54 protein-coding genes and 1 pseudogene are annotated in these 55,414 nt (G+C 72.8%); 24 read left to right on the top strand and 31 right to left on the bottom strand.

The window, feature by feature from the left end; translation table 11 throughout:
* The 5 genes from TR49_RS12270 to TR49_RS12290 all read right to left on the bottom strand — a co-directional run.
* Nucleotides 1-938 (bottom strand): CpaE-like family protein (locus tag TR49_RS12270; RefSeq protein WP_063770076.1); only part of this gene is annotated, 938 nt, incomplete at its 3' end.
* Nucleotides 938-1,699 carry an SAF domain-containing protein gene (locus TR49_RS12275; protein ID WP_042380924.1) on the bottom strand — a complete coding sequence of 254 codons (762 nt, stop codon included), beginning with the start codon at nucleotides 1,697-1,699 and terminating at the stop codon, nucleotides 938-940. The genes TR49_RS12275 and TR49_RS12270, both read right to left, overlap by 1 nt.
* Before the next feature lie 105 nt (nucleotides 1,700-1,804).
* A complete protein-coding gene (locus tag TR49_RS39910; protein WP_052434232.1) occupies nucleotides 1,805-2,746 on the bottom strand; it encodes a hypothetical protein in 942 nt (313 codons plus the stop codon).
* A complete protein-coding gene (locus TR49_RS12285; protein ID WP_152627217.1) occupies nucleotides 2,740-3,438 on the bottom strand; it encodes a hypothetical protein in 699 nt (232 codons plus the stop codon). The genes TR49_RS39910 and TR49_RS12285 overlap by 7 nt, the downstream gene beginning before the upstream one ends.
* 139 nt (nucleotides 3,439-3,577) lie before the next feature.
* A complete protein-coding gene (locus TR49_RS12290) occupies nucleotides 3,578-4,369 on the bottom strand; it encodes a hypothetical protein (RefSeq protein ID WP_042380928.1) in 792 nt (263 codons plus the stop codon).
* 550 nt (nucleotides 4,370-4,919) lie between these two features.
* On the opposite strand from TR49_RS12290, the gene TR49_RS12295 reads away from it, so the two are divergent.
* Together TR49_RS12295 and TR49_RS12300 are read left to right on the top strand one after the other, a co-directional pair.
* On the top strand, nucleotides 4,920-5,372 hold the full coding sequence (locus tag TR49_RS12295) for a MaoC family dehydratase (protein WP_042380930.1): 453 nt from the start codon (nucleotides 4,920-4,922) through the stop codon (nucleotides 5,370-5,372).
* Nucleotides 5,373-5,725: 353 nt separating this feature from the next.
* Nucleotides 5,726-6,871, top strand: a complete 1,146-nt coding sequence (locus tag TR49_RS12300) for an MBL fold metallo-hydrolase (protein ID WP_236653347.1) — start codon at nucleotides 5,726-5,728, stop codon at nucleotides 6,869-6,871.
* A 12-nt stretch (nucleotides 6,872-6,883) separates the two neighbouring features.
* Here the strand turns inward: TR49_RS12300 and TR49_RS12305 are convergent, their stop codons facing one another.
* The 4 genes from TR49_RS12305 to TR49_RS12320 form a co-directional block, all read right to left on the bottom strand.
* The gene (locus TR49_RS12305) at nucleotides 6,884-7,648 is read right to left on the bottom strand and encodes a class I SAM-dependent methyltransferase (protein WP_042380934.1); all 765 of its coding nucleotides are present in this window, start codon (nucleotides 7,646-7,648) and stop codon (nucleotides 6,884-6,886) included.
* Nucleotides 7,649-7,680: 32 nt separating this feature from the next.
* On the bottom strand, nucleotides 7,681-8,925 hold the full coding sequence (locus tag TR49_RS12310; protein ID WP_052434234.1) for a M23 family metallopeptidase: 1,245 nt from the start codon (nucleotides 8,923-8,925) through the stop codon (nucleotides 7,681-7,683).
* A gap of 180 nt (nucleotides 8,926-9,105) precedes the next feature.
* Complete coding sequence (locus tag TR49_RS12315; protein WP_042381223.1) at nucleotides 9,106-9,546, bottom strand: VOC family protein; 441 nt, start codon at nucleotides 9,544-9,546, stop codon at nucleotides 9,106-9,108.
* A 31-nt stretch (nucleotides 9,547-9,577) separates the two neighbouring features.
* Complete coding sequence (locus TR49_RS12320; protein WP_084724832.1) at nucleotides 9,578-10,390, bottom strand: enoyl-CoA hydratase/isomerase family protein; 813 nt, start codon at nucleotides 10,388-10,390, stop codon at nucleotides 9,578-9,580.
* 120 nt (nucleotides 10,391-10,510) lie between these two features.
* Here TR49_RS12320 and TR49_RS12325 point away from each other — a divergent pair, with 120 nt between their 5' ends.
* The 7 genes and pseudogenes from TR49_RS12325 (at nucleotide 10,511) to TR49_RS12350 (ending at nucleotide 14,993) form a co-directional block, all read left to right on the top strand.
* Nucleotides 10,511-10,987, top strand: a complete 477-nt coding sequence (locus tag TR49_RS12325) for a pyridoxamine 5'-phosphate oxidase family protein (RefSeq protein WP_042380936.1) — start codon at nucleotides 10,511-10,513, stop codon at nucleotides 10,985-10,987.
* A gap of 70 nt (nucleotides 10,988-11,057) precedes the next feature.
* Entirely contained in the window at nucleotides 11,058-11,990 is a 933-nt protein-coding gene (locus TR49_RS12330) for an acyl-CoA thioesterase (RefSeq protein WP_042380937.1), read from the top strand.
* Nucleotides 11,987-12,511: pseudogene (locus TR49_RS47010) on the top strand (GNAT family N-acetyltransferase); the annotation flags it as partial. The gene TR49_RS12330 and the pseudogene TR49_RS47010, both read left to right, overlap by 4 nt.
* A gap of 3 nt (nucleotides 12,512-12,514) precedes the next feature.
* Nucleotides 12,515-12,763 (top strand): hypothetical protein, encoded by a 249-nt coding sequence (locus tag TR49_RS47015; protein ID WP_439654101.1) that lies wholly within the window; start codon nucleotides 12,515-12,517, stop codon nucleotides 12,761-12,763.
* A gap of 5 nt (nucleotides 12,764-12,768) precedes the next feature.
* On the top strand, nucleotides 12,769-13,560 hold the full coding sequence (locus tag TR49_RS12340; protein ID WP_042380939.1) for an inositol monophosphatase family protein: 792 nt from the start codon (nucleotides 12,769-12,771) through the stop codon (nucleotides 13,558-13,560).
* Nucleotides 13,561-13,673: 113 nt separating this feature from the next.
* On the top strand, nucleotides 13,674-14,207 hold the full coding sequence (locus tag TR49_RS12345) for a Rieske (2Fe-2S) protein (protein WP_042380943.1): 534 nt from the start codon (nucleotides 13,674-13,676) through the stop codon (nucleotides 14,205-14,207).
* 156 nt (nucleotides 14,208-14,363) lie between these two features.
* Nucleotides 14,364-14,993, top strand: coding sequence for a TetR/AcrR family transcriptional regulator (locus TR49_RS12350; RefSeq protein ID WP_084724833.1), 630 nt, complete (start codon nucleotides 14,364-14,366; stop codon nucleotides 14,991-14,993).
* A gap of 105 nt (nucleotides 14,994-15,098) precedes the next feature.
* Here the strand turns inward: TR49_RS12350 and TR49_RS12355 are convergent, their stop codons facing one another.
* Nucleotides 15,099-16,121 (bottom strand): helix-turn-helix transcriptional regulator, encoded by a 1,023-nt coding sequence (locus tag TR49_RS12355; RefSeq protein ID WP_042380947.1) that lies wholly within the window; start codon nucleotides 16,119-16,121, stop codon nucleotides 15,099-15,101.
* 93 nt (nucleotides 16,122-16,214) lie between these two features.
* Between TR49_RS12355 and TR49_RS12360 the strand changes: the two genes are divergently transcribed.
* Nucleotides 16,215-16,625, top strand: coding sequence for a VOC family protein (locus TR49_RS12360; protein WP_042380948.1), 411 nt, complete (start codon nucleotides 16,215-16,217; stop codon nucleotides 16,623-16,625).
* On the opposite strand, the gene TR49_RS12365 is transcribed toward TR49_RS12360, so the two are convergent.
* The 4 genes from TR49_RS12365 to TR49_RS12380 all read right to left on the bottom strand — a co-directional run bounded on the left by TR49_RS12365 (nucleotide 16,622) and on the right by TR49_RS12380 (nucleotide 20,342).
* A complete protein-coding gene (locus TR49_RS12365) occupies nucleotides 16,622-17,080 on the bottom strand; it encodes a hypothetical protein (protein WP_052434235.1) in 459 nt (152 codons plus the stop codon). The genes TR49_RS12360 and TR49_RS12365 overlap by 4 nt on opposite strands.
* A gap of 48 nt (nucleotides 17,081-17,128) precedes the next feature.
* Nucleotides 17,129-18,019 (bottom strand): helix-turn-helix domain-containing protein, encoded by an 891-nt coding sequence (locus tag TR49_RS12370; protein ID WP_052434236.1) that lies wholly within the window; start codon nucleotides 18,017-18,019, stop codon nucleotides 17,129-17,131.
* A 75-nt stretch (nucleotides 18,020-18,094) separates the two neighbouring features.
* The gene (locus TR49_RS12375) at nucleotides 18,095-18,286 is read right to left on the bottom strand and encodes a hypothetical protein (protein WP_042365631.1); all 192 of its coding nucleotides are present in this window, start codon (nucleotides 18,284-18,286) and stop codon (nucleotides 18,095-18,097) included.
* Nucleotides 18,287-18,419: 133 nt separating this feature from the next.
* Complete coding sequence (locus tag TR49_RS12380; RefSeq protein WP_268874075.1) at nucleotides 18,420-20,342, bottom strand: glycoside hydrolase family 15 protein; 1,923 nt, start codon at nucleotides 20,340-20,342, stop codon at nucleotides 18,420-18,422.
* Nucleotides 20,343-20,409: 67 nt separating this feature from the next.
* On the opposite strand from TR49_RS12380, the gene TR49_RS12385 reads away from it, so the two are divergent.
* The 6 genes from TR49_RS12385 (at nucleotide 20,410) to TR49_RS12410 (ending at nucleotide 27,820) form a co-directional block, all read left to right on the top strand.
* The gene (locus TR49_RS12385; protein ID WP_042380953.1) at nucleotides 20,410-21,225 is read left to right on the top strand and encodes an SAM-dependent methyltransferase; all 816 of its coding nucleotides are present in this window, start codon (nucleotides 20,410-20,412) and stop codon (nucleotides 21,223-21,225) included.
* The gene (locus TR49_RS12390) at nucleotides 21,222-23,363 is read left to right on the top strand and encodes a putative bifunctional diguanylate cyclase/phosphodiesterase (RefSeq protein WP_236653337.1); all 2,142 of its coding nucleotides are present in this window, start codon (nucleotides 21,222-21,224) and stop codon (nucleotides 23,361-23,363) included. Before TR49_RS12385 ends, TR49_RS12390 begins: the two co-directional genes overlap by 4 nt.
* A 315-nt stretch (nucleotides 23,364-23,678) precedes the next feature.
* The gene (locus TR49_RS12395) at nucleotides 23,679-24,497 is read left to right on the top strand and encodes a glycosyltransferase family 2 protein (RefSeq protein WP_042380955.1); all 819 of its coding nucleotides are present in this window, start codon (nucleotides 23,679-23,681) and stop codon (nucleotides 24,495-24,497) included.
* Nucleotides 24,494-25,903: a glycosyltransferase gene (locus tag TR49_RS12400; protein WP_063770077.1), complete on the top strand. Its 1,410-nt coding sequence runs from the start codon at nucleotides 24,494-24,496 to the stop codon at nucleotides 25,901-25,903. Before TR49_RS12395 ends, TR49_RS12400 begins: the two co-directional genes overlap by 4 nt.
* Complete coding sequence (locus tag TR49_RS12405; RefSeq protein WP_063770078.1) at nucleotides 25,881-27,023, top strand: glycosyltransferase family 2 protein; 1,143 nt, start codon at nucleotides 25,881-25,883, stop codon at nucleotides 27,021-27,023. The genes TR49_RS12400 and TR49_RS12405 overlap by 23 nt, the downstream gene beginning before the upstream one ends.
* Nucleotides 27,020-27,820: a polysaccharide deacetylase family protein gene (locus TR49_RS12410; protein WP_052434238.1), complete on the top strand. Its 801-nt coding sequence runs from the start codon at nucleotides 27,020-27,022 to the stop codon at nucleotides 27,818-27,820. Before TR49_RS12405 ends, TR49_RS12410 begins: the two co-directional genes overlap by 4 nt.
* Nucleotides 27,821-27,833: 13 nt before the next feature.
* On the opposite strand, the gene TR49_RS12415 is transcribed toward TR49_RS12410, so the two are convergent.
* Nucleotides 27,834-28,079 (bottom strand): hypothetical protein, encoded by a 246-nt coding sequence (locus tag TR49_RS12415; protein ID WP_042380957.1) that lies wholly within the window; start codon nucleotides 28,077-28,079, stop codon nucleotides 27,834-27,836.
* Nucleotides 28,080-28,234: 155 nt separating this feature from the next.
* Here TR49_RS12415 and TR49_RS43765 point away from each other — a divergent pair, with 155 nt between their 5' ends.
* Nucleotides 28,235-28,372: a hypothetical protein gene (locus TR49_RS43765; protein WP_160311586.1), complete on the top strand. Its 138-nt coding sequence runs from the start codon at nucleotides 28,235-28,237 to the stop codon at nucleotides 28,370-28,372.
* A 63-nt stretch (nucleotides 28,373-28,435) separates the two neighbouring features.
* Here the strand turns inward: TR49_RS43765 and TR49_RS12420 are convergent, their stop codons facing one another.
* Nucleotides 28,436-28,906 (bottom strand): nuclear transport factor 2 family protein, encoded by a 471-nt coding sequence (locus TR49_RS12420; protein WP_042380959.1) that lies wholly within the window; start codon nucleotides 28,904-28,906, stop codon nucleotides 28,436-28,438.
* 103 nt (nucleotides 28,907-29,009) lie between these two features.
* On the opposite strand from TR49_RS12420, the gene TR49_RS12425 reads away from it, so the two are divergent.
* A complete protein-coding gene (locus tag TR49_RS12425; protein ID WP_042380961.1) occupies nucleotides 29,010-29,582 on the top strand; it encodes a TetR/AcrR family transcriptional regulator in 573 nt (190 codons plus the stop codon).
* A gap of 16 nt (nucleotides 29,583-29,598) precedes the next feature.
* On the opposite strand, the gene TR49_RS12430 is transcribed toward TR49_RS12425, so the two are convergent.
* The 6 genes from TR49_RS12430 to TR49_RS12455 form a co-directional block, all read right to left on the bottom strand.
* Nucleotides 29,599-30,510 (bottom strand): glycoside hydrolase family 16 protein, encoded by a 912-nt coding sequence (locus TR49_RS12430; RefSeq protein ID WP_042380963.1) that lies wholly within the window; start codon nucleotides 30,508-30,510, stop codon nucleotides 29,599-29,601.
* A gap of 174 nt (nucleotides 30,511-30,684) precedes the next feature.
* Nucleotides 30,685-33,585 carry a hypothetical protein gene (locus TR49_RS12435; protein ID WP_152627218.1) on the bottom strand — a complete coding sequence of 967 codons (2,901 nt, stop codon included), beginning with the start codon at nucleotides 33,583-33,585 and terminating at the stop codon, nucleotides 30,685-30,687.
* A 191-nt stretch (nucleotides 33,586-33,776) separates the two neighbouring features.
* Complete coding sequence (locus TR49_RS12440) at nucleotides 33,777-34,796, bottom strand: TIGR03842 family LLM class F420-dependent oxidoreductase (protein ID WP_042380969.1); 1,020 nt, start codon at nucleotides 34,794-34,796, stop codon at nucleotides 33,777-33,779.
* A gap of 61 nt (nucleotides 34,797-34,857) precedes the next feature.
* Nucleotides 34,858-36,264: a dihydropyrimidinase gene (gene hydA, locus TR49_RS12445; RefSeq protein WP_042380971.1), complete on the bottom strand. Its 1,407-nt coding sequence runs from the start codon at nucleotides 36,262-36,264 to the stop codon at nucleotides 34,858-34,860.
* Nucleotides 36,261-37,607 (bottom strand): aspartate aminotransferase family protein, encoded by a 1,347-nt coding sequence (locus TR49_RS12450; RefSeq protein WP_042381232.1) that lies wholly within the window; start codon nucleotides 37,605-37,607, stop codon nucleotides 36,261-36,263. Before TR49_RS12450 ends, hydA begins: the two co-directional genes overlap by 4 nt.
* Before the next feature lie 6 nt (nucleotides 37,608-37,613).
* Nucleotides 37,614-38,456 (bottom strand): nitrilase-related carbon-nitrogen hydrolase, encoded by an 843-nt coding sequence (locus TR49_RS12455; protein ID WP_152627241.1) that lies wholly within the window; start codon nucleotides 38,454-38,456, stop codon nucleotides 37,614-37,616.
* Nucleotides 38,457-38,675: 219 nt separating this feature from the next.
* On the opposite strand from TR49_RS12455, the gene TR49_RS12460 reads away from it, so the two are divergent.
* The gene (locus TR49_RS12460; protein WP_042380975.1) at nucleotides 38,676-38,897 is read left to right on the top strand and encodes a hypothetical protein; all 222 of its coding nucleotides are present in this window, start codon (nucleotides 38,676-38,678) and stop codon (nucleotides 38,895-38,897) included.
* Nucleotides 38,898-39,148: 251 nt separating this feature from the next.
* Here the strand turns inward: TR49_RS12460 and TR49_RS12465 are convergent, their stop codons facing one another.
* Both TR49_RS12465 and TR49_RS12470 read right to left on the bottom strand, forming a co-directional pair.
* On the bottom strand, nucleotides 39,149-39,556 hold the full coding sequence (locus TR49_RS12465) for a carboxymuconolactone decarboxylase family protein (protein WP_042380977.1): 408 nt from the start codon (nucleotides 39,554-39,556) through the stop codon (nucleotides 39,149-39,151).
* On the bottom strand, nucleotides 39,553-40,242 hold the full coding sequence (locus TR49_RS12470; RefSeq protein ID WP_042380979.1) for a class II aldolase/adducin family protein: 690 nt from the start codon (nucleotides 40,240-40,242) through the stop codon (nucleotides 39,553-39,555). The genes TR49_RS12465 and TR49_RS12470 overlap by 4 nt, the downstream gene beginning before the upstream one ends.
* Nucleotides 40,243-40,355: 113 nt before the next feature.
* Between TR49_RS12470 and TR49_RS12475 the strand changes: the two genes are divergently transcribed.
* A complete protein-coding gene (locus tag TR49_RS12475; RefSeq protein WP_042380982.1) occupies nucleotides 40,356-40,748 on the top strand; it encodes a MerR family transcriptional regulator in 393 nt (130 codons plus the stop codon).
* Nucleotides 40,749-41,078: 330 nt separating this feature from the next.
* Here the strand turns inward: TR49_RS12475 and TR49_RS12480 are convergent, their stop codons facing one another.
* From TR49_RS12480 to TR49_RS12495, 4 genes are all read right to left on the bottom strand, one after another.
* The gene (locus TR49_RS12480) at nucleotides 41,079-41,408 is read right to left on the bottom strand and encodes a TfoX/Sxy family protein (RefSeq protein WP_042380984.1); all 330 of its coding nucleotides are present in this window, start codon (nucleotides 41,406-41,408) and stop codon (nucleotides 41,079-41,081) included.
* 315 nt (nucleotides 41,409-41,723) lie between these two features.
* Complete coding sequence (locus TR49_RS12485) at nucleotides 41,724-42,020, bottom strand: antibiotic biosynthesis monooxygenase family protein (RefSeq protein ID WP_042380987.1); 297 nt, start codon at nucleotides 42,018-42,020, stop codon at nucleotides 41,724-41,726.
* Between the two features lie 776 nt (nucleotides 42,021-42,796).
* Nucleotides 42,797-43,000, bottom strand: coding sequence for a hypothetical protein (locus TR49_RS12490; protein ID WP_042380989.1), 204 nt, complete (start codon nucleotides 42,998-43,000; stop codon nucleotides 42,797-42,799).
* 484 nt (nucleotides 43,001-43,484) lie between these two features.
* Nucleotides 43,485-43,919, bottom strand: a complete 435-nt coding sequence (locus TR49_RS12495) for a hypothetical protein (protein ID WP_042380992.1) — start codon at nucleotides 43,917-43,919, stop codon at nucleotides 43,485-43,487.
* A 204-nt stretch (nucleotides 43,920-44,123) separates the two neighbouring features.
* Between TR49_RS12495 and TR49_RS43770 the strand changes: the two genes are divergently transcribed.
* Nucleotides 44,124-45,101 carry a PE-PGRS family protein gene (locus TR49_RS43770; protein WP_160311587.1) on the top strand — a complete coding sequence of 326 codons (978 nt, stop codon included), beginning with the start codon at nucleotides 44,124-44,126 and terminating at the stop codon, nucleotides 45,099-45,101.
* Nucleotides 45,102-45,595: 494 nt separating this feature from the next.
* Here the strand turns inward: TR49_RS43770 and TR49_RS12505 are convergent, their stop codons facing one another.
* Nucleotides 45,596-46,597, bottom strand: a complete 1,002-nt coding sequence (locus TR49_RS12505) for a helix-turn-helix domain-containing protein (RefSeq protein WP_063770079.1) — start codon at nucleotides 46,595-46,597, stop codon at nucleotides 45,596-45,598.
* Nucleotides 46,598-46,803: 206 nt separating this feature from the next.
* Between TR49_RS12505 and TR49_RS39915 the strand changes: the two genes are divergently transcribed.
* Entirely contained in the window at nucleotides 46,804-51,024 is a 4,221-nt protein-coding gene (locus TR49_RS39915; RefSeq protein WP_160311588.1) for an outer membrane protein assembly factor BamB family protein, read from the top strand.
* A 417-nt stretch (nucleotides 51,025-51,441) separates the two neighbouring features.
* Nucleotides 51,442-52,410, top strand: a complete 969-nt coding sequence (locus TR49_RS12515) for an ABC transporter ATP-binding protein (protein ID WP_236653338.1) — start codon at nucleotides 51,442-51,444, stop codon at nucleotides 52,408-52,410.
* A gap of 200 nt (nucleotides 52,411-52,610) precedes the next feature.
* On the opposite strand, the gene TR49_RS12520 is transcribed toward TR49_RS12515, so the two are convergent.
* Nucleotides 52,611-53,192, bottom strand: coding sequence for a TetR/AcrR family transcriptional regulator (locus TR49_RS12520; protein ID WP_042380997.1), 582 nt, complete (start codon nucleotides 53,190-53,192; stop codon nucleotides 52,611-52,613).
* A 178-nt stretch (nucleotides 53,193-53,370) separates the two neighbouring features.
* Between TR49_RS12520 and TR49_RS12525 the strand changes: the two genes are divergently transcribed.
* On the top strand, nucleotides 53,371-54,072 hold the full coding sequence (locus tag TR49_RS12525; protein WP_042380998.1) for an SDR family oxidoreductase: 702 nt from the start codon (nucleotides 53,371-53,373) through the stop codon (nucleotides 54,070-54,072).
* Between the two features lie 143 nt (nucleotides 54,073-54,215).
* Here the strand turns inward: TR49_RS12525 and TR49_RS12530 are convergent, their stop codons facing one another.
* Nucleotides 54,216-54,971 carry a pirin family protein gene (locus TR49_RS12530; protein WP_152627221.1) on the bottom strand — a complete coding sequence of 252 codons (756 nt, stop codon included), beginning with the start codon at nucleotides 54,969-54,971 and terminating at the stop codon, nucleotides 54,216-54,218.
* Between the last annotated feature and the right edge of the window lie 443 nt (nucleotides 54,972-55,414).

A 55,414-nucleotide genomic window follows, 5' to 3' on the forward strand; every position in this document is an offset into this window, starting at 1 on the left:
GGGGAGAACGGGGTCGGGGTCGGTGGCGTCGGGGCGGGGACCGCCGTGAGCGGGGTCGGGGTCGGCGCGGCAGCGGGTATCGCGTGCGGCGCGTGCTGGTCCGAGGGGGCGGCCTGGGGTATCGACGGCGGGTCGGCGGGCTGGGCCTGGGGGCGGGCGACCAGGCGGCGACGCGCCGTCAGCGCCCGCAGTTCGTCGCTCGTCGAGCGCGCGGCGCGCATCAGCTCGGAGCGCTGGAAGCGTCGGTCGGAGGTGCGGCCGCCGCCGTCGGACAGCGTGCGGGCCTCCTTCGGCGCGAAGGGCAGCAGACCGACGACGGGCGCGCCGAGCGCGCGGGAGATCTCCGCCGCGGCGTACGGGCCCTCGCGGACCAGCAGCAGGGCGAGGGCGTCGCTCACGCCCTCCTGTGCCAGCTCCGCCGTCAGCGCCGCGACGCGCGGACGCGCGGTGCTCAGACCGCGCAGCGTCGTGCGCAGGACGGCGACGACGGCGTCGGCGCGGCGCGCCAGGACCGCGGAGGGGCCGTGGCCGCCGGAGCGGCCGAGGTCGAGGATGACGTCGCAGCCGTAGCCGTCGAGGGTGCGGCACGCCTCGGCGAGGGGCTCCCAGGTGTAGACGAGGGCGGCGGCCTGCGCCGGATCGGTGAGGCCGGGGAGCAGCAGGCGGTCGCCGGTGCCCTGCGGGGACAGGTCGATGCACTGGTCCCACATCTCCTGGAGCAGGCGGCCGCGCCGGTCCGAGACGGCGAGGTTGCGCAGGCCCTTGTCGGCCCGCACCTCGCCCCGGAGCGCACCGGCCAGCACCGCGCCGCCGTCGGGGTCGGCCTCGACCAGCAGCACCCGGCGGTGCTCGGTCAGCGGCCAGCTCAGCAGCAGCGCGAGGGCCGCGCTGGTCGCCCCTGGCGCGCCGGGACCGCCGGTGATCGCGACGACCGCCATCAGCCGCCTCCCTTCGTGCCGGGGGCGGCGAGCAGCACGGCGAACTTGCCGCTCGCGACCAGGTCGGCGACGGGCGCCGCCTGGTCGCCCGGGACGGCGACGTCGACGACGGTGGTGCCGTCGTCCACGGAGGTGGCGCCGACACTGACCACGCGCACGGTGACGGACTGGAGCAGCGTCGCCCCGGTGCCCGTCGCGCCCGCTCCGCCTGTCCCCGCGGTTCCGCCGGAGGCTGTGGTGGAGCCCGGCAGCGTCTCCGCGCCGGTGCCGGTGCCGTTGCCCTCGGCCGACGGGGTGTAGACGAGCACCACCCACGTTCCCGCGGTCAGGCCGGAGGCCGGGAGCTGGGCGGGTTTGGCGTCCACGCCGAGCACCTCCTGACCGGTCTGGACGAGCGGGTCGTTGGTGAGGTCCTCGGCGGTGAGCAGTTGTCCGGCCTTGAGGTCGGTGGTGGCACGCATGTTCAGGACGTGGCTGTCGGCGGAGAGCGGGTGCAGGGCGGGGTCGAGCGATATCCGCACTTCCGTCAGGTCGGCGGCGGTCAGCGGTTGTCCGGCCGGTACGTCGTGGGTGAGCGCGAGCACGGGGACGCGCTGGCCCGTCGTCAGGTACAGCGCCGCGCCGCCGAGGCCGCCAGCGGCAACCAGGGCGACGCCGAGGGCGAGCACGGCGGGGCGGCGCTTCCGCCGTTGCGGGGCGCGCGCGGGTGCGGCGGTCGGGCGTTGTCCGGCCGTGAGCGTCGGCGACGCGGGGGCTTCCACCGTGGTTCGCCTCTTTCCTTCGTCCGTGGCGTTGCTGTGCGTTCCTTGCGTTCCTTGCGTCTTGCGTTCTTGCGTTCCCTGCTGAGTCGTTGCTGATCGGTGCGGTCAGTTGAGGACCTGGATCTCCTTGACCGCGAGGTCGATCTGGTTGGCGCTCTGCATGTCGTCCAGGCCGAAGTTGCCCTTCGCGCCGGTGCTGGCCTTCCAGCGCACGTGCCAGCCGACCACGGCGGTGATGACGTAGCCGTCGTTCGCCTTGTCATAGGTGTAGGAGCAGCCGGCGACGAACCCGGTCTTACTGCTGAACGCCGTGCCCGGTCCGTGGCACACCGTCTGGCCCTCACCGGTGTTCCAGGTGACCCCGGTCGACCAGACGTAGGCGGTGACGGAGAGTCCGGGCACGCTGGCGGTGGCCCAGTCGGGCGCGCTCGGTGGGATGTAGGTGTTGTCGTAGCCGTCACCCTGCTCGCCGATCCAGAGCATGACGGGCGAGTTGACCAGCCCGTGCTGTCCGTCGCTGGGCGCGCTGTGGATCACCGCGGCGCGGCGCGGGATCTTCGCGATCGCCCAGGCGGCGAGCTCACCCGGCGTCACCTGCGGCGGCATGGGGGGCGGTGCGGCCATCCAGAGGGTGACGGTGCCGCCGCCCGCGTCGAGGGAGCAGGTACGGACGTAGACGGCGCCGTCGCCCGGCTGGTGGCCCTGCCACAGCGGGTCGCCCGCGGGGGGCTGCGGCGTCATCTGCATGTAGTAGCAGCCGTCCTGGGCGGACAGCCAGCCGATGCCGGGGACGTAGCAAGCCATCGGGGTCGGGCCGTACCAGCAGGCGCCGCCCTGGCCGCCGCCCCCGCCGGAACCGCCGCCGCCCGTCGGGGGTTTGCCGCCGTGGCCGACGACGACGCAGACGTAGCTGTTGTCGCACGGGCCCACATCAGCGTGCGCGGTGCCGCTCGCGCCCACCAGGCCGCCGAGCGCCAGGGTGAGCGCGGCACCGACCCGCACCCACACCGGTCGGCCGCGCCGACGCGCGGGCGCGGCGCTCAGCATGTTCTGCCCGTCTTGCGGGTGACTTCACTGATCATCCAGGCTCCTCCGACGGTACGGGCCGTCACCACCAGCGGGTAGCGCAGCAGTCGGTCGCCGGGCTCGCTGGTCCGGCCGCCCTGCGCGGTCACCTGGTGCCAGCCGGAGACGTCCAGGCAGTCCTGGAGCGTCGCCTGCTGCTCCCCCGCCGCGCCGCGCAGCGGGCCGACGGCGGTGACGACGGGGTGGATCTGGGGGGCTCCCGACATGAGCAGCCCGGCCGAGACGAGCCGCACCACGTTGGCGTAACTGTCGCTCAGCGCCTCACCGGTGGCGTAGGTGGACAGGTCGCTGCCGTCCGCATGGCCGGTGGACATCGCGCGTATCTGGGCCGCCCAGTAGCCGCGGTAGGCGCGGAGCACGACCTCGGCCGCCGGGCCGCTGATCCCTTGGGCCGGGCGCAGGCTGGGGGCGGGGGCGCTGGCGGGGCTCGAGGGCGCGCCGTCGAGTGTCTGGGCGCTGCCTGCATCGCCGCAGGCGGTGAGCAGCAGACCGATCGCGGCGACCAGCAGCGCCGCTCCCGCGAGGCGGCGGGTGGGAACGCCGAGCCGACTCGTGGTGGTGACCGTCGTGACCGGCCGTGGTGGCCCGCTGAGCGGGTGGGCCTTTTGGTCACGTAAAGGGTGGTTCAGGAACGCGGGTCCCAGGCGCCGCATGGCTCCCCCCTTGCCGCCGATTCCCCGGTTGACGGTGTTCAGCACCATATGCCTCGCACAGCGCGGTGTCCCGGGTTGTGGCTGAAATTCTCCCCACGGTAATGCCCACGTCAAGGTCACTCACAGGAATATGCCGATGTCAATACCCGGGAGGCGTCGGACCACGCCGGGGACCGGGCCTGAGCAGGCCTCGGAGCAGCGCACGGTTGCGAAGCAGCAGTCGGCTCGCGTGGGGCGGAGCGGTCCAGTGCGCGGCGGGCGGCGGGCCGCCGCGACCCGCTGCCGCCTGCGGCGCGTCCGGGTCGAGGGCGACCAGGGTCGGATGCAGCAGGCCCGGATCGAGCACGGCTGGCGCACCGGGCACCCCGGCGTCCAGGAGCGTGCCGAACACCTCCGCAAGCGTCCCTGCGCGGCCGTACGCCGGAGCGCGCCCCCGGCGCGGGGGCTCGTAACGCGCCACCCGGCCCCACACCGGCACCGTCGACGTCGCCGTCCGCACCCACTGCGGCCACTCCTGCCACGCCTCCTGGTCCGCCGTCAGGTCCACCACCAGCAGCGACTCCGCGGCCGAGCCGTGGGCCATGGCACTGGTCACCCAGTCGCAGGCCAACCCGCGCTGCGGAGCGCTGTCACGCAGGCTGCCGGCGACGACGAGGACGGGACGGCGCCGGCGCTGGTCCCAGGCGAGCTGGCCGGCCAGGTAGACCAGCAGCAGCCGCCCCTCGCGGGCGGCAGCCTGCTGGAGCGCGGCGAGCGCGGCGTTCGCGTCGGCCTCCGGATGCACGGTGGTGACCCGGCAGCGTCCCGGACCGGCGTCCGCGAGCGTCGCCGTCACGGCACGCCAGAAGCGCTGTGCTCCCTGCGCCGCGCCGAGCGAGCCGCCGAAGGCGCGCTCGTCGGGGCACTCGGCACCGAGGAGCACGAGCTCCACCCCGAGATCCACGCCACCCCCACAGCTGACCACACCGGAACGTTCCAGAAGCGAGCCGTCGAGGAGACGCCCCGGGCGCGCACCCACGGCGGAACCGTCCCCCGCCGTCCGCACCACGCGCCTCACCTGCTCGCCCCGGCCCTCTACCCCCTGCCACCGCACCAAAAACCGTCCACTCAGGCCCGGCCCCTGCTGACCGACGCACTCACGGCGCGCACGGGCCCAACCCCGAGCGGTCGAGCCCCACGCGCTGGGCGCACAGGCGGACTGCGCCCGGCGGGCGGGGTGAGCCCGGTACGAACAGAGCGTCTGAGGTGGCACGCCGACAAGGTGTGCGCCGTGCGAGCCGGGCGGGCGGACGGCCGAGTCCGGGCGGCGGGAGGGTCGCGCGCGTGGAGCCGAGCAGTGGTCCGGTGCCCGGGCCGACCGCGGCGTGCCGGTCCGACCGCCGCACGGCCGCACGCCCCCGCACGCCGAGGCCGCGACCCTCGCGCGCGCCGTGACCTGCGCCACATTCAGGAGGGGTGGACCGGGGGCTACGCTCCGGACCATGACCACCTTCGCCTCCCTTGAAGACCTCGCCGCCGCCGTGGGAACCGAGCTCGGCAGCAGCGACTGGCACCTCGTCGACCAGAAGCGCGTCGACCTCTTCGCCGAGGCCACCGGCGACCACCAGTGGATCCACGTCGACCCGGAGCGCGCAAAGGACGGGCCGTTCGGCACCACCATCGCCCACGGCTACCTGACCCTGTCGCTGATCCCGGTGCTCGCGAAGGAGTGCTACAGCGTCGAGGGCGTCCGGATGGCCGTCAACTACGGCTCGGACAAGGTGCGCTTCCCCGCGCCCGTCCCGGTCGGCTCCTCCGTCCGGGCGACGGCCGAACTGGTCTCCGCCGACTCCGTCTCCGGCGGCCTCCAGGTCGTCGTCCGCTACACCATCACGAGCAAGGACGGCGGCAAGCCGCACTGCGTCGCCGACACGATCACCCGCTTCTACGCGTGAGGCACGCGTGAGCCACACCTGACGGGACGGGCACGCCCGGGTCGCCGCCCGGGCGACCCGGGTGGCGCGCGGGTAGGCTGCGAAAGATCGTCACGCAGTTACCGCTCACCGCGTCTCCTGGAGGTGCTGTGCCCGGCCGTGCCCGTCCCGAGGGGTCCCCGCGTCCCGCGGAACCGACCTCGCCGTCCCTGCTGCTGGACCCGCTGACCTCCCTCCCGTCCGTCTCGCTCCCCTCCGTCACCGGCCCGCTCTCCGAACGCCTCGAGCGGCTCGGCCGCCTCGGCCGCCGCGGTCGCACCGGCCGTGTCCGCCCCGAGGGCTTCGGCTGCGCGGCCGAGCCGACCGGCGAGCGCCTGACCCGCATCCTGCGCTCGCCGCAGTTCGTCGACGGCGCCTTCCGCAACCCCGTCCGCACCCGGCGGATGCTTCCCGGGACCACGCTCGCCGCCCTGCAGGCGGCGCTCATCGAGAACCGCGACCGCCGCCGCCCGGCCCGTGCCGTGCCCGTCCACCGGCTCACCGCCGAGCAGCTCGCGCTCCCGCCCGCGACCGGCCTGCGGCTCACCTGGCTCGGGCACGCCGGGGTGCTGGCCGAGATCGGCGGGCGCCGCGTCCTGTTCGACCCGGTCTTCGGCGAGCGCTGCTCGCCCGTCCCGGGCTTCGGCCCGCGTCGGCTGCACCCGGCGCCGATCCCACCCGCCGAACTCGGCGCCGTCGACGTCGTGGTCGTCTCGCACGACCACTACGACCACCTCGACCTGCCGGCCGTACGCGCGCTGGCCGGGCGCGACGCGGTCTTCGCGGTGCCGTTGGGCGTGGGCGCGCACCTGGAGTTCTGGGGCGTCCGGCCCGAGCGGATCGTGGAGCTGGACTGGCACGAGTCCGCCGAGGTCGCGGGGCTGACGCTGACCGCCGCACCCGCGCGCCACTACTGCTCGCGCGGGCCCCGCACCAGCCGCTACCAGCTGTGGGCGTCGTGGATCGTCGCCGGGGGCGGCCACCGGATCTACCACAGCGGCGACACCGGTTACTTCCACGGCTTCGCCGAGACCGGCGCCCAGCACGGGCCGTTCGACGCGGCGATGATCCAGGTCGGCGCCTACAGCCGGTTCTGGCCGGAGGTCCACATGACGCCCGAGGAGGGCGTCCGCGCCCACCTCGACCTCGGCGGCGGTGTGCTGCTGCCGATCCACTGGTGCACCTTCGACCTCGCCCCGCACGCCTGGGACGAGCCGATCGAACGGACGCTGGAGGCGGCGCTCGCCCACGAGGTCCCCGTCGCCACGCCGCGTCCCGGGGAGCCCTTCGAACCGGCCGAGCCGCTGCCACAGCGCGCCTGGTGGCGCGTGATCGCGGCCCCGGGCGCGCACGAGGACGTCGACGGCGACACCCAGTCGCTCGTCCCCATCCCCGCCGACCTCGGCGCCGCCGCCACCGCGGACGCCGCGGACCGGCCGGACGAGGACGACGAGAACGACACCGTGGGCGCGCCCGCCTGACTGCGGCTCGCCTCAGCTGCGGCGCAGCGCCAGCAGGCGGAAGGTCGGGTCAGGCCGCTTGCGGTCCTGGTCCGGCAGCGCGGCGAGCCCGTCGAGGACGCGCTGCCGGTCGGCGGGCGCGAGGCGGCGGGCCCAGAACTGGTACCGGTCGCCGCGGATCAGGTCCGCGAGAGAGGTGGGCGTCGTGCCGCGCAGATGCGCGGTGAACGCCCCCTCCCCGACCGGCTCCAGCCCGAAGTCCGCCCCGTGCGCGACGATCCGCGCGGTGGCGTCCTGCTCGGCCGCGCCCACGGCGTTGTCCCGCCGCGGCCGCAGCTCCCCGAGCACGTCGTCGATGTCGCTGCCGACGTCGTGGCAGGCGTCCTTGTCGACCGTGCAGACCACCACACCACCGGGACGCAGGACCCGCGCGAACTCCGCGACCACGGGCCGCGAGTCCGGCAGCAGGTGGAGGAGCCACACGCTCGTCACTGCGTCCAGCGCCCCGTCCCGGAACGGCAGCCGGTCCGCGCTCGCGCGCAGGGCCCGCCCGGGCAGCCGGGAGTTCGCCAGCTGGAGCATGGCCTGGGTGAGGTCCACGACGACGACCTCCCGCCCCTGGCGCACGAGCCGGCGGCCGATGATCCCGGTGCCGCCGCCGACGTCGGCCAGCACGCGCACGTCCCTGGGCAGCAGTTGCTCCAGCCCCTCCGCCGCAGCCTGGGCCCGCACCTCTCCCCCGCGCGACTCGTCGTAGCGGTGTGCCTCGGACTCCCAGGAGAACTTCGCCGTCGTCATGCGCGGCAGGCTACGCCGCGCATGATCGTTCGTCATCGGCGCGGGGCGGTCCTCGGGAAGTCGACCAGGTCGAGGTAGAGCGGCAGACGGCGTCGCTGCGGCCCCGGGCGGACGCCGCGGGCGTAGGTGAACCGCCGGCCGTCGAGGACGTCCGTCACCACGTTCTCCGAGGCGGCGCGGCCCCGCAGGAAGAACCGGTCGAAGGCGTAGGGGATGCCCTGGGAGGCCAGGGCCGAGGACCGGTCCATGACCTGGAAGTGCAGGTGCGGCGCGGAGCTGTTGCCGCTGTTGCCCAGCTGGCCGACCTGCTGTCCGACCCGCAGGTGCTCGCCGAGGTGGACGTGCGCGCGGACGCTGCCGGGCTTCATGTGCGCGTACAGGGCGTAGTAGGTGTGGCCGGCGTAGGTGAACTTCTCGATGATGTGGTTGCCGGCGAAGTCCGCGAGCGGCAGTTGCCCCAGCGGCGGCTCCATCGTCGGCACCTGGTCGGGCAGGCCGTCGCGCAGCTCGACGACCTCGCCGTCGGCCGCGGCGGTGACGGGGGTGCCGTAGTAGGCGTAACTGGAGATCTTCGTCGCGGGGCCGGTGAAGAGCCGGTCGCGGTCGTTCAGCTTGATGAAGTCGATCGCCGAGCGCTCGGGGAAGTTGGTCCGTCCGTCGAGGGGGTTGACCGAACCGCGGTGGGCGCTGACGAGTCGGCAGCATCCGTTCGCGTCGAACCACCGCGTGCCCGCCAGCGGCGGGGCGACGACGGGAGCGGGGAGGTGGGAGACGGCCGTCGGTGCGACGGTCACGGTGACGTCGGCCGGGACGAGGCCGCCGGCCTGTCCGGTCGGGAACGTCACCCGGATCCGGTGGACGATCTGGCGGGGGATGTCGGCCCTGCTCGGGACGGTGGCGTCCAGCCAGACGATCCCCTCCTGTCCGGGGCCGAGGACGGCCTGCGGCCCGGGCGCCGTGCCGATCTTCGCGATGGCGAAGTGCGTGGCGACCTGATCGCCCGTCAGTGAGTCGAGCACCCGCGAGGGGTGCGCGCGGTCGAGGGCCCGGACCGAGTCGATCGTCGCGGGGTCGCCGCCGAAGTTCACCAGCAGCAGCTCGTACGGCATGTGGATGCGTCCGTCGGTGCCCTCGACGGGGACCGGGGAGATCGTCGGTGCGACCGAGACCGCGGTGACCTGGTCGCGCGCGGGGCGCGCGGTCCCCCAGGCGGCGGGAGAGCCGCCCGAAAGGCCGACGACGCCGGCGAGGATGGTCGAGGCGAGAGCTCTCCACATGATCGTTCCCCTGGGGTCGGTGGGGCGCGCGGCCGCGAGGCGCCTGCGCCTGCGCCTTCGCCTTGATTCGGACCGACCCTAAGTCGCCTGCGCCCGAGGGGACGCCCGTTGATCCGAGCGTGGGTGTGTCGCCGGCCGTCAGCGCGTCCGCGTCAGTGTGTCCCCGTCGGCTTGTCGGCCTCAGCCGATCTGTTCGGCCAGGGCGACGATGACACCCGCGGGGCCGCGGAGGTAGCAGAGCCGGAAGACGGACTCGTACTGCGCCACCTCGCCCAGCAGTTCGGCTCCGTGGGCGCGCAGGCGGGCGACGGTGTCGTCGATGTCGTCGACGGCGAACATGACCCGGTGCAGGCCGAGCGTGTTGGGCGGCGGGTTCCGCGGCACGGGCTCGACCGGTGCGGGATGGTGGTACGTCGACAGCTCCAGCCTGCCGTGGCCGTCCGGGGTGCGCATCATCGCGATCTCGCTGCGGACGCCGTCGAGCCCGACGGTCAGGTCCGCGAAGCGGCCCTCGATCTCCTGCCGGCCTTCGAGCTCCAGGCCGAGCTCGGTGAAGAACGCGACGGCGGCGTCGAGGTCGTCGACGACGATGCCGACGTTGTCCATCCGCTGAACAGTCATGTCCCCGAGCATAGAACCGCGCAGTAGCCGCTCACCGGAGCCGCCACGGCGTCCTCGCGCCGGAGGCGAAGGCCGCCTGCCCCTCGGCGAGGGACTGGGGGTCGTTGCCGACCTGGATGAGCGTCTTCGCGACGTCGAGGGCCTGCCGGTAGCCGAGCTCCTGCGCGTACCAGACCGCGCGCAGGGTCGCCTGGACGGCGAGCGGGGGCTGGGAGGCGAGAGCGGCGGCCGCCCGCCCGGCGGCCTCGCGCAGCTCCGACGCCGGGACGACCTCCTGGACGAGACCGATCTCGTACGCACGGCGGGCGCTGATGCGCTCGTGGTTGCCCATCAGCTGCATGCGCATCACCTCTCCCAGCGGCATGCGCTGCAGCATCGCCATCGACTCGAAGACCGACGCCATCCCGTACGTCGTGTGCGGGTCGAAGAAGGTGGCGTGCTCCGCCGCGATGATGAACTCGACCTGGCCGAGGAGGTAGAACGCACCGCCGCAGGCCATGCCGTTGACGGCGGCGATGACGGGCTTCCACAGGTCGCCCGCCGTCTTCGGGCTGATCCAGTCGCCGGGGTCGTCGAAGTGCAGCGGCGTGCCGCCACGGGTGCCGACACGCAGCTCCGGGTCGGCGAGGGCGCCGCGGTCGACGCCGGTGCAGAAGGCGCGGTCGCCCGCGCCGGTGAGCACCACGACGCGGACGGCGTCGTCCTCACGCAGCTCGCGCCAGAGCGTGCGCAGCTCACGCAGCATGCGGGCGTCGAAGGCGTTGTGCACCTCGGGCCGGTCCAGCGTCACCCAGGCGACGCCGTCCTCGCCCGCCTCGTAGTCCAGGGTCTCGAAGCGGCCCACTCGGATCCTCCCGCACTCCGGTGCACCGAAAGTCCGGCCCAGTCAGACTCTGGCGCAGTGAATGAGAACACGTTCTACTAGTGCCTCATCGTCCGCCATCCCGGCGGGAGGGGGAAGGCCATGCGCGCACAACGCCACGGACGCCGCATCATGATGACCCCCGGGGAACGCGACGCGTTCCTCGGCGCGCAGCGCACCTGCCGGGTCGCCACCGTGTCCGCCGACGGGCGTCCGCACGTCACGCCGCTCTGGTTCGCCTGGGACGGCTCCGCGCTGTGGCTGTACTCCATCGTCCGCAGCCGCCGCTGGGCGGAGCTGCGGGTCGACCCGCGCGTCGCCGTGGTCGTGGACGCGGGCGAGGACTACGGGGACCTGTGCGGCGTCGAGGTGACCGGCTCGGTCGAGCCGGTCGGCGAGGCGCCGCGGACCGGGGCGGAACCGGTCCCGGAGCTGGAGACCGTCGAGAAGGCGTTCGCGCTCAAGTACGGCTTCGGCGGGCAGATGTTCCACGACGGACGTCACGCCTGGCTCCGGATCAGGCCGGAGACCCTCACCTCCTGGGACTTCCGCAAGCTGGGCGGCGTGTTCCGGCCTTGAAAGGGCCGTTGACATGCAACGTTGTGCAGATCACAGCGAGGGGGCAGTTGCGGTCTGAAACGATAGGGCGGTGACAGCCGCGACACCGCACCAGCCAGCCTCCCCGTCCTCCCCCGTCGGACCGACCGAGATCAAGGGGTTCGACGACCTGCTCAGTCTCGACGAGATCGACCAGGGACTGTTCCGGGGCTGGTGCCACGCCGGCGCTCCGCTGCGCGCTTTCGGCGGGCAGGTCGCGGCACAGGCGCTCGTCGCCGCCGGGCGCACGGTGAGCCCGGGACGGCTGGTGCACTCGCTGCACGGCTACTTCATGCGGCCCGGCGACCCGCGCCGCCCGCTGGTCTACGAGGTCGAGGCGCTGCGCGACGGCGGCTCCTACACCACGCGCCGGGTCACCGCGATCCAGAACGGCGAGGCCGTCTTCACCCTCTCCGCCTCGTTCAAGATCCCCGAGGAGAGCCCGGACCGCCAGCGCGAGATCCCCGACCTGCCCGACCCGGAGGGCCTGCCCGACCCGTACGCCGCCTGGGCGGCGGGCGGCCCCGAGAACTACTGGGGCACCACCGGCCGACTCACCCTGGACATGCGGATCATCCCCCGCGACCGTCCCGGGCTGCCCGTCGAACTTCCGGGCGTGGTACAGCAGTTCGTCTGGCTCAAGTCGGCGCAGGCGCTGCCGCAGGACGAGCCGCTGATGCACGTCTGCGCCCTGGCCTACCTCTCCGACCTGACCCTCGCCTCGACCGCCGCCCTGCACGTGCAACGGCCGCGGGCCGAGCGGACCGAGCCCTCGCAGATCAGCCTGGCCTCGCTGGACCACGCGATGTGGTTCCACCGGCCCTTCCGCGCGGACGAGTGGCTGCTCTTCGCCCAGCGCAGCCCCTCCTCCTCCGACGGCCGCGGCCTCGCCCAGGGCGAGTTCTACACCCGCGACGGCCGCCTCGTCGCCTCCGTCGTCCAGGAGGCGCTGATCCGCGTCCGCAGACCCAAGCCCCAGGACTGACGGGACCGAATCGGGCCGACCGGACCGGCGGGAGCCGGGAAAACCCGCCGCCCCCGGACGTCGCAGCCGCCCGGGGGCGGCGGGCACGGACGCGACGCGAAGGGACTCGGCATGGGACTCGGCCTGGACCGACCGGTACTGCAAGGCTCGCTGCTGCGCCTCGAGCCGCTGGAACACCACCACGCGGCCGACCTCGCCACGGCAGCCGCGCAGAACCGCGACTCCTACGGCTTCACCCTGGTCCCCGCGCCGAACCGGGTCGACGCCTACGTCGACGCCCAGCACGCACGGCGCGCCACTGGCCTGCTCGCCCCCCTACGCGCAGATCTCGCGCGACCGGACGCGCCGTCGGCTGCACCGCGTACGGGGCCCCGCGCTGGGCGGACTGGACCGAGGAGCCTGCGCTCTTCGCCGTCGAGGTCGGCTGGACCTGGCTGGCCGCGTCCGCCCAGGGCACCGGCATCAACGCCGAGGCGAAGCTGCTGCTGTTCCGGCACGCCTTCGAGACGTGGGGCGTGGCCCGCGTGGATCTGAAGACCGACGCGCGCAACGCCCGGTCCCGCGCCGGGATCGCGTCCGTGGGCGGGGCCCTCAAGGGCGTCATGCGCTGGTCCGCACGTTCCTGGGTGCCCGGCGAGGAGGGACGGCTGCGCGACGCCGCCGTGTTCTCGATCGTCTCCGACGAGTGGCCCGAGCGGAGGCGCGCCCTTCAGGCGCGCGTCGCGGCGGCCGTGGACCGTGCGGCTGAGGGCCGACCGCAGGGCCTAGGCTGACGGTCATGAAGATCGACGACGTGACCGAGATCCTGCGCGAGGCGGCGGAGACCGTGATCCTGCCGCGCTTCGGGGCACTCGCGGCCGGTGAGGTGAGCGAGAAGACCCCAGGGGAGCTCGTCACCGTCGCCGACCGGGAGGCGGAGGCGCTGATCGGCCGACGGCTGCGCGAGCTGCTGGACGCGCCCGTGGTCGGCGAGGAGGCGACCGCCGCCGATCCGACGCTGCCGCGCGCGCTGAACGAGTCGCCCGCGGCGTGGGTGGTCGACCCGATCGACGGCACCGGCAACTTCGTCGCCGGACGGCCCGGCTTCGCCGTGATGGCGGCGCTGGTCAGGGACGGCGAGACGGTCGCCGGGTGGATCCTGCGGCCCGTGGACGGGACCGCGTACGTCGCCGAGCGCGGCTCGGGCGCGTGGCGCGACGGGACCCGCCTGCACCGCGGCCCCGCGCCCGCGGACGCGGCCGAGCTGCACGGGGACGTGCTCACCCGCTTCCTCGACGAGCCGGCCCGGGCCCGCGTCGCCGCGGCCGCGCCCCGGTTCGCCTCCCTCGGTCGCGGGGCGAGCTGCGCGGGCGTCGACTACCCGCGCCTCGCCGAGGGCGAGCGGGACTTCGTGCTCTACCGGCGCATCCTGCCGTGGGACCACGCGCCCGGCACCCTGCTGCTGGACGAGGCCGGCGGCTACGCCCGCCGCCTCGACGGCTCCCCCTACCGGCCGGGCGAGGACCGCACGGGCCTGCTCGCCGCGGCGGACCCGGACTCCTGGGAGCGGGCGCGGGCCCTGCTGACGTGAGGGCGATGTGAGGCTGGCGTGGAGCTCATGAGAACTTCGTGTGGTCGCTGAACCGTGGCGGCGCCGGGTGCGTAAACCATCCCCAACGGCCCCTCACACCACGGGAGTAACACATGACGACCACCCCGCAGCGTACGAACGAGGACGAACCGGACACCACCCAGCCCGCCGCCTCCCACCCTGCGCGCCGCACGGTCCTCGCCGGCGCCGGTGTCGCCGGTGTGGCCGCCGTGCTCGCGGCGTGCTCCAGTGCGGGCGGCGGGAGTACCGACTCCGCTCCGCCGTCCCAGGGGAGCGGGGACGGCGCCCAGAGCGGAGCGCCGAGCAGTGCGCCCAGCGGCGCGCAGGCGCAGGGCGCGGGCACGGTGCTCGGCCCCGTCTCGGACGTGCCGGTCGGCGGCGGCAAGGTGTACTCGGCGGAGAAGGTCGTCGTCACCCAGCCGACCGCCGGAACGTACAAGTGCTTCACGGCCGTCTGCACGCACCAGGGCTGCACGGTGAACAGCGTCTCCGGTGGCACCATCAACTGCCCGTGCCACGGCAGCCAGTTCCACATCGCCGACGGCTCGGTCGCGGGCGGCCCGGCGCCGAGTCCCCTCGCGGCCGAGAAGATCAGCGTCAGCGGCGGGCAGATCACGCTGACCTGACGGTCGGATGAGAACCCCGTTCCACTTCCGGGGGACGCCCGCGCGTCCCCCGGAGTCCCGCGCCGCATGCCACGGCCGGGTGGTCGGCCTCCGCGCAGGGGAACCGGCTGACGAGGCGTCATACACGTGCAACGGGGTTCCCGGTACGATGGCGGCGTGTCCAAGGTAGACCTGTCACCGAGGCCCGTCGAGACCATGTCTCCTCGCCAGCTGGAACGCCGGAAGCACCTGATCGACGCAGCTCTGACCCTGGTCTCCGAGACCGGTGTGGAGCGGCTGCAGATGAAGCAGGTCAGTGAGCGCTCCGGGGTCGCCCTCGGGACGACGTACCGCTACTTCTCCTCGAAGGACCATCTCCTGGCCGCCGCGGCGTCCGACTGGCGGGCCAAGCTGATGGACGATCTCGCCGCGGAGCTGCGCGGCTCGGTCCCGCCCACGCGCGGCAGCGACCGCGTCGTCCGCTTCGTCCGCCGCGGCATGCGCGCGTTCCAGCGGCAGCCCAACCTCGCCCGGCTCCTGGTCACCGTCACGGTGTCCACCGATCCGTTCGCCAGCGAGGTCGTCGACGCGATGGCGGCGACGGGCCGCGCCTCCCTGCTCGCCCTCATGCCGGACGTCCCGCCCGCGGCGCGGGAGGTGGTCCCCCACCTCATCGACGCGGCGTGGCAGAGCGAACTGGTCGCCTGGGTCACCGGCCGCAGCACGCTGGCGGACGCCTTCGCCCGCCTCGAGGAGGTCATCCGCCTCGTCCTGGCGCCGTACGGCGCGGGCTCGATGGCCGTCTGAAAGCGGGCTGCGCCGTACGGCGCGGGCTCGATGGCCGTCTGAAAGCGGGCTGCGCCGTACGGCGCGGGCTCGACGGCGATCTGGGGACGTGGGCGCGGCAGACCGTCAGGTTCGGCCTGCGCAGGACGCGAGGCGGTCGGCGAGGGCGGCGACGAGCTCGCGCAGTTCGGCGGGGCGCTCGATGACGAACGGCCGGTCGAGCGAGGCGAGGAGCGGCGGCAGCCAGTCGAGCCGCTCCGCGCGCAGTTCCACGCGCAGCCAGCGCTCGGCCGCCGGGTCCCCGCTCGGCGCGGGCTCGTGCTCCTGCCCGTGCCCGTGGTCGTGTTCCGTCACGGTTGCGACGCTTGCGGGAAGGCGCGCGCGGATCTGCTGGACCGTCCCGTGGATCCGCAGGGTCACCGCGTGCCGGTAGTCGGCCGTCGCGAACCCTGACAGCACACGCTCGGCCGGGCTCGGTCCCTCGGGCGGTTCGAAGGAGCCGGGCAGCGTCCGCGCGTCCGCGATGCGGTCGAGCCGGAAGGTCCGCTCCTCGCCGGCCCCCGCGTCCTCGCCCGTCACGTACCACCGGCCCGCGTGGGCGACGATCCCGTAGGCGTGCAGCGTGCGTTCGCTGCGGCGTCCGTCGCGGTCGGTGTAGCGGACCGAGACCGGTCGGCGGTGGCGCACCGCGTCGGCGACGGTGAGCAGGACCTCGGTGTCCGGGGCGTCCCCGGCCCCGAACCCGCCGGGCCGGTCCGTGAAGTCGAGAGCTTCCAGCAGGGCGTCGAGCCGCCGGGCGATGTGCCCCGGCAACACCCTGCGGATCTTCGCCGACGCCGTCTCGTTCGCGGTGAGCTGGGCCGGCGCCAGCCCCGCCCGGCGGCCGGCGACCAGGCCGAGCAGTACGGCCAGCGCCTCCTCGTCGCCGAGCATCAGCGGAGGCAGGCGGTAACCGCGTCCGAGCCGGTATCCGCCGTACCGTCCGCGCACCGACTCCACGGGCACGTCCAGGTCGATCAACTGGTCCACGTACCGCCGCACGGTGCGCCCTTCGACGCCGAGCCGGTCGGCGAGCTCGGCCACGGTACGGGTGCCGCCCGACTGCAGCAGCTCCAGGAGTGTCAGCACGCGGCCGGTGGGTCGGGACATGTTCCAAGCCTAGCCCGAATACCGGACCGATTCTGTCCGGTATCTCTCCTAACCTGCGAAGCGCAACGCCTCCAGCCAAACCGAGGAGATCCCATGGACTTCGTCTCGATCCGCATCATCACCGGCGACGTGGCACGCCTCGTCGACTTCTACGAGCGGGCCACGGGTGCCCGGGCGACGTGGGCCACCGAGGACTTCGCCGAACTCACGACCGCCGGCGCGACCCTCGCGATCGCCGGCACCCGCACGGTCCCGCTCTTCGCCCCGGGCTCCGCCCGCCCGGCGTCCAACCACACCGTGATCACCGAGTTCCTGGTCGACGACGTGGACCGCGTCCACCGGAACCTGAAGGACTTCGTCACCGACTTCGTGACCGAGCCCACCACGATGCCCTGGGGCAACCGCTCCTTGCTCTTTCGCGACCCGGACGGCAACCTCGTCAACTTCTTCACCCCGGTCACCCCGGCGGCCATCGAGAAGTTCACCCGCCGACGTGACGCCTAGCGGGCCGCGCCCTCCGCGGCGTAGACGCGTTCGGCGCGGCGGAGGGCGGTGCGGAGGTGGGCGGGGTCGGTGAGGAATCCGCTGCCGTCCGGGGGGATGAGCCAGTGGTAGGGGCCGTGGGAGACGCGGGGGAAGGGGACGCGGAGCGGCTGGCCGCGGCCGGCGGCGGTGACGCCGCGGATGGGCGGGGACCAGCTCGCGGCCGTGCCCACCGGGACGAGGACGGAGACGAGGCGCTCCGCGACGGCGCACAGGGCTGGGCCGGCGTCGCCGGCGAGGCGCAGGCGGTCGAGCGCCTCGAGGCCCAGCTCCAGCTCGGCGCGGACGACGTCCCAGACGACGCCCACGGCCAGCTCGGCGCTGCCGTCGGGGCGGCCGTTCCATTCGGCCAGGGTCGAACCGGGAACGGGCGCTGCGCGCAGCAGCCAGCCGATCGCCCGCGAGCTGTCCGCCATGGCAGGAGGGTAGGGCCTGCCCCCCGCGAGACGCACTCCGATTGCGCGTTATTGCGAATCTCGTCCCAGTTGCGGCGGAACGGACGCGTCAATCACCTCGTCGGACTGTCCGCACTCCGCCAGGACGGAGGAGACGATCGCGCGCGCCGCCGAGCCGTAGCGCGCCACGGTGACGTAACGGTCGAACACCCGCCGGTACAGGGCGATCTCGCTCTCCTCGAAGACGTTGACCTCGGCCGTCCAGGTCTCCACCTGGACCAGCCGGTCGTCGAAGATCCAGAACGAGTGCAGGGGGGCCAGCGGAAGCGTCGCGGTGTCGGGGATGACCCCGAGGCGGACGCCCGGCAGCGACGCCACCGCCAGCAGCCGGTCGAGCTGGCCGCGGTGCGCCTCGGGCGGGCAGAGCCGGGCGCGCAACGCGGCTTCGGTCAGCACGAAGTGGAACTCGTGGCCCGCGTGGTAGAGGACGCGCTGACGCTCCATCCGGGCCTCCACCGCCTGCGGGACGTCGTCGGGCGTGCCCTGCAGGGCGACGAGCGCGGTGAACAGCGAGCGTGCGTATCCGGCGGTCTGCAGCAGGCCGGGGACCATGCCGGGCTCGAAGACGCGCAGCACGGTGGTGGCCCGGTCCAGCTCCATGCCGACCCGCTGGCGCGGGGCGTGGCCGGCCCGCAGCGAGCGGCGCCAGGTGACGTAGTGGCTGTCCAGGGCCTGGAGGCGGGCGGTGAGTTCGGCGGCGGCGTCCGGCTGGCCGCAGGCGCGGGACCAGGCGGCGAGGTCGGCGTTGGTCGGGGTCTGCCGGCCGTGCTCGATCCGGGAGACCTTGGACGGGGCCCAGCCGAGCCGTTCGGCGAGCTCCTTGCCGTTGAGGCCGGCGTCCCGGCGCAGGCGGTGCAGCCAGGCGCCCAGCGCCTCGCGTTCGCGCTGAAAGTCCGTCATGAAGCCGCCGCCCCTCCCGAACGCCCTCCCGGGACTCGGCGGCCTCGCCTCCCGGGCCCGCGCCCGGCTCGGCGCTCAGCCCAGGAAGGTCAGCAGCTCCCGCGGGATCTCGACCGCGTCCTCCCCGGGCAACAGATCCCGCAGCTGCTCGCGCGCGTGCGGATCGGTGACCGCGTACCCCTGGACGACCAGGGTGCCCCGGTCGGTCGCGTAGAGGGTGGGGCAGTTGCCGTTGTTCGAGGTGGTCCCGAGGAAGGTGAGCCGCATGGTCAGGGGGATCCCTTGGCAGGTGCGTTCAGTGACAATTGCTAGCACTCCCATGACAGAGCGCGCAAGCAGAGTGACACACCGTAAGATGCGTGAGGCGGATACAAGGCGCGCGCCTCCGGGAAAGCGCCCCTCACCCACCGTTCAGCGGAGCGTCCAGCGCGAAGGCCGCATTGACCAGCGCGACGTGGGTGAACGCCTGCGGCGCGTTCCCGAGCTGGCGACGCGCCGCCGGGTCCCACTGCTCGCTGAGCAGTCCGAGCTCGCCACCGACCGCGACGGTGCGGTCGAACACCTCGGCGGCCTCCTCCGAGCGCCCCCCGAGCGCCAGCGCCTCGGCCAGCCAGAAGCTGCACGCGAGGAACGCGCCCTCGCCGCCGGGCAGGCCGTCGGCGGTCGTGGCGGGGTCGTAGCGGCGGACGAAGCCGTCGAGGTCGAGCTCGTCGCGGATCGCGTCCACGGTCCGCGCGACGCGCGGGTCGTCGGCGGGCAGGAAGCCGCACTGCGCGAGCAGCAGGGTCGCGGCGTCCAGGCCGTCTCCGCCGTAGGCCTGGACGAAGACGCCGCGCCGCGCGTCGTAGCCCTGGGCGCAGACGTCGGCGTGGACGGCGTCGCGCAGCGCCCGCCACTCGGCGAGCGGCGCGGGCAGCCCGGTGGCCTCGGCCATCCGGACGGCGCGGTCCGCCGCCACCCAGCACATGACCTTGGAGTGGGTGAAGTGCCGCTTGCCGCCGCGCATCTCCCACAGACCCTCGTCGGGCTCGCGCCAGCGCCCGGCGACGGTGGCCATCAGGGACCGGAACAGGCTCCAGACCTGGCGCTCCATGGGGATCCCGGCGTCCAGCGCCCGGTGCAGCATGTCGGCGACCTCGCCCTGGATGTCGAGCTGCACCTGCCCGACGGCGGCGTTGCCGATCCTGACGGGCCGCGAGCCGTCGTAGCCGGGCAGCCAGTCGGCTTCGGTCTCGGGCATCGCCCGCTCCCCCGCGACGCCGTAGAGGGCCTGCACGCCCGAGCGCTCTCCGGCGATGGCCCGCAGCAGCCAGCGCCTCCAGGAAGCGGCCTCCTCGCGGTAGCCGCCGCGCAGCAGCGCGGCGAGGGTGAGGCTGGCGTCGCGCAGCCAGCAGTAGCGGTAGTCCCAGTTGCGGGGTCCGCCGAGCCACTCCGGCAGGGAGGTGGTGGGGGCGGCGACGATGCCGCCGGTCGGCGCGTAGCTGAGGGCCTTGAGCGTCAGCAGCGAGCGCAGCACGGGCGCACGCCAGGGCCCCCGGTAGCGGCAGCGGGCGGACCAGCCCTCCCAGCCATCCAGGGTCTGCTGCAGGCTGCGTTCGGGGTCGAAGCGGCGGGCGGCGGCCAGGTGCGAGGGCTGCCAGGTCAGCGTGAACGCGACGCGCTCCCCGGCGGCGACGGTGAAGTCCGAGCGGGTGCAGCCGTCGGCGCCCTCGCCGGCGCCGTAGGTGTGCACCCCGGGCGGGACGGAGAGCCAGGCGGCGTCCGGTCCGGCGACCGCGACGCGGTGGTGGCCGGTACGCCGCACCCACGGGACGACCCGGCCGTAGTGGAACCGGACCCGCAGGCTGCCGCGCATCGCGACGCTGCCGTCCACGCCCTCGACGAGGCGGACCAGGCGCGGCGGCTCGCCGTCGCGGGTCGGGGGCCGCTGCGGCATGAAGTCGAGCACCCGGGCCTCGCCGGTCGGGGTGCGCCAGCGGGTCTCCAGGACGAGGGTGTCGCCGAGGTAGCGGCGGCCCGCGGGACGCGCGCCGTGGTCGGCGGGGGCGAGGGACCAGTGGCCGTGCCGCTCCTCGCCGAGGAGGGCGGCGAAGCAGGACGGCGAGTCGAAGCGGGGCAGGCAGAGCCAGTCGACGGAGCCGTCCGCCCCCACGAGGGCGGCCGTGCCCAGGTCTCCGAGAAGCGCGTAGTCCTCGATCCGTCCCGCCATCAGTCCCGTCCCGCCCGTACGTCGACGACCGGCGCCACGCCATCTGGGGGCGGGTTCGAGGAGAGCCGGGATCGATCCCGTGCGAAGTACCGCCGCTTTTGCGCCATTTGTCATAACATGGTGCCTCGCAGCCCCGGTATGTCGCTACCGTTGCCGCTCCCAACCGGGAAGGAGCGCACCCGTGGCCGGTCACACCTGGCAGACCTGGTCGCCCAGCTGGGTCGATCTGGAGACGCCGAACGCCGCGCGCGTCTACGACTACTACCTCGGCGGGAGCCACAATTTCGAGGCCGACCGGCGGATGGCGCGCCAGGCCATGGAGCAGTGGCCGGACCTGCCGAAGATCATGCAAGCCAACCGGGCCTTCCTGCGCCGTTCGGTGCACTATCTGGCAGCCGGCGGCTTCACCCGCTTCCTGGACATCGGCTCCGGCATCCCGACCCTCGGCCCCGTGCACGAGGTGGCGCGGGAGCTCCAGCCGGACGCGCGGGTCGTCTACGTGGACCGCGATCCGGTCGCGGTGGCCCACAGTCAGCTGATGCTGGAGGAGGACCTGCTCAGCCGCGTCGTGCAGGCCGACCTGACCGAGCCGGACGAGCTGCTGGCCCAGCCGGACGTCGCGGCCCTGCTCGAACCCGGCGAGCCGGTGGCGCTGCTGCTGGTCGCGGTGCTGCACTTCGTGCCGGACAGGCTGCACCCGCACGCCCTGGTGGCGCGGCTGCGTGACGCGCTGCCGCCGGGCAGCGCGATGGTGCTGTGCCACGCCTGCCGCGAGGGCCGCCCGGACCAGGTCGGCCCGCACCAGGACATCTACGCCCGCACCCGGACGCCGCTGACGATGCGCGGCCGCGAGGAGATCGGGCGCTTCTTCGACGGCTTCAGGCTGATCGATCCGGGCCTGGTCTACCTGACGCAGTGGCGCCCGGACACCCCTGAAGCGGTGGGGCCGCATCCGGAGCGGCTTCCGGGCTTTGTCGGTGTGGGACTGCTGCCGTGACCGCCGACCCGCAGGGACCCGCCCCTCCGCCCGATCCGCCGGAAGCAGGAAAGGCCCGGGCGGCACCGGAGGCCGCGTCTCCCCGGGAGACGGCGCGGGAGTCCGCGCAGACGTTCCCCGAGCGCTGGACCGCCATGCTGCGGCGGCACGGCACCTCGCTGCACCCGACCAAGGTCACGGCGCTGGGCGCGCGGACCGCCGCGATGATCTGCGAGGGACGGCCGGCCTCGGCTGCGACCACCCTGGTCGGCGCGCACTTCACCGACCCGGACCTGCTGGTCGAGGCGGTGGGGCTGTTGCGCAGGGCCCCGTCGTCGCAGACGGGCGACCCGGCCGGGGCCTTCGCCGCCGCCTGGGCGATCGCGCTGCGCGAGCGGACGCTGCGCCAGCAGGAGACCATCCGCACGGCGGCCGACGTCGCCCGTCGCGAGGCCGAGCAGGCGCTGCACGCCTCCGAGGCGCGGTTCCGCGCCCTGTTCGAGCACGCGGCCGTCGGCATCGGGGTGGGCAGCGTCGAGGGCGAGATCCTGGCCGCCAACCGCTCGCTGCTGGAGATGTTCGGTGCTCGGCTGGAGGACCTGCGCGGCCGCGCGGTCACCGAACTGGTGCACCCCGAGGACACCCCCGAGATCTGGCAGGCCTACGAGGACCTGATCGGCGGCAAGCGGGAGAGCTTCCAGTGCGACAAGCCGTACTACCGGCAGGACGGCGAGGTGGTCTGGACGCACCTGACCGTCTCACTGATCCGCGACGAGGACGGCACGCCGCGCTACCAGGTGGCCATGCTGGAGGACATCACCGACCGCTACCGCCTCCAGGAGCGGCTGCACCACCAGGCCACCCACGACCCGCTGACCGGCCTGCCCAACCGGGCGGCGTTCTTCGAACGCCTGGAGGAGCTGTTCGCGACGGCCGCGCCGGGGGCGCACTTCGGCCTGTGCTACATCGACCTGGACCGGTTCAAGATCGTCAATGACTCGCTGGGCCACGCCACCGGCGACCAGCTGCTCGTCGAGGTCGCCGGACGGCTGGCGACGGCGCTCGGCCCGCTCGGCCACACCGTGGCCCGCCTCGGCGGCGACGAGTTCGTCGTGTTGCTGGAGCACTGCGACGGCGAGCACGACGCCGTGGCCGCCGCCCGCACGGTGCTGGGCGCGCTGCGCGAGCCGATCCTCATCGACGGCCACAAGCTGGCGATCGGCGCCAGCGTCGGCGTGCTGGAACGGCCCGTCGGCACGATCACCCCGGGCGCGGCGGTACGTGCCGCCGACCTGACGCTCTACCGGGCCAAGGAGGCGGGCGGCGCCCGCTGGACCCTCTACGACGCCCGCACCAACGCCGAGGCCGTCAGCCGCTACACCGTCTCGGTGCGGATGCCGATGGCTTTGGACCGCGGCGAGTTCTTCCTGGAGTACCAGCCGCTGTGCGCGCTCACCGACGGCTCGCTGGCCGCCGTGGAGGCGCTGGTGCGCTGGCGGCACCCGCTGCTGGGCATCCTGCAGCCGGACGAGTTCGTCCCGGCCGCCGAGGAGACCGGCCTGATCCTGCCGCTCGGCCGGTGGATCCTCAGCCAGGCCTGCGCCCAGGCGGCGGACTGGCAGCGCCGCTACGGCAGGCTGGCCCCGCAGGTCAACGTCAACATCACCGCGCGTCAGGCGCGGAACAAGGGCCTGGTCGCCGACATCGGGCGGATCCTGGCCGACACCAACCTCGAACCAGGCCTGCTGCAACTGGAGATCACCGAGAGTACCGCGCTCGGCCCGCGTGACGAGTCGCTGCGCGTGCTGAACGCCCTGGTGGACAAGGGCATCACGCTGGCCGTCGACGACTTCGGGACCGGCTGGTCCAACCTCGCCTACCTGCGTGACCTTCCGCTGTCCGGCCTCAAGCTGTCGAGCTCGTTCATCGGCGAGCCGTCCGGCGAGCCGGTGCCGGACTCGGACGTCGCCTGGCGCATCATCGGCGGCCTCGCCGACCTGTCCCGCAGCCTGGGACTGACGCTGACGGCGGAGGGTGTGGAGACGCGCGAGACCGCCGAGCGGCTGCGCGCGCTGGGCTGCGACTGGGGGCAGGGCTGGTACTTCGGCCGTCCGGTCACGCCGGAACAGCTGGAGGAGCTGTTCCTGGCGAATCACTAGAAAAGCCGCAAATTGCATAAAACCCGGTTAAATAACCTTGACTTCCGGCCTTCGAGCTGACGATGATGTTCCCCTGGCAGTTGTTGGCACGGGTCTTTGACCCGACCGTGATCGACTGCCGACGTGGTGGTCGACGCTTCACGCGTCCAGATCGACCGGCGGCACGGGGGCGAGGCTCGGGGGCGGGCTTCGGAGCCAGGGCTGGGGCACTCCGCCGATGCGATCGTTCCTGACCTCGTGCGGGCCGCAGGCCCGCGCAGCGGTGACGCACGCCCTGATGGCGCATGCCCCGCCGCCCTCCGGAGGGCATCTCCGATGAGTACCGGCAAGCCCCTGACCATGCCCCCGATCCCCCGCAGCGCCGCCGACGGAGTGCCCCTGCGCCGTGCGACGGACCGACCGCGGACCCGATCCACCGTCAGCCTGGTCATCCCCGCCTACAACGAGGCGCGCAACATCCCCTGGGTCTTCCAGGAGATCCCACGCTGCGTGGACGAAGTGCTCCTGATCGACGGCGACTCCCACGACGCGACGGAGCGGATGGCCCGGCTGTGCCGGCCCGCCACACGCATCCTGCGCCAGGACGCGCCCGGCAAGGGCAGCGCACTGCGCACCGGCTTCCTCGCGGCCCGCTGCGACTACGTGGTGATGCTCGACGCCGACGGCAGCATGTGGCCCGGAGAGATCCCGCACTACATCCACTTCCTGGACAACGGCTACGACTTCGTCAAGGGCTCGCGCTACATCGCGGGCGGCGGTTCCCAGGACCTCACCACGATCCGCTCGTTCGGCAACAAGGTGCTGGTCGCCGCCACCAACCTGCTCTACGACGCCGCACTGACCGACCTGTGCTACGGGTTCTGCGCCTTCCGGCGCAGCTTCCTGGACGAACTCGACCTGCATGCGCCCGGGTTCGAGATCGAGACGGAGATGGTGGCGCACGCACTGCGCTCGGGCCTGCGCGTCGCAGAGGTCCCGAGCCTGGAACTCCCCCGCCGCGCAGGCCGGTCGCACCTGCACGCGCTCTCGGACGGCCGACGCGTGCTGCGTACCCTGCTCGCCGAACGACCGAGGACCACCGAAGGCGTTCGACGACCGGTCGGCGCGGCGGCGGGAACGGGGGAAACCCGATGAGAGGCCACGACCGGCGCTCCGCAGCAGCCTGTCCCTGCCTTGCCGCACGCTATCTGCGCTACACCCCCGTCCGGGTCGTGGAACTGGAGCTGGACCGGCCGCAGGAGCTGCGCGCGCCGGGCGGCCTGGGTCCCGTCGTCCCGAGCGGACGCGTGTCGGCGCTGGTGCGACTGCACGGACACCCGCTCGGGCTGGTCCAGGCCGACGGCGCACCCGGCGATCCGGCCGGGCTCCGCCGGGCGCTGGTCGCCGCCGCCCATCGCGAACTGACCGTCCCTGAACAACGCCGCCCGGAACAACGCCGCCCGGAGGCCTCCAGGCCCCAGGCGACCGTCAGCGTCGTCGTCGCCACCCACAACAGGCCCGACTCACTGCGCCGCTGCCTGGACTCGCTGCTCCGCACGCGCTACCCGGGCCTGGAGGTGCTGGTCGTCGACAACGCGCCCGCCACCGCCGAGGCGCGGGAACTGGTCCTGACGCGGTATCCGCCCCAGGTCCGCTACCTGCGCGAGCCCGTCGCCGGGCTGGCCCGCGCGCACAACCGCGGTCTCGCCGCCGCGCACGGCGCGGTGGTGGCGTTCACCGACGACGACACCATGGTCGACCCGCGCTGGCCGGTCGCCCTCGCCGACGCCTTCGCGACGGACCGTTCGGTCGGCTGCGTCACCGGTCTGATCCTCCCGGCCGAGCTGGAGACGCCCGCCCAGGCCGCGCTCGAGGCGCACGGCGGCTACGCCAAGGGCTTCGCGCCGCGCCGCTGGTCGATCGGCGAACCGCCGACGGGCGAGCCCCTCTTCCCGTTCGCCAGCGGCCGGTTCGGCTCCGGCGCGAACATGGCGTTCCGCACCTCGTTGCTGCGCCGCCTCGGAGGATTCGACCCGGCGACCGGCACCGGCACCCCGGCCCGCGGCGGCGACGACCTGCTCGCCTTCTTCCGCGTACTGACCTCGGGCGCGTCCCTGGTCTACCAGCCGGACGCGATCGTCTGGCACCACCACCGCCGCACCCTGGACGCGGTCCCCGCGCAGGCGTTCGGCTACGGGGTCGGCTTCGGCGCCTATCTCGCGGCCGCAGTGCGGCACCAACCGGCAGCGCTGCCAGCGCTGTTGAGAATCCTGCCGCGCGGCGTCGGGGTGGCCCTGCGGGGCACCGGCCGACGCGCCGCGCCGAGCCCGCCCGTCGCCGGGGCGAGCCCGGCGGAGCTGGCCCGGCTGCAGCTGCGCGGGCTCGCCTACGGCCCCATCGGCTATCTGCGCAGCGCCCTCCAGGACCGGTACGGCGACAAGTCCGGCTCAGGCCGGGCCCGGACCGGGAGCCGGAGGCGGGGACGGGACGGCGGGCGTCGGCGCCTGCCGACGACAACGACGAGGACGGTGAGACCAGGTGCGGCCGGCCTGCGGCGCTGACCCGGCAGCCGCGCCCACGCTCTCGGTGGTGATCTGCTGCTACACCACCGACCGCTGGGACGACGTGCGCGCCGCCGTCGCCTCCGTGGCGGCCCAACGGCCGCCCGTGCTGGAGACCGTGGTGGTCGTGGACCACTGTCCCGCCCTGGAGCGGCTGGTACGGGAGCAGCTCGCGGACGGGACGCGTGTACGGGCCGTGGCGAACGCGGAACGCCGCGGCCTGTCCGGCGCGCGCAACACCGGGGTGGCCGAAGCCCACGGGGAGGTGGTGGCCTTCCTGGACGACGACGCCGCGGCGGAGCCCGGCTGGGCGGCGGCGATCCTGGCGGGCTACGCACGCGGGGCCGGCGTGCTCGGCGTCGGCGGGGCCGTGCTGGCCCGCTGGGAGGGCGAGCGCCCCCACTGGTTCCCGCCGGAGTTCGACTGGGTGGTCGGCTGCTCCTACCGCGGTGGTCCCGAAACCGCCACGGCCGTGCGGAACTTCATCGGCGCGAACATGTCCTTCCGCCGCGCCGCCCTGCAGGCGGCAGGGGGCTTCCGCACCGACCTCGGCCGGGTCGGCACCCGTCCGCTGGGCTGCGAGGAGACCGAGCTGTGTCTGCGGCTCACCGCCTCGCGCCGCGACGCGGAGCTGCTGCACCGGCCGGACGCCGTCGTCCGCCACCACGTGCCGCCGCAACGCGGGACCTGGCGCTACTTCCTGACCCGCTGCTACGGCGAGGGCCTGTCGAAGGCCGCCGTCACCGCCCGCACCGGCGCCTCCCGGGCACTGGCGAGCGAGCGCGCCTACCTGCGCCGTACCGTGCCGCTCGCCGTCACCGCCGCGCTGCGCCCCGGCCGGCAGTGGGCCCCACGCCGCGCCCTCGCCCTGGGCGCGGGCGTCTCCCTGACCGTCCTCGGCTACGCCGCGGGAACACTGCACCGGCTGCACCGGCCCGCACCGCCGGCCTCGTGGGTCACTCGCCTTCGGGCGCTCCTGGCCCGACGCGCCCTTGGGCTCGCGACCGAGCCGCCCGCGACCGCCCCGGCCGAGTCCGGTCTTCCTGTCGGCGTGGTCGCCGTCCCCGTGCTGCTGTCCGCACGGCCGGCCCCGCGTCGGCGGACAGGTGGTGGGACATGACCCCCGTGCCGGTGCTGCTCTACCACTCCGTCAGCGACTCGCCGGCGGAGTGGATCGCGCCGTTCACCGTCTCCCCCGCCGCGTTCACCGAGCAGCTGGACCGGATCGCGGACGCGGGCCTGACCGTCGTCTCGCTGCGCCGTCTGGTCTCGGCGATCCGTGGCGGCCCGGCGCTGCCCGCGCGACCTGCGGTGCTGACCTTCGACGACGGCTTCGCGGACTTCTACTGGACCGTCGCCCCGCAGCTCCAGTCGCGGGAACTGCCCGCAAGCCTGTTCGTCACGACCGGGGCCGTCCACCCGCCCGGCGGCTCCCCGTCCGGCAGCCTGCTGGGCCCGGCCGACATGCTGAACTGGCGCCAGATCGCCGGCCTGGACGCGGTCGGCATCGAGATCGGCGGCCACTCGGTCACCCACCCCCAGATGGACACCCTCACCAGCCGCGCGCTCTGTGAGGAGCTGCAGGTGTGCAAACAGGAGCTGGAGGAGGCCCTCGGCCACTCCGTCAGCAGCTTCGCCTACCCCCACGGCTACTCGAGCCCGGCGGTGCGTCGCAAGGTGCTGCGGGCCGGCTTCGACTGCGCGTGCGGGGTGGCCAACGCGTTCAGCTCGACCTCGGACGACACGCTGCGGCTGGCCCGACTGACCGTCCGCGCGGACACGACCGCCGCGACGTTCCAGGGCTGGCTCGAAGGCCGGGGCGCGCCGACCGCCCCCTTCCCGGACCGCTGGTCCACCGTCGGCTGGCGCGCCTACCGCCGTCTGCGCGCCCGACTCGGCCTGCCCGTACCGTGCTGAGCCCGGGTCCGGGTCAGACGGGCGTGTGCCATTCCCACTCGTCGGGCCCGCCGCCGCGCCACTCGACCGGACCCGGCTCGTCGAAGTGGTCCGCGTCCAGCCCGGCACGGCGCATGAACTCGGCGACGTCCGCAGGGTTGTAGGCGTGCCCCACGGCCCGGCCGAGGATGTCGACGCGCCGGAACGGCTGGTCGCCGTGCCCCACGTCGACAGGATGGACGACCACCTGGGCCGGCTGCTCTTCCGCTGACTCGGTCATCGCACCAGGCTGCCCCAGCCGCCGCCGCTCGGCACGCGCGGGACCGCCACCCGCCACTCCGCGTGACCCACCCGATCGGACGCCCCGGCGGGCACTCCCCCGCCGCCCCTGCTGAGCTGAGCGCGCTCAGCAGGAACCGAGCCAAGGAGTGCCCCATGCCGCAGAACCGCATCACCCCGCAGGACGAGGACGCCGACGCCCTCGCCATGGTGGAGGAACCGGACGCCGACGACCTGTCCGACGAGGACTTCCTCGACGACATGGACGTCGTCCTGTCGGACGAATGGCCGTAACCGTCCCCACCCCGCTGCCAAAGGCTCCCGCGCGCCCAACACGCGGGAGCCTTGTCCGTTTCTCTACAGCCCGAGGTCGGACAGGCCGGGGTGGCCGTCGGGGCGGCGGCCCAGCGGCCAGTGGTACTTGCGCTCCTCCTCGGCGATGGGCAGGTTGTTGATGCTCGCGTGACGGGCGCGCATGAGGCCGCCCTCGTCGAACTCCCAGTTTTCGTTGCCGTAGGCGCGGTGCCACTGGCCGGAGTCGTCGTGGTACTCGTAGGCGAACCGGACCGCGATGCGGTTCCTGTCGAACGCCCACAGTTCCTTGATCAGGCGGTACTCCAGCTCCTGGTTCCACTTGCGGGTCAGGAACCCGACGATCTCGTCGCGGCCGGCGACGAACTCCGCGCGGTTGCGCCACTGCGAGTCGGGGGTGTAGGCGAGGGCGACCCTCTCGGGGGCACGGGTGTTCCAGCCGTCTTCGGCCTGCCGGACCTTCGTGATCGCCGTTTCCCGGGTGAAGGGCGGGAACGGGGGACGTTGCTCGGACATGACGGGCTCCTTCGGGAGGTTCTTCGCTGTGGGCGAGAACGAGCGTTCTCGACTCTGTCCGTTACGCTATGAGAACGCTGGTTCTCACGCAAGGGGCAGAACGATGGACACCGATCTGGCACGTGAGCGGATCCTGGACGCCGCCGAAGATCTCTTCTACGCACGCGGGATCCAAGCCGTCGGCATGGACGTGATCCGCGACGCCTCAGGCGTCACGCTGCGGCGCGTCTACCAGCTGTTCCCCTCCAAGAGCGACCTCGTCGAGGCATACCTGGCCCGCAGGGACACTCGCTGGCTCCAGAGCCTGGCCGCCTACGTCGACGCCGCCGCGGGAGCCCCGGCAGAGCGGCTGGCGGCCGTCTTCGACTGGCTGGAGAACTGGTTCGCGCAGTCCGACTTCCACGGATGCGCGTTCATCAACTCCTTCGGCGAGCTGGGCGGCACATCGCCGCAGGTCGCTGCCGCGGCCCGGCGCCACAAGGACACTTTCCACGCCTACCTGCGCGAGCTGGCGACGGCTGCGGGAGCGACGGCTGACATCGGCACCCAGATCGCCCTGCTGGCCGAGGGGGCCATGACCACCGCCGCCATCTCAGGCACGCCCGCTCCAGCCCGCCAGGCCAGGCAGGCGGCGCAGACCCTGCTCACGCTCGAGACAGGCAGGGCCAAGCGCTGACCTGTGTCTGAGGCTCCTAGTGCTGCCAGACCTTCACCCACTGCACCTGCATGTCGGCCTGGTTGACGTTCGCCGGTGGGGCGTACGGGTAGCCGACGGCCAGGTTGAGGATCACTTCCATGGGCAGGGTGGGGATCTCCGCGGGGTCGGCGATCCGCCAGCGGGCGACGCCGTCGACGTACCAGGTGACGGACTTCGGCTCCCAGTCGACCCCGAAGACGTGGAACCCGGCCGGGAAGTTCACCGGGCCGAACCAGTTCTGACGCTGGGCGGCGCCGCCGTCGGACTTCTGCCAGTGGAGGGTGTTCTGCACCGCCTGGGTGGTGCCGCTGAACTCGGCGATGTCGATCTCCTGCGGGACGTTGTGCTCCGCGGGGAGCAGCCAGAACGCGGGGAACATGCCCGCCTGGGGCGGGATGCGGATGGACGCGGCGAAGTAGCCGTGCAGGAAGGTCTCGCGGGGCTGCGCGTTCCAGCTGTCGCGGCCGGTGGTGACCATGCCCGAGGTCCAGGGGTAGGTCTTGCCGTCGCTGCCCTGCGTGGGCGTGCGCTTGGCCTCCAGGTTGAGTGTGCCGTCGGCGACGGAGACCTGGCCGGGCTGGTACCACTCGAGTTCGCGGTTGCCCGCGTTGGTGCAGCCGGAGTCGTTCCAGTCGTAGCAGGTGGCCCAGTGGGCGGTGTCGAGGGAGTCGCCGCCGAAGTCGTCGGAGAAGACGAGGTTCCAGGAGCCTGAGGCCGCAGGGGTGCTGCCGGTGTTGCTCGCGGAGCTCCCCGAGGTTCCGGGCGGCGCTCCCACCACGGAGCCGCCGGACTCACCGCTCCCGGCTGCCCCGGCTGCCCCGCTGCCGGGAGAGGTGCCGCCGCAGGCCGCAGTCAGGCCCAGCAGCAGGCAGGCTGTCGCGGCCCAGAGCCGGCGGCCAACGGGCATCGGACCCACCTCCTCAGCCGGCCACGGAGCGGGGGGCCACCGCGTCGGCGTGTCCGTGAACCAGTGTGGATCGGGGGGCGACCGGTGCGGCATCCCCCGGCCGGGCGACAGTGCTGCCGGGCAGTTCGCAGGTCCGCCTGCGTGCCCCGGGCGCCGTCACCGGCCCTTGACCGCTCATCGGACCACGCTCCCCGCCCGCCCGTGCCGGTCCCGCCCGTGCCTCATCGGGCCGTGCCTCATCGGGCCGTGAGTCTCCGGAACATGCCGGTCCAGACCGTGCGCCTCCAGGCTGTGCGCGGCCGTCAGGTCGGCGTTCTCCAGCGCCAGCCGGGCGAGCCGCCGCAGGGCGCCGCGTCGGCCCGCCTCCGGCAGGGCCAGGACCGCGAGCACGGCTCGCGTCTCGTGCGGCAGCGAGGGCGGACGGCAGATGTGGCAGTGCCCCGGACGGTGGCCGAGGAGCGCGGCGACGGCGTCGGCCAGGCCGGCCTGGTAGGCGCCGGGGGCGACGTGGATGCCGGGCTCGGCCCACTTCCGTGCCTGCGCGGGCACCACGCCGTTGCGCGACCAGCGCAGCAGCGGCAGGTCGGCCGGACCTCCGCCGACCGCGAGCACCGGCGGCTCCGCGGGCTCGCCCATCAGCGCGAGCAGCGCTCGCACGCCCTCCGCTGTGTCCGCGCCGCGGGGCACGAAGTCGGTCTGCTCGGCGCCGGGCACGACGTCGAAGAGGCGAGCGAACCGACGCCCCCTCAGCAGCTCGGCGGTCTCGGCCTCGGGCAGCCCGGTGCGCCGCCCGTCCGCGCGGCGGACCGAGGCGCGCACGCACCAGTGCGACAGCGGGTCGGTCTCGTGGCCCGGTCGGGAGGCGAGCAGGACGGCCAGCCCGGCGTCGCCCTCGCCGCGCCGCGCGTCGTCGAGGACCACGCGGACGCGCCCGCTGCCCGCGTCGACGCAGGCCGCGCCGTACTCCCCCACGCCGCCCGCCATTCCGTAGGCCGCACAGCGGTCGCCCACCTCGGCGAGGGAACGGCCCGTAGCCGGCAGCGCCCGGAAGCCGTGGGCGCGCAGGGCTCGCAGGGCCATGACCCCGAGCGGGGAGGCGGCGGGAAAGCCGAGGACGTCGGTCTCCAGCACGCCGTCGACGTCGAACACGCACCACCCGCGTGGCTCGGCCGGAGCCCGCCGGTCGAGGTCGGCCAGCAGGGCGCCCGCGAGGAACCGCTGCGCGGCTCTGGCCTGCGCCCTTCGCGCCCGGGCCCGCAGCATCGGGCCGTCGGCTGCGCCCGCCCCGGCCGTGAGCCGGACCGTGTTGCGGGCCTGGACCAGCTGGAACAGGAACCAGGATGCCGGGTCGACGCGACGGCCGGTCAGCAGGGTGAAGTGGCGCAGCAGTTCCCGTTCGGCCTCGTCGTCCGGCGGGCCGTGGGCGACCGCGCCGGCCAGGTCGTAGACGGCGTCGTAGCAGGCCAGGTCGAGGTCGGCGAAGCCGCCCTCCGCCCAGTCCAGCTTGCGACCGGCGCCGTCGCGGTCCGCCGCCCAGTGCTCGGGGGCGGTGCGGCCGTCGACGAGGCACGGCTGCCGCGCGGACGCGAGCAGATGCCGCGTCAACGGCTGGACGAGCGCGGGCCGCAGCAGCACGGCGGCCCGGCCGAGCGCGGGGGCGAGCGTCCGCGCGGCGGACTCCCAGACGGGGTCGCGCCCGCCGAGCCGCCCGCTGCGGTCCTCGGGCAGCGGGAGCCTGCGCTCGCGCTCCGCCAGGTAGACGGCCAGCTCGCGCGGTTCGACGGGCTGCTGCTGACCGCCTGCGGGACCGGACAGACCGGGCGGACCGGCCGGACCGCCTGCCGGGCGGTCGCGGAGCAGCACGCCGTCGGCGAAGCCGTACACGCGCGGGACGAGCCCGTCGAGGGCCGCTGCCGTGGCCGGGGCGAGCCGTCCGAACCGGCCGACGCCGGTCCATTCGGCGCACAGGGCGAGCTCTTCGCGCACGCCGTCGCGGTGTTCGACGACGGCGTCGACGGGGACGCAGAGGTGTCGGGTGCGCGCGACCGGCCCGGGCGCAACAGCCCGCACGTCGAGCACCCGCACGCCCGTCAGCAGCCGCGGCAGCAGCGCCGCGAGCACGCGCGGCGCGAGCAGGGTCGGCACGTGCCAGGCGGATCCCGGCAGCATCACGCAGTCGTGGCGGGCCAGCCGCTCCGGGACGACGGCCGGGTCGGCGAAGCAGGCGAAGACGGGGACGATCGCGGCCGCCGGAACCCCCACGCGCTGCAGCGCGGCCGCTGCTTCGGCGAGCGCGCCGCCGGTGACCGGCGGCTCGTCCACCAGCAGCACGCGCGCGGCCGACGATGCGCCGGGAGGCGGCGGGAAGCCGGGCCGGGTCGTGGCCACGGCGACACGGCGGTACCCCAAACCGCGCAGGGCCGCTGCCAGCAGCGGCGCGAGGTAGCTGCCGGAGGTGCGGACGCCGAGCACCAGCATCGGCGGCTCCCGGGCGGGGTAGACCCGGGCGAAGCGGCGGGCCAGCTCGGCGATGTCGTTCGGGTGCTGGTCGAAGCTGCGGAAGCAGGCGGGCGGGCGCAGCAGATCCCGCCCGACGAGCCGCGCGGCGGGACCTGGCCCGGCCAGGACGCGTCCGGCGGTGACGGCTCCGGCGTCGTGTCCCAGGGCCAGGCCCGCGAGCGTCAGTGTCAGCCGCGTCGCCTCCCGGGCCCAGGCGCGCAGCGAGCGGGTCGGCGGGGCCGCCCGGTATCCCGCGCCGACGGCGTCGAGCGCGCGGGAGGCGAGGCGCAGCGCGGGACGCACCCCGGGACCTTCGGCCCCGTGTTGGGTCAGGTGGACGAGCAGACGGCGCGTCGGCCAGCTGACCCCGTCGATCCGGTCCTCGACGATCTGCGACGCCCCAGCCGACCACAGGAACGCGTCCAGCCACGCGTCCGCGGCGAGCGCCGCGCACAGACCACCCAGCGCCTCGTCCAGCGTCGCAAACGGGTCCGGCACCAAGGCGCCCGTCTGCCCGAACGAGGCCGGGGCCCCGGCCGCGCCCGTCGGGCTCGCCTCGCTCCTGGTCGGGCTCATCATCGGGCTCCCGGGAAGCCGGTCGGTACGGGGGCGTCCTCCTCCGTAGGCACTCTTCGTTCAAGGGTGCACCCCGTGACAACGCCGGGCGAGTCGAACCGGTTCACGCCGACGGCCGTCCGACCGCCGCCGACCGCCGCGTGCGGACGGCGGTCGGCGGCCGGGCTGGGCGAGTTCAGCGACGCGACGGGTCAGCGACGCGTGACGGCCGGGATCACCCCCTGCCCGTAGGCGTCGATCACGTCGTCCACTGCGTCGTGCATGGCGTAGACGGCGAACTGGTGGACGCCCAGCGCGCGCAGCCGCTCCAGCTTGGCGACGTGCTGCTCGGCGGTGCCGATCAGGCAGAACCGGTCGACGATCTCGTCCGGGACGAACGTCGTGTCCGGGTTCCCGGCGCGGCCGTGGTGGGAGTAGTCGTAGCCGTGGCGCTCCTTGATGTAGGCCGTCAGCTCGTCCGGGACCATGCCCGAGTGCTCGCCGTAGCGGGCGACCAGGTCGGCGACGTGGTTGCCGACCATGCCACCGAACCATCGGCACTGCTCGCGCGCGTGGGCGAGCTGTTCCGCGCTGCCGTCGGTGACGTAAGCGGGCGCGGCGACACAGATGGTCACCGTGTCCGGGTCGCGGCCCGCCTCCTCGGCGGCCCGGCGGACGGCCTTGACCATCCACTCCGTCAGGAACTCGTCGGCGAGCTGGAGGATGAAGCCGTCGGCCTGGCGGCCGGTCAGCTCCAGCGCCTTGGGGCCGTAGGCGCCCATCCAGATCGGGAGCTGCGCCCCCTCCCCCACCCAGGGGATGCGGATCATCGTCCCGTCGAGTTCGGCCTCCCTCCCCTCGGCGAGCTCCTTGATGACGTGCATGGCGTGCCCGAGCCGCTCCAGCGAGGCGGGCTTGCGGCCCGCGACCCGCTGTGCGGAGTCGCCGCGGCCGATGCCGCAGACGGTGCGGTTGCCGAACATGTCGTTCAGCGTCGCGAACAGGGAGGCGGTGACCTCCCAGGTGCGGGTGACGGGGTTGGTGACCATCGGGCCGACCGTCAGCCGCTCCGTGGCCGCGAGGATCTGGCTGTAGATCACGAACGGTTCCTGCCACAGCACGCAGGAGTCGAAGGTCCAGCCGTGGGTGAACCCGGCCGCCTCCGCGCGCTTCATCCGCTCGACGAGCAGACGGGCCGGGGGGTCGGTCTGGAGCACGAGGCCGATGTCCATGCGGGGCCTTTCAGTGGTGCGGTGCGGGGGGTGGTGCACGGGATTGCGTGCAGGGCCGCGCTCAGTTCAGATACGCGCAGGTGGCGCGCGGCACGAAGGTGCCGTGGCCGGCGTGGCCGAGGTACTCGCCGCCGTCGACGACCACAGCACCGCGCGACAGGACCGTCCGGGCGCGGCCGGTGACCTGGCGACCCTCGTACGCGGAGTAGTCGACGTTCATGTGGTGGGTCGCCGCCGACATGGTGTAGCGGTCGTGCGGGTCGAAGACCACGATGTCCGCGTCCGCGCCGGGCGCGATGGTGCCCTTGCGCGGGTAGAGGCCGAACATCCGGGCGGGCGTGGCGCAGGCCAGCTCGATCCAGCGACGGCGCGAGATGTGCCCGTCCAGGTGGGCCTGGTGCAGCAGGTCCATCCGGTTCTCCACGCCCGGCAGTCCGTTGGGGATCTTCGAGAAGTCCCCGCGGCCGAGGTCCTTCTGGCCGACGAAGCAGAACGGACAGTGGTCGGTGGAGACCACGGACAGGTCGTTGGTCCGCAGCCCGCGCCAGAGTGCGGCCTGGTGTTCCCTGGGCCGCAGCGGCGTGGAGCACACGTACTTGGCGCCCTCGAAGTCCGGCTCGGCCAGGTTGTCCGTGGACAGGAACAGGTACTGCGGGCAGGTCTCACCGAAGACGTTCAGCCCCAGGTCGCGGGCCTGCGCGAGCTCGGCGACGGCCTGCTCGGCGGAGACGTGGACGACGTACAGCGGGGATCCGGCCACCCGGGCGAGCTGGATCGCCCGGTGCGTCGCCTCGGCCTCCAGCAGCTCGCGCCGCACCTCGCCGTGGTAGCGCGGGTCGGTGTGCCGGGCGGCGAGGGCCTGCTCGACCAGGACGTCGATGGCGATGCCGTTCTCCGCGTGCATCATGATCAGCCCGCCGTTGCCGGCGGAGCGCTGCATGGCGCGCAGGATGCGGCCGTCGTCGCTGTAGAAGACGCCGGGGTAGGCCATGAACAGCTTGAAGCTGGTCACGCCCTCCTCGACAAGGAGGTCCATCTCCTTCAGCGACTGCTCGGTGACATCCGACATGATCATGTGGAAGCCGTAGTCGATCGCACAGTTGCCCTGCGCCTTCGCGTGCCAGGCGTCCAGGCCCTCGCGCAGGCTGTGGCCGACGCTCTGCACGGCGAAGTCCACGATCGTGGTCGTGCCGCCGAAGGCGGCCGCCCGGGTGCCGGTCTCGAAGGTGTCGGAGGCGAAGGTGCCGCCGAAGGGCAGCTCCATGTGCGTGTGCGCGTCCACCCCACCGGGGATCACGTAGCAGTCGGTGGCGTCGATCGTCCGGTCCGCCCGCCAGGCCTGGGCCTCCGGACTCCCCGTCGCCGCGAGGGCGACCACGCGCTCTCCGTCGATCAGCACGTCGGCGTGGAGCTCGTCGGCGGCGGTGATCACCAACCCGTTGCGGATGACGGTCCGTCCGTGCGTCACAGTGCCTCCTCGATCGCCCACAGCTCCTTCTGCGCCCGGTCGAGCGCCTGCACCAGCAGCTCCGCGCCCTGCTCGGCCTCGTCGACGGTCAGCGACATCGGCGGCGCGATGCGCAGGGCGTTGCCGAGCGGGCCGCCCTTGCCGATGAGCAGACCCAGGTCGCGGGCGTGTTCGAGCGCCATCGCCGCGGCGGCCGCGCTGGGCTCGCCCGCGCGGTCCACCAGTTCGACGCCGAGCATCAGACCGCGCCCGCGCACCTCGCGGACGACCGGCAGATGCCGCGCCCCGGCCTCGAGCCGCTCGCGCAGCACCGCGCCGACGCGCCGGGCGTTGCCCTGCAGGTCGTGTTCCAGCAGGTGCCGCAGGTTGGCCAGCGCCCCGGCCGTGGTGACGGGGCTGCCGCCGAAGGTGGAGATGGAGTTCGCGCCGAGGGAGTCCATCAGCTCGGCGCGGGCCACGACGCCGCCGATGGACAGGCCGTTGCCGAGGCCCTTGGCGAAGGTCAGCGCGTCCGGCGGCCCGGCCTCCGCGTGGGCCTGCCAGCCCCAGAAGTGGTCGCCCGTGCGGCCCCAGCCGGTCTGCACCTCGTCGCTGATCCACAGGATGCCGTGCCGGTCCAGCACCCGCTTGAACGCGGCGAACAGCCCGTCCGGTCCGTGGGTGAACCCGCCGACGCCCTGGATCGGCTCGGCGATCAGCGCGGCGACGGGGCCGCCGACCTGGCCGAGCATGTCCTCCAGGTCGGCGGTGCAGGCCTCGACGAACGCGGCGTCGTCCAGGTGCGCGAACGGCCCGCGCGTGCGGATCGAACCGTGCACGTAGAGAGTCTGCAACGGCGAGAAGCTGGTCGGCGACCAGGAGCTGTTGCCGGTGATGCCGATGGTGGAGAAGGAACGCCCGTGGTAGCTGTTGCGCATCGCCAGCACCTGGTTGGAGCGCCGGTAGCCGGTGGCGAGCAGCAGCGCCGCGTCGTTGGCCTCGGTCCCGGAGGTGGTGAAGAAGACCTTGGCGTCCGGGATGCCGGAGAGCTCGGCGATCTGCTCGGCGAGCTCGACCATGGGCGAGGAGAGGTAGAGCGTCGAGGTGTGCAGGATCCGCCCGGCCTGGTCGGCGACGGCCTTGGTCACCTCGGGCAGCGCGTGAGCCGTCATCGTGGTGAGGATGCCGCCGAAGAAGTCCAGGTAGCGGCGGCCGTCGGAGCCGTACACGTGCCGGCCCTCGCCGTGCGTCAGCTCCAGCGGCTCGCGGTAGTACAGCGCCAGCCAGGACGGGGTGACCGCCCGGTGCCGGTCGAGCAGGCTCTTGGCCTCGTGGGCGGTGTCGTCGGTCGTGTCGTCGGTCATCACCACTCAGGCCTCCGTCAGCGGGCCGTAGGCGTCGGGGCGGCGGTCGCGGTAGAAGGCCCACTGGTTGCGGACCTGCTCGATCAGTCCGAAGTCGAGGTCCCGGACCACGAGCTCCTCCTCCTTGTCGGAGGCGACCTCACCGACGAACTGGCCGCGCGGGTCCACGAAGTAGCTGGTCCCGTAGAAGTCGTCGTCGCCGTACTCCTCCACCCCGACGCGGTTGATCGCGGCAATGAAGTACTCGTTGGCCACGGCCGCGGCCGGCTGCTCCAGCTGCCACAGGTACGCGGAGAGCCCGCGGCTGGTGGCGGACGGGTTGTAGACGATCTCGGCCCCGGCGAGGCCGAGCGCGCGCCAGCCCTCGGGGAAGTGGCGGTCGTAGCAGATGTACACCCCGACCCGGCCGACGGCCGTGTCGAACACCGGCCAGCCGAGGTTGCCGGGGCGGAAGTAGTACTTCTCCCAGAACCCGTGGACCTGCGGGATGTGGTGCTTGCGGTACTTACCGAGGTAGCTGCCGTCGGCGTCGATCACGGCGGCGGTGTTGTAGTAGAAGCCCGACTGCTCCACCTCGTACACGGGCACGACCATCACCATGTTCAGCTCGCGCGCGAGCTCGCGCATCCGCGTCACGGTGGGCCCGTCCGGCACGGGTTCCGCCCACCGGTAGTGCTCGGGTTCCTGCACCTGGCAGAAGTAGGGGGCGTTGAACACCTCCTGAAACCCGATCACCTGCGCACCCTGTGCGGCCGCGTCCCGCGCGTACCGCTCGTGCACTTCGATCATGGACTCGGTATCCCCGGTCCACTTCGCCTGCACGAGTGCCGCGCGCACCACGCGCGGCACTCCCTGCATGGACCCTTGCATCGACCTGCTGACGGATTCCGACATGTGCGGCGCCTCGCCTTCAGCGTGGATCTACGTGCGTAGAAGCATGGTCGTTCCCGACCTTGATGGCAATATGTCGGGCATACCACAACCCTGGCGGTTCTTCCCTGCTCAGGGGCGTGTCGCACCCTCCGTGGTCAGCAAACGGTCAGCACGGGTCGCGGAGGGGTCCCACAGATGGCTGCAAAGTCCCTGGCCCACGGCATGGGGAAGTTCTTCAAGGGCTGCAACATCGAAGCGGCGGCCTCCGTGTCGCTGGGACACTGGCTCGTCGCGATCATGTTCGGAGTCAGCGGCCTGGCCGTCCCGGCACTGGCTGGTCGGGCACTCCACGGCGAACCGCGCCGCAAGAGCCGACCGTCAGCCTCCCGGGGGCCAAGCGCCCAGACCCCCAAGTGAGATCACTGCACCAACGGCGTGGTCCCCGCCCTCAACCCCCATCCGGACGTCGATTCCGGCCTGGTGACTGGCCACCGGGAGCTGTGCCGCACTGGGCTGGCTGACGGCCGTGACCTGGAACGTCGCGGTTCCTCCGGCAGGACGACGGTCAAGGACCCACCCGGTGGCGATGGCGTGCCCGTGATCGGCCCGATCGCGGGCACGGCCGGCGGGCCGAGGTCCCGCTCTGCGTCAGCCGGGGCGCTTGGCTCTCAGACGCCTGGGGTACCTTCGGCCAGCAACTCGGCGACGATCGCAATGCCGAGGGCGTAGCCAGGCGCACCTGAGGTGATCAAGGCCGTCTCGGCGACGCCGACGAGCTCGGCGAGGTCGGCGCCGACGTGGAGCGCGCCGCGCGCGTGCAGCCGGGCCGAGCCCTCGCGTCCGAGCGCGAGCAACTGACCGAAGTGGACCAGCTGCTGGACGCGGTCGCCCAACGGACTGTCGTGCAGCACGGTGTGCCGCAGCGCCATGAAGTGTTCCTCGGTCTCCAGGCGACCGAACGTGTCGGCCACCGTCAGCCGCTCCTCCGCGCCCTTCGGCACCGCGCCGAAGGTCACCCGGAATCGGTCGCGCAGCGCTTCCAGCCGCTCAGCTGCGGCTGCGGCATCGCCGCTCACCGCGCGGCCCGCACGATCGACGCGCGCACGGCGTCGAGCGCGCCATCGGGGAAGTCGACGGCCCCGCCCAGCGCGGCAGCGGCGATCTCGGCCTCGGCGCTCTCCTCGATCGCCATCACGAGCAGGGCGGCCGCGGCCGGGTCGGGCCCGAACACCAGCAGACCGTGGTTGGCCAGCAGCACCGCCGACGTGGTCGGGTGGGAGTGCAGGGCCTCGGTGATGCCGCTGATCGCGGCGTCGGAGCCGCGCGGCGCCCAGGGCACCACGGGCACGGGCTCCGCCTGCCCGAAGCGCAGCATCGGCTCGGTCCGGCACGGCAGCGGGCGGTGCGCCGCGGCGAACGCGGTGGCCGCGGGCGAGTGGGTGTGGATCACCGCGCCGACGGGCGGTCGTTCCCGGTAGACGATGCCGTGCATCGCCACGATCTCAGCGGCCGACGTCTGCAACTTCCCCTCAAGGACCTGCCCCTCGCGGTCCACGACCGCGACCTGCTCGGGCCGCAGGCCGCGCACGAAGCCCGGCGTCAGCAGGAACCGGTCCTCGTCGAGGCGGGCGCTGAGGTTGGCGTGCCCGGAGTGGGCCATCACCCCGGCCTCGAACAACTGCCGGACGGCCTCGACGATCTGACCGGCCCGCGCCACGCGGGTCCCGGCGTGGCTATCGGCCTCGAACTCAGTGGTCACCATGGTCTCCCTGGCTCGGTCGGCGGCTCGGATCGCCGCCGCATCGTTCGGAGTCCATCGGACAACTTAAACTCAGGTTCAAGTCAAACGCCCATGCCAGGAGGACGCACGTGCGCATGACGATCGGCCGGCTCGCCGCGATCACCGGGGTACCGGCGTCGGCGATCCGCTACTGGGAGCGGCACGGCCTGCTGCCGGAGCCCGAGCGCCGCAGCGGCAAGCGGCGCTACCCGCCGGAGGCCGCCGAGCGGATCATCCTGCTGCGCAAGTGCCAGCGAGCCGGGCTGACCCTGGCCGAGATCGGCGAGTTCCAGCAGGAGAAGGCACGCCGCGAGGAGATGGTCCGCGCCAAGATCACCGAGGTCGACCAACGCCTGGTCGACCTCGGCCACGCCCGCCAGTTCCTCGTCCACGCCCTCGAATGCAGCAAGCCGGACATCCTGGCCTGCCCCACGTTCGCGCAGCAGATGGAGGCCTGGCAGGCGCAGACCACCGACCCCGGGCCTTGACCCCGCCAGCCTCGGACGCTTCGGGCAAGCAGTCGGCGGACGTCATGGCTTCCGCCGCCCGCACCTCAGTCCCGGATGCCCACACCTGTTCCCCATCCCCGGGCCGCCACCGCCGCATCGACGCGGGACGACATGACCTGTTCGCTGCGTGCGTGGACGCCCACCCTGCCCGGACCTGGAGCTGGTCGACCAGAGGGTCGCTGACCGCCTTTCATGCCGGCGACAGGCCTGGTCATCGACCACGGCACCGATGCGCTGTGTACTCACAGGTCGAGAGCCAGCGGCAGGCGTTCCATCGCCAGACTCGTCAAACGCAGGTCAGGAACAGGGCTACTTGGACGGCAGGCCCGACGCGAACGAGCAGCCCTGGTCGATCCAGTCTGCAAGGGCGTCGTCCTCGGACAACGCGGGCGCCTCCACGACGACCCAGCCGCGCATCGGGCGCCCGGTGAAGTCGAACAGCCGCGTCCCGGTCCGCGCCAGGGCCGCATCGGTGGAGTCGGGGCCCACCCTGACGATCATCTCGTCGCCGATCACGCCTACGGCCAGGTTGCCCCTGTAAAGGAAGGACAACCCGCCGAACATCCGCTTCTCGGTGACGGCCGGATCCGTCCCAAGTCGGGCACGGATTCGCTCCGCCAGTCCTTCGTCGAAGGCCATCGGTGTCCTCTCACTCCCACTCATGTCGCGCCTGGTGCAACGGGCCCCGAAGATCCCGAGCAACGGTGAGCGCACATTGCGCCCCCGCACTCCAGCGTCCGTCGGCAACACCCAGCTCGCACGTCGTCCCCGCACCCGATGGCGTCTCAATCTGGCGGCACCGTGTCAGCCCGCACAGCCGAGCCGGCCCGGTCAGGCATGCTGACGTTCAGGGCTCACTGAAGCCTCGCCGATGAGCGTCAGCGCTCTTCCGGTCTGACGCTCCGTTGGGTCGCTGGGAGCCGAAGTTCCTGGGGGGATCCCCGCGGGACTGGGCTACTCGGTCACTACGTTGAATGCCTCGTAGATCGTCGGTTGGCCCATGGGCATTCCGGCGGCCCGCATCAGCGGGGCGAGTTTCTCTCCGAATTTCTGGAACGCCTCTTCGGACTCCCAGACGTCCGTCACGATCCACCCCGTGGGGCTGGGCCCGGCGGCGTGGGAGATCAGGCCGGGCACCGGCCAGTCGTTTCGCTTCCGCACCAGGCCGCGTCCGCCGGTCATCTCGTTGGTGACCTGCTCATATTGCGCCTGGGTCCCGCCGGGGATGTCGAAGACGATGATGATTGCCATGATTAAAATCCACTTCGATGGTGTGCCGCGACTGGGCTTTGCGTAACTCAGTGGATCAGGGCACGGATCAGGTCGCTCGGACGACGCGGCCATTCGGCCGCGCCTTTTCAGGCGATGCCCGGCGCGTGACCCGTCAGGCCGCTCGCGAGCAGGCCCTCGGGTGAATCCCGGGCTCGCGTTGCGTCTCCCTGTCCGGTGACGTCGGCCACCTTCCGGCGGCAAAGGTGACGGATTGTCAGGCTGGTGACGCCACGGCAGACCAGACGGGCTCCTGTGGCCCGTTCCTGCCGCTCATGAGTCGTGCGAAGATCACGACTTGGCAGTCGCATCGGGGAGTAGGGGACTTGGGTACCTGGGGGGTCTGGCGCCACCGTTCGAACTGAGCGCGTGGTTCGGGTGGCGGTCGGTACTGATGGAGCCGGACGGGCTGGTCTGGCCGGAGCCGGGACAACGGGTCCACATCCCGTACGAGGAGCTCGCCGGGGTCTTCGTGGAGCGGCGGCTGCGAATCGAGGTGGGCGCCGGGCAGTCCCACGGCCGCATGGACTTCCAGATCGGTGGCCCGGGAGCGAAGATCCAGGCGTTCGCGGACGACCGACGAGCCGGACGAGTCGCAGGCCTTTCTGGACTACGGCACCGAGCACAGCCTCGCGTTCATCCTGCAGCCCCACCGCCACCGGCGCCCTTGCTGCGGCCGAGCCAGGGGCACGTAATCTCGTCTGCGCCGCCCACTGTCACGGGCCCCGAGGTCAGGTCACGACCTCGGGACCCGGATGTCACTGACCCTGCTCCGTCACAGGCGGCCTACGGCGGCCAGCGACGGCAACGCTACTCCCGGCGAGCAGGTAGACGATGGACTCGATGGCCTTGCTCTGCTCGATGCCGAAGTCCGGGTGGACCAGGTAGAGCACGATCACGACCACGATGACCACCGTCGGCCACGACGGCGGGAGCAACTGGGTCTCGGGCTTTGCCTTCACGGTTCTCCTTCAACGCACTCACGGATGTGTGGTGGGTTGTCGGGGCCGCTCCGGTGCAGCTCGGTCGATCTCCAGCGGTATCCGCGAGATCAGACGAGACCGGCCCCGACTCGATGTAGATCTTCGGCCCAACGGGGGGTGCTCGGCCGAAGATCAAGAGAGGGGAGCCGATGACGACCAGTCAACGGGATCTGCCCTTTCTGATCGGTGCCAAGCCCGACGGAGACCACGTCACGCATCACCGTGCGCAGCGACCCTCACCGGGCTCGAACTCGGATGTGACCACTCGATTCTTCTCCATCCAACCGGCCGAAGTGTCAACTTCCGCCAGTTCGCTCGAGAGACTTCATCCGCCGCCCAGGACCGGGACGGCTCCACCAGGCGAGGCCACGCAGGATCATCCGACTCGGACGCTACTGAGCTTGAACCCGTGATGTCGGCTGCCTTCGGGTCATGACCGGAGATCTGGGTGGATGAGTGAGCCCTACCAAGCCGGGCGTGGATCCTGGCGCTCGGTGCGGAATCCGGGCGGAATGGTCGTTTCCGTTCGCCACAGCAGGCCCGGGTCAGCTGGGTACTCCTCAGTGGTCGGCGCTGGAGGGTGTAGACGCCTATGGCCAGGAAGTGGCACCTCGGTCAGCACGCCCTCTTGGATCATCCACAGCCCAAAGCAGTCATCTTCCTCGTCATGGATGAGTACCTGCACGCTCGCAGGTTCCGGCCACGCCAGCGACTCCAGCTGTCGAAACAGGCCGGATCGCGGACGTACATGGTTGAACTCGATCACCCACCCGTCGACAACCGGGTGGAGCCGCTCGAAGCGGCCATGCCAGGCACGCGAGTCATCCGGCCGTGTCAGGGGTTCCATCACCTCGTCCGCGTACCGTGCCAGCACGATGACCTCAGCGATTCTGCTCATGCCGAAGTATCTGCGCACTCCGTGGGTCGGCGACAATCGAATTCCAGGTCCGACCGAGGTGACGGTGCATCTTTGACCGCTCACGGTGCGGTGGATCGGACTCGGCTTCGCCTTCAGCGAGCTCTACTCCGTGCTCACCCGGGCCTGGCAGGCCCGGCCCGGCATCAGCCCGGCGATCAGCAGAACGTCTTGACCCTCATCCGGATGAGCGCGCAGTTCGCGCCCCCGGCACGCTGGGCCGCGTGGTTCGTGCGGCTGGCCGTCAGGTCTGACCACCAGGCCACTCAAAGCAGCAAGGCCGCTCGCAGGAACAAGGTGCCGGTGGCCCTGTCGACCTGTCAGGCGCCCAGGCGCGCCTGCGGTCGACACCATATGGATTGTGCTCGAATTGAATGGTGGGCCAGGTGGATTCCGGAAAGGGAAATCATGGTCGAGCATGCGACGGAGACCACGACCGCTCCCGATGAAGGCTCCGGCGAGTGGATCGCACCCCCGGATGCCAAGTGGGCGGAGTTCGAGGTGTGTGGCGGTCAAGGCGGCCACGGGGTTGACACCTCTGGCTCGGCGGGCTGGGGCGGTGGCGTCAAGGCGGTCGTGCCGGTCCGGCCGGGCGACCGCCTGACCCCCGTCGTGGCCCGCTGGAACAACGGCCGGGCAGGGGGGCACGGGTATACCAACGGCGGCAACGGCGGTGACAACGCCAGTGGCAGCACCGGACACGGTGGTGGGGGTGGTGGCGGGTCTTCGGCCGTGTTGCGCAACGGCGAGCCGGTCATCGTGGCCGGTGGGGGCGGTGGTGCGGGCGGCGGCGGTCTCACTGCGAAAGGCGGTGGCGGAGGGGACGGCGGCGATCCGCCCAAGGCCGGCACCAGTGGGCAGACGATGCCCGACGGGCAGGGCGGCGTCGGCGGGCCCGGGGCGCCGACGCGATGGAAGCAGCAAAACGGCAGAAGCGGCGAGGGCGCCAGCAAACTCGGAGCCGGTGGCGGAGGCGGTGGCGGCGCCGGCTACGCCCCGGACGGCCACGGCGGAGGGGGCGGGGGCGATGCCGGCACCTACAGCTCAGCCGGAGGCGGAGGGGGCGCAGGCGCCTCCTGGGTCGTCGACGGTGCCTCTAAAAAGATCACCAAGGCCTGGCACGGAGAAAGCGGAAGCGTGAAGTTCATCGCGTGGCACAAGTAGCGCCGGGCAGACCCTGACGCTCACCGCGTTCCCTTCCCGCCTGTGAGTGCTTGGCCGTTGGGGCAGACCGGGCGGACCGCAAAGCGCCCGCGTGCCCGAGGTGAGCACGGGGCCCTGGTGCTTGGGCGCTGTCGGTGGGTCAGCCGGAGTTGGTCTCCCGGCCGTCCGAAGCAGTGCTGCACCCGTCGGTGAGGTGGGCGCCGACGACGGCGAGCCGGACCCGAGGGGTGAGCAGCCGGGCGATCCGGGCGAGTCGCTCGCCGGTGTGGGCAGGGGCCGATGGATCTCGGCCGCGGCCGCAAGGCTGCAGCCCGGCGCGGAAGAGCAAGATCCCCACGGGCACTGATTGCCAAGGTGTTGGCTTCGTCGGGCGGAGCAGACCGACAAGTCGGCAGGCGCGGCAGAGCGGGCGCCCCCGTCGAGGACCGTCGCGGATCAGTCACGCTACCGCCGGTCGGGAGGGCTGAGTCTTCTCCTCTGCCCGCGCTGGGTTGTTACAGCCACCCTCGGCGGATCGCCTGGGCGCCGGCCTGGAAGCGGCTGGTGGCGCCGAGGCGGGCCAGCAGGTCCGTGATCCGGCGTCGCAACGTGCGCTCGCTGACGCCCAGTTGGCGGCCGATCGCGTCGTCCTTCAGGCCCGCGTGCAGCAGGTGCAGCAGCGCGCGCTCGGCCTCGGTGAGATCGGGATGCGCCTCGGCCGTCTCGTGTGCATCGGCGGAGAAGACGGGGGTGGCCTGCTGCCAGCTCGCCTCGAAGAGTTCGACGAGGGCGTCGCACAGCCGGGAGCGGTGCACCAGGGCCGCGATGCTGCGCGTTCCCGCGCTGCTGGTGCTGAGGGGGATGACCGCGTCGCGGCGGTCGATGACGACCATCTTCAGCGGGACGCGCGGCAGCACGCGGGAGAGTTCACCGGCGACGACGAGGTCGCGCAGCAGCGCCGCACGCTCGGGGATCGCCAGGACCTCGCTCGCGTACACCGCGCGCACCCGGACGCCGCGGGCCAGCAGTTCGCGCTCGACGCGCGAGGCGGTGGCGTCCGGGGTGACATAGGGCGGGGTGTCGAAGGCGAGGACCTCCTCCTTCGCCCCGGCGAGCAGTTCGGCCAGGCTCGCCGTGATCGCCGCCGGTCCCTCGACGACCTCCACCAGGCGCAGCGGGTCGCTGCGCAGCATGCGCTCGTGGTACTCGGCGGCGTAGGTCTCCACCGCCGCAGCCGTGCGCTCCAGTTCCAGGCGCTTGGCGTGGATCAGGGTCGTCAGACCCACCCGCGGGTCGACCGCGTGGTACCGGCCCGGGCGCCCGGCCTCGACGAAGGCGAGGTCGAGGGCGAGGAGCGCGTCGAGCGCGCGGCGGACCCGCTGCTCGCCGACACCGAGCAGCGCGGCCAACTCCGCCACGCCGGTCGGCGAGTGCGCCACGAGGCACCGGTAGACCTCCTCCACCTGGTCGTCCAGCCCCACCGAACCCAGCATCGCGGCACCCGTTCCTCTGACCATGCGTCCACCCTCGCGGACCGAACCCCGCGATCCTATGGCCGGGACCGGCAGCTGACCGGTTCCGGCCGTCACCAGACCTCCCGGAGCCGCTCGGATCGCTGGGAGAGTGCAACAACTCCGCGCGGCGTCGCTCCGAGTCCGACTCGGCGTGGCCGCCGACGCGGTCCGACGAGGCCGCGCCTCCTGAGACGAAGTGACGGACACCCATGACATCTGGAAGGGGCATACGCTCCGGTGCGGTCGCCACCGTGCTGGCAGTGGCCGCCGCCTTGCTCAGCTCACCGCTGGCCCACGCCGGCGGCCAGCCGAGCCGGAAGGACATCCGCCTGAACGCCGTGGCGCTGGCCAAGCTGAGCCAGCGTTACGAGAACCGGACCGACGGCACCGCCGGGCAGGTCGCCGCGGAGGAGGGCAAGGCGACCGCCGCGCCCGCGCTCCCGAGTGCGACGCCGGGCACCAAGCCGTCCTCCGGTGCCCACACCGCCGGCGCGGCGGGCGGCTCGTCCGCCTCCGCCACCGGGCCCGGCTTTCAGCAGACCGGCCAGTGGGAGACCGCACGCGGCTTCGCCGAGACCACCGCCCTCCCCGGCACCCGCGACTGGGTCGGCGTCTTCTCGGGCGGCACGGTGGGCCGCTACGACGCCCACGGCGACCGGATCTGGAACCGCCCCGCCACCTCGCTCATCAAGGACTGGCAGGTCACCGCCCAGAACTGGTACCAGCCCTACCCGTACACCCCGAACCTCTACGTCGGCTACAACCCCTACGAGATGTCCACCACCGGACAGCACCCGTACGTCACCGGCGACTTCAACCACGACGGCGTCGACGACGTGGTCGTGGCCTACGCGGTGGGCGACCAGCCCGCCCGGCCGTTCACCTCGCCCGGCTCGCAGCTGAACTACGGCACCTTCCTGACCGTCCTGGACGGCCGCACCGGAAAGACCGTCTGGAGCAAGCTCGTTCCGGGCTACGTCGGCACCATGCTGGTCCAGAGCGGCAAGCTGATCGTCGCCGAGTCGACCGGCCCGCAGTGGAGTGTCGACCCCGTCGCCCAGCAGGGCGACAGCCGCAGCAATCTGACGGCCTACAGCTTCACGCCGAGGAGCGACGGCACCCTCGTCGGCACCACCGACTGGACCTACTCGACCAAGGCCCCCTGGGCCAACTGGGGCGACGTCGAGCCGACCGGCCACGACCAGATCGCCGCGACCTGGTCCGACACCCCGCTCGGTCTCGGCGACCCGCGTCCGGCCGACGGCAACGTGCTGCTCATCGACACCGCCGACGGCGCGGTCACCATGCACGCCAAGACCCCGGGCTACCCGCGCATGGTGGCAGAGGACCCGTCCAGCGACAGGGTTCTGGTCGTCGAGCAGAACGACCCCTTCGACGCGGTGCGTTGGGACCTGACCGCCTTCGAACCGCGCAGCGGCGCGCGCAGCGTGATCGCCGAGCGCGACGGCAGCGTCCCGGAGGCCCTCGCCGTCAACCCGGCGGCGAAGGGCGGCCAGGCCGTCTACGCCGTGGCCGAGCTCGGCATCAACGCGGACCTGAGTGACGGCCAGAGCACCGTCTCCGGATGGGACGCCAAGGGACGGACCCTCTGGACGTACACCACCGCATCGACCGTCGGCGGCCCGAACGCGCCCACCCTGGCGCTGGCGTACCGGACCGGCGGCCACGGTGAGGTCGTCGCCTCGGTCTCCGACCCTGGCAACCCGACCGCGAGCCTGCCCGACGGCCCGGAGCACACCCAGCTGATCGGCTTCGACGCGCGCGACGGCCGCATCGACTGGCGGAACCAGGGCGCGCTCTCCGGCGACACCCTGACGCCCTACCGGAACGGCCTGCTGACGGTCGGCTACGACGACACCGCCTACAGCGTCGACCCGACCACCGGCCGTTCCGCCGCGATGCCACTGGCCGGTGACCCCTACGCCGCCGCCACCGTCGACCTCGGCGGCCGACAGGAGCTGATCACCGGCGGCCAGAGCCGCGGTCTGTTCGGCCTCGACGCGCGCACGCTGAAGAACCCGACGCCGACCGTGCTGTGGCACGCCACGCTGGACGGGTCGGTGCACGCGATCAAGGCGCTGCCGGGCGGCCGCCAGGTCGTCGTCGGCACGGACGACGGCTTCTCGGTCGTGGACGCGCGCACCGGTACGGTGCTGCGCACCGTCCGCACCGGCGGCTTCGTCGCCTCGCTCACCGTCACCGGTGACGGCCACGGCGGCACCGAGATCGTCGTCCCCGGCGGCAGCCTCACCGCCTACCGTCCCGACGGCCGCGTGCTGTGGACCTACCGGCCCACCGGCACGGCGGGCAAGAGCCTGGTCTTCTCCAGCGTCACCACCGACAGCACGGGCCACCTGCTGCTGGAGTACGGCGGCGCCGAGACCTCCGGCCTGCTGACCGCCGCCAGCGACCCGGCGCCCACCGCCGTCAGCCTGGACCCGGCCACCGGCGCTCCGGTCTGGACCGAGACCACGAACGACCCGGGCGCGGCCACCATCGTGCCGACCAACCCGGCGCTGGCCTCCGCCGACATCCCCGGCGGCGACGGCCACGGCGTGGCCTTCGCCTTCGACGGCACGTTCAGCACCAGCGCGCACCTGGTCCAGATCCTCGATTCCCGCACGGGAGCGGTGATCAGCACCCACGAGACCGTCGGTTCCAACACCTTCCTGGGCTTCGCGGCGTCGAAGGCGGACGGCCTGGTCGAGCTGCGCACCTTCGACATGACGGACTACCCCGCGGACGGCAGCGCGCCCTTCGACGTGCCGACCTTCCTCGGCTTCCACTCCGGGACCTTCGCCACCACGCCGTCCGGCACCTCCGCCTTCGTCGGCGCCTACACCAGCCTCTTCTCCTACAACACCCCGTTCCCCTCGGGCCAGGACTCCCTCAAGGAGAGCGCGACCGCCTTCGGACTGGGCGCCGGCCAGGTGCAGGCCGTCGACCTGAACGACGGCAAGGGCAGCGACGTCCTCGGCCTGCCGGTCGACTGGCGGGCGCTGGACATCTCGCTCCAGGCAATCGGCGGCGACACCTTCGAGCCCGACTACTACCCACACGGCGTCAGCACCTTCAAGTTCGCCGACAACGTGCCGTCCGGCATCCCGGTCCCGCCGACCACCGGAGGGACGACCGCAGGCGCCGACACCACCTCCGCCGGGACGGTCGCAGCACAGCAGGAGCTGCTCTACCCCGCGCCCGCGCAGGCGTCGACCTCCGGCGTCGTCGGCCGGAGCAGCGCAGGCCCCCTGAAGGACCAGGGGATGCCGGTGGGCACCGCGGCGCTCCCGATCGAGGTCACCTCCAGCACCCCGACCGCCGAGCCGCTCTCCTCCCCCGCCGACAACGCCACCGAAGTCACCCGCGGCTACACCCCGCAGCAGATCCAGACCCGTCTCGGCCTCAAGGGCGACGGCACCGGCCAGACCATCGCCATCGTCGACGCCTACGACTACCCGACCGCCGAGGCGGACCTCAACCACTTCTCGGCCCACTTCAACCTGCCACCCACCTGCGACACGGTGAGCTCGGGCACCGACTGCTTCACCTTCAAGCAGCAGTACGCGGACGGCACGCAGCCGGAGGGCAACACCGGCTGGAACGAGGAGGAGGCCCTCGACATCGAGTGGGCGCACTCCGTCGCCCCGCACGCCACGATCGTCCTGGTCGAGGCCGCCGACCCCTCCATGGCGGGCTTGGAGCGCGCGGACGACGCCGCGGCGGCGCTGCACCCGACCGCGGTCAGCAACAGCTGGGGCTCCGGCGAGTTCTCCGAGGAGGGCTTCTACGACGGCCACTGCAAGCTCGCCGACTCGGTCTGCGTGCAGTCCACGGGCGACAACGGCTACCCCTCGGGTTACTCCGCCACCAACCCGTACGCCCTCGCCATCGGCGGCACCAGTCTCCAACTGGACTCCGCGGGCAACACGTTGAGCGAGACGGCCTGGCGCAGCACGGGCGGCGGGCTCAGTTACTTCGAGCCGCGCCCCGCGTACCAGGACGGCGTCCAGTCCTCGTCCTACCGCGCCACGCCGGACGTCAGCATGGTCGCCGACCCCGCCACCGGCGTCCCGGTCTACCTGACCCTGACCACCGCGAGCGGCAACCGCTCGCTGTGGCTCGAGGTCGGCGGCACCAGCCTGGCCGCGCCGATCTGGGGGGCGATCATCACCGACGCCGACCAGCTCCGCGCCATCGTCGGCAAGCCCCACCTCGCCTCGGCCGGCCCGGACGGCGACACCGCGCACGCGGACGTCTACGCCCTCGGCAGCCACTACCTGAGCGACATCATCTCCGGCTCCAACGGCCTGTGCGGCACGGAGTGCACGGCCGGTCCCGGCTACGACACCGTCACCGGCCTCGGCTCCCCGACCAGTGGCGTCGACGCGGCGCTGGCGGCCATGAAGTGACAGCTGGTCAGTCGCGCTGACCAGCCAGACCGCCGTGGGGCCCGACGCAGAGAACGCATCGGGCCCCACGCCCGTGGACCAGCCTCGAAGGAGGGTCAGAGCCGCGGCGATGGAGCGCCTGAGGATCGCTTCGCCGGCCCGAGGGCTCCGGCCGCCGCTTGCATACCTTCAGCTCGACGCGGGTCAGTCGAAGACCGCGTCCGCGACGAAGAACACCAGCAACGCACCGGTCAACCACGGAAACCCGACGCCGGGATGAGTGCACCGCGCGGACAACCCGCGAACAGTTCTGCGCGCACCCGTTCCGGTCCTGGCCGGCGAGGCGGACAATGTGTCCGTCCGCGGTCCGTCCCAGGGCGGGGAGGTCCAGGTGGCTGCATCCACGAGAAGTGGCGTCATCGGCCGGGGTGAGCCGGGATGACCCGCCGGCTGCCGTCACTGCGCCGCAGAGGTGCGGCCTCACCGGAGGAGCCGGGGCCCGGCGAGACTCCGGCTTTCGAGCCCGCCGCGCCGATGCCGTCGGCCCCGTCGACCCCGTTGGCATCCACACCCGCACCGGTGGTCCAACTGCGCCAGGTGGTGAAGACCTATGGCACGGGGGACGCCGCAGTGCACGCCCTGACCGGCCCGTTGGACGCGGAGGGGCGGGCGCTCGGCCTCGACCTCACCATCCAGGCCGGGGACTTCGTGGCCGTCATGGACAGCTCCGGCTCGGGCAAGTCGACCCTGATGAACATCGTGGGCTGCCTGGACGCCCCGACGTCGGGGCGGTACCTGCTGGACGGCATCGATGTCGGGAACATGGACGAGCACCAGCTCTCGCTGGTGCGCAACCGCAAGGTCGGATTCGTCTTCCAGTCCTTCAACCTGGTGCCGCGGATGACGGTGGTCGACCAGGTCGAGTTGCCTCTGACCTACGCCGGCGTGAGGCCGGCGGAGCGCCGCCGACGCGTGCTGGCAGCCGTCGGCCTGGTCGGGCTGATGGACCGTGCGGAGCACCTGCCCCATGAACTGTCGGGCGGTCAGCAACAGCGGGTCGCCGTGGCCCGCGCGCTGGTGATGTCCCCCTCGATGCTGCTGGCGGACGAACCCACGGGAAACCTCGACAGCCAGAGCACCATCGAACTGATGTCCATCATCGACCGGTTGAACGCCGCACGACGCACTGTGGTGCTGATCACCCACGAGGACGAGGTTGCCCGGCATGCCAAGCGGGTGGTCCGCCTGGTGGACGGGCGCATCGTCTCCGACGTCCGACAGGCGCCGCTGGACGGGCTTCCCCCGGCCCTTGCCGACCCGGAGGGCTTCGCGGGGCATTCACACCGCCAAGCGGTCCGCGACACCGGAGTGTCGGCGACAGGAACACTGGCCGACGGTACAGCCTGATCGGGGCGTCAGTCTGCGTCGACAGCCGTGACCTGGGCCCGGACGGCCGAGGACGCGCAGGCGCCTCCCTCGGCGGAGGTCGGTGTGCGCGGCCGGTCGCGGTCACCCCGCGGGTTGCCGCCCGGCATGCGGCGGGGTGGGCGCCGGACCACGCACGGTGCGGCCCGGCGCGGGCTTGCGCAGCTCCAGGTCGGGGGTGCTCAGTCGGCGCGGAGGCCGGCCGCGTCGAGCAGGGTCTGCGCCGTGCTCGTGGCCAGGCCGTCGAGACCGCGCGCCTGGACGACGCCCCAGGCGCCCGAGCCGTCGAAGACGACGGTCAACTGCCGGGCCAGCAGCGCGGGGTCGTGCGCGTGGCCGCGCTCGGCCTCGCGTTGGAAGAACGCGGTGAGCCGGTCCTTCTGATGGCGCGCCACCTCGCTCGCCGGGTGCCGCGGCGACTTGAGCTCCATGGCCGCCGAGACGTAGGGGCAGCCGCGGTACTGCGGGTCCTCGGCGATCTGCTCCAAGGCGTGGAAGACGTGCAGGATCCGCTCGCGCGCAGGGCGCTCGTCGTCGGGCGGCAGCAGCGCGTTGGTGTAGTCGGTCGCTTTACGCCGCAGGCTGGCCGCGACGACCTCGTCCTTGCTGTCGAAGTGCAGGTACATGGAGCGCTTCGAGATGCCGGCGGCGCGGCAGAGCGCGTCGACGCCCACGTGGACGCCCTCTTGGTAGAAGAGCTCCGCGGCCGCGTCGAGGAGGCGCTCGCGGGCTGAGAGGGCGGGGGCGGCGGTCGGGGTCGTCATGGCTTCAGGGTACGTCGTCACCCACGGCCGTGAAACCGATCGGTTTCCGCTCGTCGGGAGGGGGAACGGACCGGAGCGCGGCCCCGACCGCGGACGGCTTGCGACTCCCGCTTGATCGATGGAAACAGATCGGTTTACTCTGAGGGGAAACCGATCTGTTTACCCAGGGGAGAGCAAGATGACCCAGATCAAGGACGCGGTGGCTCTGGTCACGGGCGGAAGCCGCGGCATCGGCAAGGCCTTCGTGGAGGAGCTCTACGCCCGCGGCGCGGCGAAGGTGTACGCCACCGCCCGCGACCCGCGGGCCGTCACCCACCCCGACGCCGTGCCACTGGCCCTCGAAGTCACCGACCCCGCCTCGGTCACCGCGGCGGCGGCGCAGGCCAAGGACGTGACGATCCTGATCAACAACGCGGGCACGGCTTCCCACGCCCACTTCCTCGACTCCCCCATCGAGGACATCCGCCGGGACTTCGAGGCCAACTTCTACGGGCCGCTGCACATGACCCGGGCCCTGGCACCCGCGATCGAGGCGAACGGCGGCGGGCACATCCTCACCGTCCACTCCGTGCTGTCGTGGATCGGCCTCGCAGACTCCTACAGCGCCTCCAAGGCCGCCGTGTGGTCCCAGAGCAACTCCATGCGGCTTCACCTGCAGCCGCGCGGCATCACCGTCACCGGGCTCCACGTCGGCTACGTCGACACCGACATGACCGCCGGCGTCGACGCCCCGAAGGTCCGGCCCCAGGACGTCGCGGCGCTGGGGGTCGACGGCATCGAGACCGGCGCGTACGAGGTCCTCGTCGACGACCTCTCCCGGCAGGTCAAGGCCGGCCTGTCGAGGGACGTCTCCGTGCTCTACCCGCAGTTGGCCGGATAGCCTGCGCCGGCGCTGACACGACCCGCCTCCGCGGGCCCGCGGCCAGGCCACCCCGACCGCACGACAGCGCGACAGCGCGGCCGGTCCAAAGCCGCCAGCCGGCGGGCTGCGGGCCGCCTCCCCACCACGCTCTCGGTCGGCGATCAGTCGGCGATCCTGGCGTGCATCTCCCAGACCAGGATCTCCGCGGGCTCGACCGCGGTGACCCTCTGCCCTCCCGTCGCCGTGAAGCGCACCGCGTCACCGGCGCTCAGCGGTCCAACGCCTTCCAGGGCGACGTCACCACGGGGAACGAACAGGTGGAGGAAGGGCGCGTCGGGCAGTTCGATGCTCTGGCCGGGCCGCAGGCGGGCGGCATGCAAGGCCGCGTAGCGGTTCTTGATGCGGATGGCGGAGGCGCCGTCGTGCTTGTCCATGCCGGACGCGACGGGGACCAGACCCCCGGACATCAGCTCGTGGTCGATCTCGAGCTGTTCGTAGCCCGGCACGATGCCGGCCTCGTCGGGGACGACCCACATCTGGACGAAGTGCACCGGCTCGGTGTGCGCGTCGCCGCCGTTCAGGCGCCAGGAGTCGTTCTTCTCCGAGTGCAGGATGCCGGTACCGGCACTCATCCGCTGCGCCAGCCCGGGATAGATCACGCCGGAGTGGCCGGTGGAGTCCTGGTGCACCAGCGATCCCTGCATCACCCAGGTGACGATCTCCATGTCGCGGTGAGGGTGGGTCTCGAAGCCGCTGCCCGGGCGGACGAGGTCGTCGTTGTTGACCAGCAGCAGCCCGTGGTGGGTGTTGGCGGGGTCGAACCGGTCGCCGAAGGAGAAGGAGTGCTTGGAGTCCAGCCAGCTGATCTGCGTCCGAGAGCGGTCGCCGGCACGGCGGACGTCGACCTGAGGCCTCATGTTGGCGGTGCTCACTGTGATGGTCCCTTCAGATTCCCTGTCACGCTTCGTGCCTTGCTCAGCGTAGTTGATGCTTCAACTATTCCGGAGGGCCCGGATCGCCCGCGCGCCACCACGGAAGGGAATACACGCAGGCGTGGCTCCGGTTGCTGGAAGACATCGGATGGATTCTCCGGAGGCGTCACCTGCGCGAGCAGCGGCACGCGATGCGGCAGCGGCCGGGGGTCGTCCTCGGCGAGCGGGCGCGGAGTTGGTTGCGATGAGCCTCTTGGGACCTGGAGTCACGTTCAGTCGCGTCGGCGCGCCCACGAGGGCGCGTCGAGGACTTCGGACCGGGCGGCGTCTGCTGGTCGCAGTCATCGCGGTGACGGCGGACGCGGCAGCCGCCTTGCTCCTCGCCGGCCACGGTATGGCCGTCACCTTCGTCGGCGTCGCCTCGGCGA

The organism is Streptacidiphilus melanogenes, assembly GCF_000787835.1.
GTDB classification, from domain to species: Bacteria; Actinomycetota; Actinomycetes; order Streptomycetales; family Streptomycetaceae; genus Streptacidiphilus; species Streptacidiphilus melanogenes.

Bases quoted from the DNA above. Each gene is read 5' to 3' on its own strand.
- TR49_RS12450 (WP_042381232.1), bottom strand. From the start codon at position 37,607: ATGACCGACGACACGACCGACGACACCGCCCACGAGGCCAAGAGCCTG.
- TR49_RS12400 (WP_063770077.1), top strand. From the start codon at position 24,494: ATGAGAGGCCACGACCGGCGCTCCGCAGCAGCCTGTCCCTGCCTTGCC.
- TR49_RS12430 (WP_042380963.1), bottom strand. From the start codon at position 30,510: ATGCCCGTTGGCCGCCGGCTCTGGGCCGCGACAGCCTGCCTGCTGCTG.
- TR49_RS12505 (WP_063770079.1), bottom strand. From the start codon at position 46,597: ATGGTCAGAGGAACGGGTGCCGCGATGCTGGGTTCGGTGGGGCTGGAC.
- TR49_RS12470 (WP_042380979.1), bottom strand. From the start codon at position 40,242: ATGGTGACCACTGAGTTCGAGGCCGATAGCCACGCCGGGACCCGCGTG.
- TR49_RS12325 (WP_042380936.1), top strand. From the start codon at position 10,511: ATGCGCGCACAACGCCACGGACGCCGCATCATGATGACCCCCGGGGAA.
- TR49_RS12355 (WP_042380947.1), bottom strand. From the start codon at position 16,121: ATGTCCCGACCCACCGGCCGCGTGCTGACACTCCTGGAGCTGCTGCAG.
- TR49_RS12525 (WP_042380998.1), top strand. From the start codon at position 53,371: ATGACCCAGATCAAGGACGCGGTGGCTCTGGTCACGGGCGGAAGCCGC.
- TR49_RS12440 (WP_042380969.1), bottom strand. From the start codon at position 34,796: ATGGACATCGGCCTCGTGCTCCAGACCGACCCCCCGGCCCGTCTGCTC.
- TR49_RS12295 (WP_042380930.1), top strand. From the start codon at position 4,920: ATGACCACCTTCGCCTCCCTTGAAGACCTCGCCGCCGCCGTGGGAACC.
- TR49_RS43770 (WP_160311587.1), top strand. From the start codon at position 44,124: ATGAGCGCGCAGTTCGCGCCCCCGGCACGCTGGGCCGCGTGGTTCGTG.
- TR49_RS12420 (WP_042380959.1), bottom strand. From the start codon at position 28,906: ATGTCCGAGCAACGTCCCCCGTTCCCGCCCTTCACCCGGGAAACGGCG.
- TR49_RS12530 (WP_152627221.1), bottom strand. From the start codon at position 54,971: ATGAGGCCTCAGGTCGACGTCCGCCGTGCCGGCGACCGCTCTCGGACG.
- TR49_RS12520 (WP_042380997.1), bottom strand. From the start codon at position 53,192: ATGACGACCCCGACCGCCGCCCCCGCCCTCTCAGCCCGCGAGCGCCTC.
- TR49_RS12375 (WP_042365631.1), bottom strand. From the start codon at position 18,286: ATGCGGCTCACCTTCCTCGGGACCACCTCGAACAACGGCAACTGCCCC.
- TR49_RS12345 (WP_042380943.1), top strand. From the start codon at position 13,674: ATGACGACCACCCCGCAGCGTACGAACGAGGACGAACCGGACACCACC.
- TR49_RS12485 (WP_042380987.1), bottom strand. From the start codon at position 42,020: ATGGCAATCATCATCGTCTTCGACATCCCCGGCGGGACCCAGGCGCAA.
- TR49_RS12475 (WP_042380982.1), top strand. From the start codon at position 40,356: ATGACGATCGGCCGGCTCGCCGCGATCACCGGGGTACCGGCGTCGGCG.
- TR49_RS12380 (WP_268874075.1), bottom strand. From the start codon at position 20,342: ATGACAAATGGCGCAAAAGCGGCGGTACTTCGCACGGGATCGATCCCG.
- TR49_RS39910 (WP_052434232.1), bottom strand. From the start codon at position 2,746: ATGCTGAGCGCCGCGCCCGCGCGTCGGCGCGGCCGACCGGTGTGGGTG.
- TR49_RS12395 (WP_042380955.1), top strand. From the start codon at position 23,679: ATGAGTACCGGCAAGCCCCTGACCATGCCCCCGATCCCCCGCAGCGCC.
- TR49_RS12410 (WP_052434238.1), top strand. From the start codon at position 27,020: ATGACCCCCGTGCCGGTGCTGCTCTACCACTCCGTCAGCGACTCGCCG.
- TR49_RS12480 (WP_042380984.1), bottom strand. From the start codon at position 41,408: ATGGCCTTCGACGAAGGACTGGCGGAGCGAATCCGTGCCCGACTTGGG.
- TR49_RS12495 (WP_042380992.1), bottom strand. From the start codon at position 43,919: ATGAGCAGAATCGCTGAGGTCATCGTGCTGGCACGGTACGCGGACGAG.
- TR49_RS12305 (WP_042380934.1), bottom strand. From the start codon at position 7,648: ATGACGACGGCGAAGTTCTCCTGGGAGTCCGAGGCACACCGCTACGAC.
- TR49_RS12415 (WP_042380957.1), bottom strand. From the start codon at position 28,079: ATGACCGAGTCAGCGGAAGAGCAGCCGGCCCAGGTGGTCGTCCATCCT.
- TR49_RS43765 (WP_160311586.1), top strand. From the start codon at position 28,235: ATGCCGCAGAACCGCATCACCCCGCAGGACGAGGACGCCGACGCCCTC.
- TR49_RS39915 (WP_160311588.1), top strand. From the start codon at position 46,804: ATGACATCTGGAAGGGGCATACGCTCCGGTGCGGTCGCCACCGTGCTG.
- TR49_RS12515 (WP_236653338.1), top strand. From the start codon at position 51,442: ATGACCCGCCGGCTGCCGTCACTGCGCCGCAGAGGTGCGGCCTCACCG.
- TR49_RS12310 (WP_052434234.1), bottom strand. From the start codon at position 8,925: ATGTGGAGAGCTCTCGCCTCGACCATCCTCGCCGGCGTCGTCGGCCTT.
- TR49_RS12460 (WP_042380975.1), top strand. From the start codon at position 38,676: ATGGCTGCAAAGTCCCTGGCCCACGGCATGGGGAAGTTCTTCAAGGGC.
- TR49_RS12425 (WP_042380961.1), top strand. From the start codon at position 29,010: ATGGACACCGATCTGGCACGTGAGCGGATCCTGGACGCCGCCGAAGAT.
- TR49_RS12315 (WP_042381223.1), bottom strand. From the start codon at position 9,546: ATGACTGTTCAGCGGATGGACAACGTCGGCATCGTCGTCGACGACCTC.
- TR49_RS12370 (WP_052434236.1), bottom strand. From the start codon at position 18,019: ATGACGGACTTTCAGCGCGAACGCGAGGCGCTGGGCGCCTGGCTGCAC.
- TR49_RS12435 (WP_152627218.1), bottom strand. From the start codon at position 33,585: ATGAGCCCGACCAGGAGCGAGGCGAGCCCGACGGGCGCGGCCGGGGCC.
- TR49_RS12285 (WP_152627217.1), bottom strand. From the start codon at position 3,438: ATGCGGCGCCTGGGACCCGCGTTCCTGAACCACCCTTTACGTGACCAA.
- TR49_RS12360 (WP_042380948.1), top strand. From the start codon at position 16,215: ATGGACTTCGTCTCGATCCGCATCATCACCGGCGACGTGGCACGCCTC.
- TR49_RS12340 (WP_042380939.1), top strand. From the start codon at position 12,769: ATGAAGATCGACGACGTGACCGAGATCCTGCGCGAGGCGGCGGAGACC.
- TR49_RS12365 (WP_052434235.1), bottom strand. From the start codon at position 17,080: ATGGCGGACAGCTCGCGGGCGATCGGCTGGCTGCTGCGCGCAGCGCCC.